Here is a 57671-nt window from a genome sequence, read left to right as displayed (position 1 = left end):
GCGATTTCGGAAATGCCGGCCCGGACAAGGGCAAGGGCGGCAAATTCCTGTTCCTCCCGCCCGGCTACAAGGGCGACGTCCCGGAAGGTTACTTCGTGATGCGTCCGAACACGTTCGGTCTCTGGATGGCAGGACGGGGCTTTCTGATCAACGGAGATCCAAAGCCCGCCGTGGCCAGCATCAAGAAGCACCTGAAGATCTATCCGCTCTCGCAGGCGGCCAATCCGCCGGCGTCGAAATTCACCAACATGTCCGGCGTCCCGAATAACACCGTGCATGCGAATAACTTCCACTTCTACGAGGAGGTGAACGAGATCGTCCAAGAGGAACCTGCCGAGGCTCTCGATCCTGAAACCCTGGGCTTGCTGGCATCCATCGGAATCGAGAAAGGCAAGCCTTTCGCACCCGACGAGCGGATGAAAAGGATTCTGACCGATGCCGTCGCGGTCGGGAATGTGACGGCGCGTGCCCTTACATTCCGTCCGCGCATGAAGGAGGCTTACTACTATCCCAATAGTGCATGGTTCTCGAACATGCCCGGCGGCAGCTACGACTTCCTTTCCCAACCCGGGGTGCGACACCTCGATGCCCGAGTGCTGATGCATTACTACGCCACCGGAATCACTCCTGCCATGGCGATGAAGATGGTCGGCATCGGATCCCAGTACGCCGCTGCGACCACTGACTCAGAGGGCAAGGGGCTCGAGGGTAGCAAGACCTACAAGATCCACCTGCCGCCTAACATCCCCATGAAGGATTTCTGGTCATTCACCGTGTATGACAATCAGACCCGCTCGATGCTGCAAACCGACCAGCCGTTTCCGAGTGTCAATAGCACAGACAAGGGGGTCGTGACCAACCCCGATGGGTCAGTCGATGTCTGGTTCGGCCCCAGCGCCCCGGCCGGGCATGAATCCAACTGGGTGCAAACTGTCCCCGGCAAGGGCTGGAACGTCCTCTTCCGGCTCTATGGCCCGCTGGAGCCGTGGTTCGACAAGACCTGGAAGCCGGGTGAGTTCGAAAGGGTTGAATGAGTGGAGAGCGACTGCAAGCTCTCATCTGGCCTGCCACGCATGGGTCCACTTTGAGATAGAGCCCGCCCGCAAACTGAAAACTCAACCTCAAGCACCACCGATCCATGAACTCATTCCCGATTCATATTTCGTCAGCTGCAAGGAACGCTTTGTTCGTTCAAGCCTTTGATCGAAGGTCCAAAGCTGCTACATGCCGAAGCGCTGCATTAACCAGTTGATCGATGCGCGCCGCCTGCGGCTCACATGGCGCCCTCAGTACAACTTGCGACCGTAGACGAGGAAGTTGCGGAGGTGGAAGCGGCCCGGCGGCTTTGAGGTGCCCGATGGGGCCTGGCGTTCGAGGCGGACGTAGCGGGCGCGGGGCTTGCCGGAGAGGTCGACCCGCATCACCGCCTCGGCGGTGGTGCGGGTGGCGGCCTCGGTCCACGTCTTGCCGTCCGTAGAGACCAACACCTTGAAGGGCGCGGCCCACTGGAACTCGTCTTTGTCCTGCGCGTACTCATAGCGGTTCACCGCGACGATCGCGGTGATCTCCGCCTCGCCGGCGAGCATCACTTGCGCCCACGGCTTTTCTTCCGCGTTGGTGTCAAACCATCCGGGAGCGCTGCCATCCAGCACTGCCCCATACGATAGCGGGCGGTCATGTTTGGAGGAGCTGCTGGTTTGAAGGAGTCCGTCCTTCGACAGCAGGCTACCGGAAAGCGGCAGTTTCGGCGCGGCCTTGGCTTGGGCGGCAGTGAGATGGACGTAGCCGGGCTCGAGCGGTGGCAGGAAGCGGTCGGCCATCTCGGTCCAGAGTCGCCATGAGGAGAGGTCGCCGGCGGTGGAGGCAGCGCGGATCCCGGCGGTGATCTGCTGGCGCATTCGGTCGGCCCCCAGGCTGCCGCCGCTCGCGGCAAAGAATGAGCCGACCGATTTGGCAAAAGCGGCAGCCATTTCCGGCTTGGCAGCGAAGCGGGTGCGCCCCCAGTTGAGGACATCGCCGAAGACCCGGCTGGTCGCCGGGTTCTCGGAGAAATGAATGCCTAGCAGCTCTTCCAGGAAGGCGGACTCAAGCGCGGGGTCGCCCAGCGAGGCGGCCTGGGTGTTGAGTACACGAGCCAGGTTGTAGCCCATGAACTTCGGTGCCTTGGCCTGGGTAATCTGACGATGGCATTCAAGCAGCAACGCCAGGCGCTCGGCGGGCGTCAGCGTCGGCGCGACTTTCCCGTAGCATCGGTTGACCAAGGCCCAAGCGGCTTCGTGATAGGGCGCATAGGCGCGGGCAATCTGGGCGATCAATTTCTGCCAGGTGCCTTTCGGCAAGTCGCTGGCGTTTTCGAAGGCCTTGATCGTCTCGAGCAGCAGCGGGTAGTGGAGCGGCTGGGCGGTGATCGCCTGCAGGTAGCCGCCAGACCAATCGGCATTCCACGTGGCCGGGCCGGACCAATTCACCGCGAGCGACTTTTTGCCAATCCCCTGACCATACTCGAGCCGCACCGGATGGACGCCAGCCCGCAGTTTCAGTTCTACCAGTGGCTGGTTGCCCGCGACGGTCTGGGAGCCGACGGTCAGGCGCGAAACGCCATCGCTTTTGACTTGGACCATGAAGGGTCCGTCGCCGGACAGCTCCACCTCGCCCTCCCAGAGGACGCCGAAATTCACCGGGTTCACCGGCAGCACGGCAGAGAGATTGAAACTGTCCGCGGTGCCGGAATTCACCGGTTGGAGCTTCGCCATTTTATCGATCTTGCCGCCGGGTAAATCGAAGACGGAGTACTTCAAGCCGGGCATCACACGGACCAGCGGTTGGCGGCGATCGAGATAAACGTGCGCTGCCCACGCCAGGCGGGATGAGCGCAAGTATGCCGGCTTGTCGCCGTGCACCACTTCGTAGAGCCGGTGCATGGTCGGGAAGCCGGTCCCTTCATAGACCGAGGCGACGTTGGTTTCAGGTCCGGAGACGTCGTTGCCTGTCGGCCATTCCTCGCCGACGCGAACGACATAGGCGCAGTGGGCTGGCTGGCCGACCGTGGTCGACATCACACCATGGGCCTTGGCCACCCCGGCACCGAAGCCCGAAAGCGTGCCACATACGCCGCCCACGGTGCGGTGGATGGGAAACGGACGGTCACCGGTGCCGGTGCCTTCGCGGTGGGTCCACGGGTCGATGAAGCCCCAGCCCTGCACCGAGTAGCCATAGACATTCGGGTCGATGTAGGCGATGCGCCAGCACGCCCCGAGGTAGTCGCGCAGCCGGGCCTGCATGGTATCCACCATGAAGCGGTAGTCGCGGGCGGTGCCGGCCAGCGGGATCGCCCAGCGCATCTCGCGGGTGTCGAGGCTCTCGAACGACACGTGGAGCAGTCCTTCGCGATGCGTTCGCAGGATATCCCTATAGCGATCCAACAAACGATACCGGTTCATTCCATCCGCCTCCAGGGCCATCGCGGTGGCGAGGGTGCGGTGGAGCAACGGGGCGAGGTCGCCGCAGTTGCGATGAAGGAAGCGCAAGTTTTCAAGCGCCTGCGGCCACTTGGCGTCATCGTTGGCGAGGAACGATTCCAACCACGCGACGTCGCCGGTGAAGGCTTGGAGAAACTCGGCGCCGCCGGAACGGGCGGCGATTTGATCGACGGTTTCCGGTCCGCAGCGGCGGATCAATTCGTGACGGGCCAGATCAAGGCGAATCGTGTCGCTGGCAAGCGCACGGTCGAGCTCGTTGCGATGCGGTTCGAAGGCGGCAGTGAGCTTGTCCCGCAGTTCGCGACGGACTTTGAAGTGGTCGGTGGTGACGGCCGCTGCGGGCTCGGTCAGCCATGGTTCGACCGAGAAGCGCCCCGAACTGTTGGTCTGGCCGGCGGCGGCCTCGATTTCGGCGATGAGGATGTACCGGCGGTCCGGATTCCAGGAGGCGAAGTCCAGAATCGCTTCAACGCGGGCTTTCCCCGGCCCGAGGTCGGCGTCCGGCTTGGCCTCGGCCAGCACCGTGTCGCCCTCGAGCAAGGCGAGCCGCTTGACCTTGACGATAGATGCCCCGGCCGCGTGGGTCAGCGCCACCTTATAGCTGCCCGGGTGGGCGAAGAAGTAGCCGGTGTCGGCCATCTTCCACGTATTGGTGCCGGCCTTCACTTGCCCGGGCTTCCAGCCGTAGGTCAGGTACGGCGTTTCGCTGCGGCCATACATCCCGATGTAGCCGCGCGCACCGACACCCCAGAAGGTGTCCGGGTCGAAGTCCGCGATCTCCTGCTGGATCCGGAAGCGCTCGTCCTCACGGCCCTTCCAGCTTTTGTAGATGCGGAACTTCGCCACCATCATGCGCTGGATGTTCTCATGGCTGAGCACCTTGTTGCGCGGGTCGGCCAGCTCCTTGTCCACGCGGGCGAGGGCTTCCCGATAGTCAGCATCGGTCAGCGCGCGCTTGCCGCGCTGTGTATCGAGTGCCTCGTTCCATGTCGGCTTTACCCACGGCACGGCCCCTTTGGGATCGGAGGAGAAGCCGAGCCAACGCACGGCCCCACTGATGTCCTGCGGGTCGGCCGCGCGGATCTGGTCATGGACCGGCTTGTAGCAATGGCCGTTGCCGGTCCAGTTGCCCGCCCCGAGGACCTCAAGCGACTTGCGCAACAGTTCCGCTTGCTCCGGTCCCTTGGCATTGGCTGCCTTGGCAAGCCATTCGTCGCGAGCGATGCGGGTTTCGCGCAGCTTCTTGATCTGGGCGGCGAGTGTCGCCGGCAGCAGATCGCCGCGCGGGGTGTCTAGCGCGGCGATCCCGCGGCCTTCAGAATCGACCAGAGCCACGCGTGGGCAGCGGTTGCCGTCCCACCAAGTGAAAGCGGCATTACGGGTTGCCAACGTTTCGGCCGCCGCGACACGAGTGAGCGAAGCGGCCAGCCGGGCATCGTCGAGCACCGCGGCACGCAGGCAGGCCGGGATGTGATTGTTCCACTGCGAGCGGCCGACGAGCGAGATCTTCAGGGTAGCGCCAGGCCTTACCGGCTGGGCGAGCGCCAGCATCATCGTGCGTGCCTGGCGCGTTTGTCCGCCGCCATTCCACGCTTTCTTAGGCTGGTCCACGATGCCATCGACCAGCAATCCGCCAGCCGCCGCACCTTCCGGCGAGTTGCTCCACGCAGATGTCGTGGCCAGCGCCTTGTCACCATTGACAACGATCACTTCTGTGAGCGCGAAATTCCCATTGGAAGCGCGGCCGGCACCGCCATTCGGCAGCGAGGGGTCGGGCAAAAAATCGAGCCGCAGGATCTGTCCGCCGCTGCCGGCACGCAGGTTCAGCACCAATGTATCGCGCGCCGGATTATGCTCACCCTTTGGGTCGTCGAGCAGCCACGTGCCGTCGGCGCGCTTCTTGAAGTTGGCTCCACCCTCGGCGCGCACCGAAGCGACCTCGTTGGCCGGCAGCGCCGCGCCCGGGCCGGTGGCAGCACGGAACCGTGCCATGCCGGCCGGGTCATCAGTCGACCCCAGTGCCGGCGCTCCCGGGGTCTCCGGCCGGTCCACGGTGACCAGCACGAAGCCATCGCCCAACTGCGATTCGAATTCGGTGGTCTGCCAGACCTTTCGATACAGCGTTTCTCCCAGCCGGTTCCAATCGCTTCCACGTTGGAGAACCACGATGTCGCTGCCGGTCGGCTTGGCCAGTTCGAGCGCTTCGGTGAAATCCCGGGCACGGGTGACAGGAGCGGCTTGGGCAGTACAAGGGACCAACGCGGCTAAGGAGAGCCATAAGGCGGTGTAAAAGGTCATCGGGCGTGGGGTTGCAGCGATAGGGTGGCGTGGAGCCGGGTTCAAAAGTGAGGCTCGTCAACTGGCTCGCTTTTGCGTCAAAGGGAATTTCTGGTGAGATATGCACCGGGAGGAATGGCTACCTCTTCTCCGCATCCACTGGATCGGCGAAGGGCAGATTCGGACGCAGGTCTGGCGACTCAGCGCCGGCATGCGCGCCAAGGGCCAAGAAGTCCCAGCCCAGAGGCGCAATTCCATGGTAGTAGCCAGCCATGGGACGGCCCCGGAAGGGAATGGACTATCCGAGGAAATAGATGGACGATCCGATTGTTTGATGAATGCGATTTGACACGCGCGTGCCAAGGTCGCGAGAAATGTCGGCTTCATGATTCGACCCCCGAAATTCTCTTTCGCGGTCCTGCTCGCCGCCGTTGGCATGCTCTCCATCCCAGTCCTCTACCTCACGAGGCCTTCGACCACGCCTCCTGGCGAAGCGAAGAGAACCCGCCTAGCCTATCCGCATGATGGGGGTCCGCCGTCCCGTTCGCCGGCTGCAACACCCGCTACCCAAGCAGGGAAGCTACCGTTCCGCCTCAAGCCGCGTCTGACTGAGGAACAGCAATCAATCGTCAAAGGCAATCCGGGTGCCCACCTGATGGCGCACCCCAAGGACGGCGACATCCTCGTCGCGTGGGCCAGCGTCGATCCACAGGCCGCGGTCCGTTGGTTGGAATCCGTTGGAGATGTCGATGGACACTATTTCGATCACCTGTCGGCGGTGTGCGCCGGACTGATGGTTCACGGCGGGATCGAAGAGATGCAGGACTACCTCAAACAACACCGGAATGATGCATTGCTGCCGCCAAAGTATCAGGATGGCAGTTTCGACGATCACCCATGGTATCTGATGGCACGGGAAGACACGGCTCCGCAGGCGATCGAATACCTGCTAGACCATCCGGATCGGCTTGACCTTGCGGGGGCGTTCATTAGCGGAATCCCCGACACGGACCGCATGCTTGCAGCGGTGAATTACTTCGCGGCCAATGGAATCGGGTGTTCCATCGACTATCCCTTTCTCAGGGACAGGGTGGAAGAAGACGGTCATCTGCTCGCGGATTGGGCCGCAGGATCTCGCCCTGACCTGCTTGAGGAAATCCTTATCGGATGGCATTCCGAAAAGGCGGAGGAGGTCAAGGGCTGGCTCGACGCGAACGCCTCGCGACCGGAGCTGGCGGAAACCGTCCTCGAGACGCGCCGCCTCATCGAGGCGGATATCCCGCCAGCGGACTTCACCGCCGATGAGTGATCGGGCGGCCGGCTCACGACACGAGCCGGACTCCACCTCTCGTTCAGGATTCCAATGACGGATCTTGCGGTTCTGGCCGCAGGCTCTCAGGGAGCTTCCTCCACGCGGTAAAAAGCCCGGGAAGCGGGTGGTGAGGGATCGGTGATTATAGCGGTCACACCGAGGGGCGTGAAGGCGCTTCCGACAGACTCGAAGGACTCGAGGTTGGTGGCTCGCTTCAACAGGTATTGCTTGCCGGTATCGAAGCCAGTGACGGTCAGTTCGAAAGCTCCGCCGTTGAAGCCGCAGGCGGTCACTATCAGGGGCTGGGGTTCGGCAAGCAGTTCAATGCTCACCGCGTCGAGCTGAATGGCAGTGGCGTTGGCGTTGGCCGCGTTCAGCGCGAAGACGAACGCCACCGGCTCCGAGCCGCTGAAGGGGAGGTCCGGCATTGTGAGATCGACGCTCACCTGTTTCCACTCACCTTTCGCCAGATTGAGCGCGGTGCCGAAGCCCGTGGTTCCCAGTTTCTCGTAGTCGGCCTTGGCATGGAAGCTCGCGGAGTTCTGCGCCTGGAGACCGACGGTGAAACGCATGTTGGTGTCCTGATAAGTGTTGGCGGTCAACCCGCGGCCGGCTTGGAAGGTAATGCGAAAGGTCCTTCCCGCCGCCTCCTCGCCGGTGAGGGAGTGAACCGCCGGGTTGGCCGAGGTGGTGCCTTGTATGACTTGGTAGGCCCAGCCAAGGTCGCCCGTCGACGACTTGAACAGGGCTAAGTCCTGGATCCCGTCAGGGACATTGGTCGTGTTGCCATTGAACTGATTACTGAACAAGCCGGTGTTCGGGTTTTCCACCCGTGATCCTGAGGCAGAGTTTGTCCAGCCCGTCATGATTTCGTCCTGCACCCCATCCGCTTTGGCGGGTGCCTCAAACGAAGAACCCGCGAGCGGCGAGACCGTTAGCAACGTGGCGGCAGGCCCAGCCGGCTCCAGGGTCGAAGAGACCTTGACCGAAAATGCCCCCCCGGCTGGCAGTTCGAATGGTCCCGGGAAAGGGTTTCCGGTATTCCTCGCCACTCCCAGGTAGTCGGTATCGAGCTGATAGGGACTGCCATCGGCCTGCTCGAACGGTGCATTGGGGATGGCTGCGCTGCCCAGCAGGAGGGAGGTGACTCGCGAGCGTGTCCGCTGGTCATCCCAAGTTCCGTCGAGCGTGATATCGAGATAGAAGCCATCGGACTCCCGCCGCAACTGCAGGCCGGGATCAAAGGATGAGGAGACGATCGGCGTCGTCTCCCGCGTCGAGGAAACGGCTCCCTTGACGAAAACGTTGCCGTTCATCGATACGGGCAGAATCGTGTTGTTGTAGTTGCCTAGAGAGACGGCTCCGACGAAGAGATTATTATAATACCTGCTATCTCCTCCCTTGATGTTGGAGGTGCCTACCAACTCAGTGGAATGAGGCGCGAAGAAAGGGGTGACACGGGTGTCGTTTGAACTCTCGATCGCGCCGGCGAAGAGATTGTGGGCATACGCCCCACCCTGGGATTTGTCCTTAAGACATCTGCTGGATAGGAAGACGTTGTGATCCACCAAGAACGGCCCGTGATTGACCTCGACGTAAAGATCCTCCTGCCAGTCGTTGTCGTGAAACAGATTGCGGGTGACATGAGTGCCTTGGGTCATCCAGTCGAGCCAGATTCCACGACAGCATCGGAAAATGTGGTTGGCGCTGATCTCGGTGTCGATCGCTCCATGGAACTTGATACCACCCATTTCCCAACCAGAGAACAAGCGCCGGATGTGAATGTCATGGATGGCATTGCCGGTGATAGTGCTAAAAGCACCCCCGAAACCACCGCAAATGCCAACCTGCTCGCAATTCGAGATCTCGTTGTTCCGGACAATGTGGCTACCGACATGCTCCTTGCTCCAGCCGTCCGCGAGCGCGCGATCGATCGTATCCTCGAAAGCGGTCGCCGTGTTTCCCGAGGTGCTATCCCAGCGGTCGCCGTATTTGCCGAGGCTCACGCCGGCGCAGGTCGAATAGCGGATGACATTGTCCTCAATCACCCAGCCTTTGCTCCAATGAGTGCCGATGAGCGCGAACTGCTCGCCATTGGGCACCTCCCACTGGGTCGCGGCTTGCTCCATGGTGAAGCCCCGAACGGTGATGAAATCCAGTTCCGGAAGGGATGGGTAGAACACGGAATCGCGCGCGCTGATCTCCACGTTCGAGACATTTGGATCCACTCCCTTGAACTGAGCGCGGATGGTAGTGTTACCCGTCGCAAATTGTTTTGACCGGAACACCAGGCAAAGCGACTGCACCCCACTGGTCGGCGCGATGTCCGCCGTGACGGTTTGCCACGTTTGCCAGCCGCCGGTGCTCGGGACCGGACAGGAGCCGAGCAGGCTACCAGTGGGGGAACCGGCATGCACCTCGATGATCCCGCCGCCGACTTGCGACGCGACGCGGAATTGGACTTGGGTCGTTTCGGTTCCGAAATTCACCGAAGCATAGCGAGCCCAGTCACCATCCTCGATGTAACCGAGGCATTGGCCTCCCTCGCTTGAAGCGGCCGGCATCACGCCGTTGCGTGTGGTATAGTTGATCGTGTCAACGCGCCCGGCGGGTGCTGCACCGATCACCGGTCGCATCCAGGAGACGTTCAACAAATAACCACCGCCGTCGACATCGGCATGCCACAGCGGGGTGGCACCGGCTGGCTGGAGCGCCAAGGCGCTGGTGGTCGTTTCGGTCAACCAGTGCCCGTTAAGGAAAACCGAGCCACAGTGATGCACCCTGCCGTTGTCGATGAACCAATCGCCGCGAAGGCGGACGTTGAATGGGTTGAACAACCCGAAACTGCTGTTGGGCAGGGTGAGTTTCCAGGTGTCGTTGGCCTCATGGACCCAGCCGGTGGCAGGCTCCGATCCCTTAATGACAACGTTTTCCCCGGGTGCGGCCTGATAGACGATGCGGTGGGCATCGTCGGTCCCGCCGCGAGGCGGGTCGATGCGTTCACGATAGACCCCTTCATGGACGGTTATCGTGTCACCCGGCTGGGCCCGCCTCGCCCCCTCCGAAATGGTCTTCAGCATGGCTACGGAAGAGCCTTGGTTGGCATCATTCCCCGCCGGTGAGACGTGATATTCGGTGGCCGAAGCGGCTAGGCATGCCGCCGCAAGAACTGCGACGATGCGATATGGAAAGTTCATGAGGGAAGAGCAGGAGTAGGGAAGTCGGGAACAACACTTCCCCCGATCATCACGAAGGAAGCTGCTCGGGTTACGACGGGCGCTTTTATCTCCGCCGACGGGCCATGAGGCCCAGCATCCCGGCGAGGCCGAGAAGGCTGGCGGAGGCAGGCTCGGGGATGAGCGTGACGCTCACATTGTCGAGATGGATGGAAGTGGCATTGGCACCGGTCAGGCCGAAGGACAGCACCAGGTTTTCGGATCCGTTGGTAGGCGCTCCCGGCATGGTGAAATCCACCGTTATTTGACGCCACTCGTTCTTGGCCAGATTGAGGGCAGTGCCGAAGCCGGTGCTTCCAAGTTTCTCGTAAGAGGCGGACGCATAGGTGGTGAAGGTCGTGCCGCCCTGAAGTCCGACGGTAAAGCCCATATTGGTGTCCTCGTAGGTGTTGAGGAGCAACCCGCGCCCGGCCCAGAAGGTTACCTGAATGGTCTGTCCCGCGGCCTCGTTGGCGGTCAGGATGTGGGTGATCGGGTTGGCCCCGGTGGTGCCCTGGAGGGCTTGGTAGGCACTCCCGAGTCCACCTGTTGAAGTCCGGAACAGGACAAAATCCTGTATGCCGTTGGGAACATTGGTCGTGTTGCCGGCAAACTGGTTGCCAAACAAGGTCGTGGCCGGGTTCTCCACCCGTGACCCGTCGGGACTGCTGGTCCAGCCGGTCATCGTCTCGTCCTGGACGCCATCCGCTTTGGCGGGACCCTCGAACGATGGGTTTGTGAGAGGGCTGATCGAAACGACGGCGGCCGAACTGCAAGCGAGGCTGGCAGCAAGGGTGAGGACGGTGGCGAGGGTATTCTTCATTTTGTGTCGATTGCGAGAGGAGGATGATTCAAGATCGTCAGGGGGCTTCCTCGACCCGGTAAAAGGCGCTGGAGGCAGGCGGTGAGGGATCCGTGACAATCGCGGTCACACCGGACGGCGTGAAAGCGGTGCCGATAGGCTCGAACTGCTCCAAGGCGGCGGAGCGCTTCAGGAGGTACTGTTTGTTGGTATCGAAACCGGTGACGGTCAGTTCGAAAGCTCCTGCATTGAATCCAGACTGGGTCACCTTCAGGGCAGGAGCCGCGGCGAGCAGTTCGATGCTCACCGCGTCGAGATGGATGGACGTGGCATTGGCATTGGCTGCGTTCAGGCCGAAGGCGACCACCAGGTTTTCGGCTCCGTTGACGGGGGCTTCCGGCATCGTGAAATCCGCCGTCACTTCCACCCACTGATCCTTGGCCAGATTGAGAGCCGTGCCGAAGCCCGTGGTTTCGAGCTTCTCGTAAGCGGCCGAGGCGTGCGTGCTGAAGGTCGTTCCTCCTTTGAGACTAACGGTAAAGCCCATGTTGGAGTCCTCGTAGGTGTTGAGGAGCAACCCGCGCCCCGCCCGGAACCTCACACGAATGGTCTGTCCCGCAGCCTCATCGGATGTCAGGATGTGGGCGATCGGGTTGGCTCCCGTGGTGCCTTGGATCGCTTGGTAGGCATTGCCGAGCCCGCCGGTTGACGTCCTGAACAGGACAAAATCCTGACTGCCGTCGGGAACGTTGGTCGTGTTGTCGCTGAACTGGTTGCTGAACAAGGCCGTCAGCGGGTTCTCCACCCGTGATCCGTCGGAATTGCTGGTCCAGCCCGTGATGGTCTCGTCCTGGACGCCGTCTGTTTTGACAGGAGCCTCGAAGGAGGCGTTGTTGAGCGGCGAGACGGAAAGCAACTGAGCCGAGGCCACCGGAATACCGACCAAGAGGCTTGCGACTAACACCGTACGGCCGGAGATCCGGCGCTGGGGAAACAGCGAATGAATGAGCATCTTTGCTATCGGGAGGATGGGTTAATTCGGGGAATGACAGGTCGCGGGCGTGCCCCGCAATTGCACGAAACGCCTTCAACATAGACCCTCCGTCACCGAGACACGGTCCGTCCCAGGAAAACCTGACGTGGTTTTCTCAACAATTTTTCCCCACCTGGCCGGATCGGCCCACCGCAGAGCGCCCCACTAGCCTCAGTTGACCAACTCGATGTCGATCTGATCGATCAGGATCAGAGTCTCGGGTGGCGTGGAGGGATCAAGCGACAGGCAGAAGTAGGCGTCGCCGCGCATGTCCCCGGGCTCGACCTTGAGATCGAAGGAGACCCGGGTGAGTTCGTCGTTCTTCAAATCGAGCGATTGGTCGGCCGTTTCCCAGCGCCCTCCGCCGGTATGGATGTGACAGGCCGCCGCGAACCGCCACGGGGGGCGGTCCTCCACAATACCTATGGCAAGGCGCATGTCGTTGCCAGTCCACCTACCGCTGCCGAGGTCCGGGCGAGCAAGGGACAGCGTGACCCGGAGCGTTCTGCCGGCGAGATCTCCAAGTTGCAACACCTTGTGCCCGCTGGCCGACATGCCATTGAGTCGTTGTTTCGCCCAACCAAACGGTGTGCCTGCGGGTCCGTGACCGAGGTAGAGGACATTGGAACCGTCGATCAAGCGCTCGGAACGTGGCAGATGGGGGCCGCCATAGGGGTTGTTCTGCCGCTCGGTGGCGGGATTGAGCACCACCGAGAAATTCCTGCCGCCCAGCAACCAGCCTTTGCAGGTGGTATTGACGGAATTCACGCTATTGATGGATTTCCCGTCGGCCAATACATCCTGCTCGAATGAGGGGTTCTCTAGCTGGCTGACCGACAGGATCTCGGGTGCGGCGCGCAGCCACAGGAACACAATCCACCCAAGGATTGCGGACAGCGAAACGACTGTCACCGCTTTCCACCACCTGCTGATTGCATACGGCGGGGCGGCGACGGGCACGTCACGCGCGCCTGCGCGATTGGAGGGTTCCACGGTGACCTGCCCGGTAATGCTGAGCGTGACATTGGACCTCTGCCCCGCCTGCTCGAAGACCAGATCCCGTCTCTCATGAATTTCAATCCGCAGCGGACGGGTCAAGGCACCCATCTCAGCATGAAGGCGGATGCGTTCCGCACAGTAAGTCCGGGCCCGGGCATTCTCGCGCAGCAATTGTTCAAGTAGGCGAGCGCCACTCTCGTCGAGGCGTTGATCGAGATAACGGTCCACCAACCCGATCAGTTCGGAATCCGGCGGCTGGGGGTCTGACGGGATGAGGTTCATGGGTCGGAACTCACCAGATGCTTCAAAATGCAGTCCTGGAGGACAGTGCGAAGCCTTTCCAGCCGCTTGTAGAGGGCATCGACCTTCCAACCCCGCGCCTCGGCCAGACTGGCGATGCTGTTTTCGTTGCTGTTCTTGCTGTAACGGACCTCAAGGATCTCGCGATGAGGAACGGGAAGCGAATCCAGACAGAGTTGCAATGCCTCAAGCCGCTGCCGGGAGGGAGTCGGATCAGCCTCCTCATGGGAGATGATCTCATTGCCGACACTTTCCAGCACGTCAGGCGCAAGGGTTACCATTCGTTTGCCCATCCGCTGGTTTCTCCGGTGGTACGCCCGACCTTCTATGGTTGCGCAACGGAATGCAAAGCGATGGAAATCCTCCCTGCTCCAACTAGGATCGTGTTTCTTCCACAGGACGAGGGAGATCTCCTGAAGACAATCCTGGGCGACGTCCAGATCGCCACCGATCCGGCTGATGAGAAACGCGGTCAAGGCCGGTCTAAGTTCCGAGAGATGCAGGGAAAAGCGCTCGATCACCAGCCGATCGGCCGGGGCAAGATCGGTTGGTATTTCAAGATCGAGATTGATGGCACTGGTGTGCATCTGTCAAAAACCGGTCCGGAGAGATGGGATCATCCACCCGGCAACTCCCCAAGGCAGGTGCCGCTGGCCAGCATCAGTTTGGCAACGTTCTGAATGGTTTGCCCGCACGTCCGACATTCCTCTTTAACGATGGACAAAACCTTGATTCAAACCGCGCCCGAAGGGCCGGTTGGCAGGTAAGAATCCCTCTCCGAAAAGCTGGAGGAGGTCAAGAGCTGGCTCGACAGTCACCTTGAGACCGCCGGACCGTTTGTCGCCAACCGGACCCATCGGTTAGATCCGTCCTTATTTGGCCCAGCGACTGATCGGGGCTGGAAGGTCGTGGATGACCCGCGGAAAATAGATGGACGATCCGATTGCCCAGAGGGAGAATCTATCTTGCCTTACGTTATCTATCCGCATTCGACGCGGCAGGAGCCGGATAGGCTTTGTAGAGCTTCATTACATCGCCGCCCCCCATCGGGGCGCTGTAAATCCGGACGTCGTCAAGAGAACCCTGAAACAGCGTGTGGTCGGAGCCATAAGTGCAGCCAAGGTAAGTGATCTGGCTATTTTGGGGCAGATCCCCCGCGGGATCCACGGTTCCTTTCAGCGCTCCGTTGACATAGAACTTCACCCCTCCTGCGCTACCGGGATCGAAGGTCACAAGGACATGCTGCCACTGGTTGGCGGTCAGTAATCCGGCCTCCGTGTCACAGGCGGCCCTGCCGGGAATGCGAAAGGACAAGCCCGTGCCCTTGGTGACAAACCCGTAGCTGCTGATCTGGGTGACAATCGAGTGATCTCCCTCGAGGGTCGTCGGATGAATCCATGCGGCGAGGGTGAGTCCTCCGCTCGTATTCACGGCCGCCGCCTTGGCATGTTGGTTGCGGTGGCCCGGTCCGGACAAGGACAGGCATGACGCACCAACCACCGGAGAGCCCCAAGTCGCGCCGTTGAAAAAGGTGAGATTGTTTGCGGAACCCGACGCGTCGACGGAAGTCGTGCCGGCTCCCTCGTCGAGTTTCCAATGGGCGGCAAGGAAGCGGTTGACCGGAATGTTCAAAGTGCCGGTGTCGGACAGTCCCGTCACATCGGTAACGCTTACGTCGAAGGAATTCATTCCGATGTCACTTGCCGAGGGCTTGCCGCCCAAGGTGCCGTCCGGAGCGATTTTGAGCCAATCGGGACCACTGACCTTGGCGTAAGAGAGGACGGTGCACGCATCCGGGTCGACGGCGGAACCGGCAAGCGTCGCGTGATAGTCCTCACCCGGTATGGCGAGCGGCCGCTTCAGTTTCGGGGGTAGCACCGGAGCGGTGCAGGTCGGGTATTCTGCGGCGAGGGTTCGGATCTCTTCCCGCCCCAGAACCGTACCATAGACGCGCATGTCATCGAGACCGCCATCGAAGTAATCGTTCACCCAGTCCACCGATTTTCCCAGCAGGGTGGGATGGTCGGTTTGCTGGATGTCGGACGCCGGTTTGGTCGCTTTCAAGGAGCCATTGACGTAGAACTTGATTCCCTCGGGATCCCCGGGGACAAACGAAACGGCAACGTGCTGCCATCGATTGGCAACAATGTGACCGCCGCCGGAAGTCTGGTTGACCACCTTCGGAATTCCCAACTCCAGCGCAGAGCCGACGAGCTTGAACGCATAGCTACCCTGCTGGGAAATGATCGTGTCCTTGCCCGTCCGGGTGGAAGGATTGATCCAAACTGCAATCGTGAAACCGCCGTTCACATCGAGCGCGGGTGCCTCTGCGGATTGCTTTGACTCGCCTTCGAAGGCCAGACTGAAGGCACCTTCACGGCTCGGCCGCTTCCAAGTCGCACCCGCCAGCGTAAGAGTTTTCCCGTTGCCGGAGGAATCCTCCGCCGCCGAGCCGTTGCCTTCATCGAAATGCCAACGCGCGCGCAACCGGGCAGGTGCTACTGTGAGGTTCACCTTGAGGTCGGAGGCTCCGTGTTCGTTGCTCATCCGGATCACCGCGCTGGTCAATCCAACGTTAGACGTTGAGGGCCTGCCGGTCAGTTCGCCATTTGCATTGACGCTCAGCCACGCTGGCCCGCTTACCTTGGAAAAAGCTGGAGCGCTTCCCACTCCGGTCCAAATCCAAGCCCACAGGGATTTTTTCATTCCGAAGTCCGTGTGGACTGCAACCTCGATCGAGGGCTCTAGAAATTTCGGTTTTTTCCCGGGGGCACCGTAACGCGCCTGAACATCCGGATCGGACAGAGCCCGCGAATAAATCCGCGTGTTGCTCAAGCAGTGCCGCTTCTTCTGGGAGCCTCCCAGAATGACGGGACGGCGTCCGTCGAAGATGATATCGCCGGGCGAAAAGGCGTTGGCCTGGGTGGCGACCTTGACACCGTCGAGATACAACCGGACTTCATTCAAGGTCCGGTCAAACACGCTGACGATGTGATACCACCGGCCGGGGACGAAGTCCTGCACGGGGGAATCGAGATTCTTCTTCGGCGCGGACGCATGGAAAGGGTGCCAATAGGTTCTCAACCGGTAGCCGCAACCCGTCACCGGATTGATGCCCATGTTCCATCCGTAGTTTTGCTCGCCCCCCCAACCCTTGGAGACGATGGCGGCATTTCCCAGCGAGTAGTCATCGCAGCGGTACCAAGTCTCGAAGGTTTGATCCCCATCGAGGGGGTCAAAACAGCAGCCGTTCTTGTTGACCGCGTTTTCAAACGGCGTGCGGCCATCCAACACCAAATCGTTGGGGGTCAGCTTCCCCCGGCCCACACGAAGCCCGCCATAACCGGAATCATCATTGCCCGTCTGCGTCGCCACGTTTCCCGGAGAAAACACCCCTCGCCCCATCGGGGCCGGAACTGAATCGGTGGCGAAGTTCCCGCTCAGGATGGAGGCGTCCGTGGAGGCATGGGCATGGGGAGCACTGTTTTTAGCGACGTTACCGGTGGTTTCGTCGAACTTATACTCGGCCATCAGTCCGTTGTTCACCACCTCGATGTGCACGAGGTCCTTCGTCTTCAGCTTCATGACGGAGTCGTCCTGCGCCGTGTAAACAATCACGTCTTTACCGACAAAGCCGGGGGCGGGCACGTAATGCAGGGTGCCGTCCTCGTTCCGGGCGACGCTCCCACCCTGCCGGGTGGTACGAGTCCACTCGGAAATGGTCAGTTGATCGCCATTGGCGTCCCAGTCATTGGCCAGCACGTCGATATCCCGGGCCGTGTCCACGGACACCCGCACGGCATCCGGATGAGTGTATGGGAAGACCGGATCGGGATAGGCATCCGCCTTGGGAAACCATCCCGCGTCGATACCTTTTCTGCGAACCTCAAGCATCCTCTGCCCGGTGATGGGTCCGATGGAGGGATGGTTGCCGCCTTGGGTGTCCGCCTGATAACCTAGATGGGAGGCGCTCCAGTTGTGGGTGTTCTCGTGGTAGAGCGCGCCCGCGCCCACCCCGTGACCATGGCCCATCGAGCTGGAAGAACTGCCGCCATTCTGCCCCCAACCCCACATGCAATCCCACCGGGCGTCTCGAAGCGGGCCATCCTTCCTATTCCATTCGGGCCCGAGCAGGTAGGGTTTGGCGTCGCCCGGATCGGGACCGTAGAACTTCTCCTTGCGGACTACCACGGTCGAGTGAGTCAGTAGCACCAGGCAACTTCGTAGCAGCATCTGTTCATAGATCAGCCCCTCGAGTTCGTAGTTGAGGAGCGTGTCCTCCACGTTTCCACCCGCGTGATTATAAGCCCCGAGCGGTAGATCCGCCCCAAGTTCATACGCTACGATGTCTCCATAATTCACGGCCACAAGAGGGGCACCGGCGTCACCCACCGGGGCCGAGGTTCCGGCGGGCAGTTTCGGGCCAATCAGCGGTAGGCCGCCACTTCCGCCACGGGGCGCGGCGACGGCCTGAGGCGGCATCGGCGAAGGCGTCCTCGGGTCAGCCAGTTGGGACGCCACCTCGTCCTTGGCGTACCAAAGGGTGTTGGGCGTCTGTTCCATGTCGAAGCAGTAAGCCCGAACGATGTTCTTGCTGTCGATCGTGGCGACGACGAGAGCATTCGGATCCTCAGTCACGGTACCCCGGAAGGTCCGCACTTCGGGGCTGGGAGTCTCCTTGTAGCCGTTGGTGGCATCCCAGACGAACAGCTTGAAATCTTTCGCGCGGGTGGTGCGCTTGTGAAGATTGAGCGTCTTGGTCGTACCACTCACCGTGACCTTGAGCAGAACGTCATCCGGCAGCGTGGCGGCGTTTGCCGTGAACAAGCTCAATGCCGGAATGTATGCCAACCTTACGCGGCGGATGATCGAAATCGCCGTCGCGGGAAGCAGCCCAACGATGCTGAAGCCTTTGCCGGCATCCGCTTTCGGAGGCAAACCAGGCGGTTCCGAAATAGAAAGACATAGCGCGGACTCAGTGAGGGGTTCTCGGGCATTCATCAAATTCATAGAAACGATCACCCAGGGTACATCCCACTCCCCTGTCTCCCAATGGACTAAATGCGAATAAGAATGGACAATCGTATTGCACGATCCTTTTGAAAGGGCCATCATTCTCAGGGGCATGTTTTGCACCAGCCGAGTTCCCGGTCTGCATCCTTACCATCCCGGTCGGATGAGCCTCAGCCGGTTGGGAACTCAGCTACGGGACCATTGAGGAACCTGATGTCGCTGCGGATGGCTGATCGGTTCCCGGCGGCCGCTATGATGGCGGCGAATCCGGACGGGGCGTCAGTTCTCGGCTTGCGGAATCTGCCATTCGCAGTCTTCTGTGGCGGGGCTGATACCGCACTCGATCGCAATAAGATCTGTGCACCAAAGGGCTGGAACGCGATGCGTTAGAAAAGGAGAATTCTGGTAGCTACGACACGTCGTCCACATCTATGAAGGCCTGCCGCATTGGATCAACCAGAAGGATGCCAAAGGGATTCCAGGGATGGCGAAACACACGCGCCTGGCATGGCCAAAGCGGATCGTCTGGTTGCACGATGACGTTCCACACGAAAGCTTCTACTGGCTCGAAATCCCAAAAGGCAAACGGTTGATCCTCGGTGGTGGGGACCACGGCTGGCGGGTGCTGAAATTCACCGCCCTGCGCGGTTCATCCCCACGTGGGTGGTGACCACGACAACAACCCCTACATCGCGGATCCAGAGGGCTGTTCATCCCCTCGCAGGGTGGGCACCACAAGACCTTGCCGTGCCCCTTGTAGTCATTCGCCGGATCATCCCCACGCAAGGGGGACCAGATGGCAGGTTGTGCCGGGCACGGCGGCAACGTCGGCGAGATGCGGCACCCCTACCTCAATCGCCGTACCGGCATCGAACCGGTCGACCACATCCACCTGCTCTGCCAACCTATCTTGAAGCGCACACTCGGCGTGATTCGTTTCCAAGAGCAGATCCTCCGGATCGCGATGGATGTCGCCGGCTTCGCCGGTGCCGAAGCCGATGAACTCCGCCGGGCGATGGGCTCGAAGCGCTCGCGGAAGAAAATGGGCCAGGTGGTCGAGAAGCTCCGCCGGGGGGGATGGCGGAGCGAGGTGACGATGAGGTCGCCCAAGACAAGATCGTTCAAAGCATTGGAGCGTTCGCTCTTTATGGATTCCCAGAGAGCCACGCCATCTCGTTTGCCCTCATTGCCTACGCCTCGTGCTCCCTGAAGATCCATCATCCCGCGGAGTTCTACACGGGCCTGCTCAATAACCAGCCCATGGGATTCTACTCCCCGAACTCCCTGATCTAGGACGGAAAGCGTCGAAGCATTCGGTTTCTCCCGGTTTCGGTAATCCCTAGCGATGACCGAACGACCGTTGTCCCTAACGACACCGTCCGGCTCGGTCTGCTTCGCATCAAAGGTTAGGGCCGGGAGACTGCAGTACGCATCGCAACCGAACGAAGGAGGCGTCCCTTCGCCTCGCTGGCCGAATTCCTCGATCGATGCCAACCGAATCAAAAGGAACGGCCGCTGCTCGCAAAGGCGGGCGAGCTCAACGAGCTTCTTTCGATCGGCCACCGGCGCGCGGGCCTCTGGCAGGTGGAGCTACCGCTCTATTACGACCTGCTGCCTGCGGAGCCTCGAGAGGACGTTCTGCCTGCGATGGCGATGGCGGAGCGCCTCGCAGCCGACTACACGACTCAGGGTGCGTCGGCTGGCCCTCATCCGATCCGGTTGTGGCGTGAACGACATCCGGAACTGAAGCTGCCGCGCGCCGTCGATCTCGTGAGGCTTCCACACGGCCTCCCCGTGAGCATCGCCGGCATGGTCATCTATCGCCAACGACCGGGCACCGCGAAGGGGCACTGCTTCATCTCCCCTCGAGGACGAGACCGGTATTGCGAACCTGTTCGTGCCGAAGACGACCTTCCATGCCTACCGTCTGGTGATCACAGCCGAATCGTTCTTGCTCGCCGAGGGTAGGGTTCAAATCGGCGAAGGCAACCACGCGACTCTCTACGAAGAAGCCATGAAGCTACTTCTCCGTGGAGCCTGAATCCGGAACTCTCATCCCCAAGAACTTCACCGCCGCCTCGGTTCGGCAGCGGACATGGAGCTTTTCGTAAATCTCCTTGAAGTGCCAGCGGACGGTTTCGACGCTCATCATCAGTACGTCTGCAATCTCGTCCTCTCACCATCTTCGAATACTGTTAGAATCAGTAATCTCAGTTCGGGCATCTGCTGGTTGGCTTGGCAGTACGACCAAGTCGCACCACACCCGCCAGCCAGATAGGCGTATGACGGCCTTCTCCTTGCGAATCCAGTTGGCGGGAAGGACGGTTTCGCCGAGCGGGTAGGCGGCGAGCCATGCCGCAAGCGGCGGTGGCATGTGAATGAACCGGCGGCGCGTGGTCTTGGCGCTCACGGCTGGCACCGTGATTCCATCGGCAGTGAAGTCCTCCGGCGTCAGTCGCTCGATCTCCTCACGACGCATGCCGGTGAACAACGCGACGGCGAACGGCAAAGCGGTTTCGGGGTAATGCTTCTCGGCGGTCGTCAGCAGCTTCTTGACCTGCGCAGCAGTCAGCGTCTCGATGTGGGCGGAAACGGTCTCCTTCCGCTCGATGTAGTCCATTCTCCCCTCGTGGCACCACTCGCGCGGAGGCTGCGACGCCCATCGCCAGAATGCGGATTTAAGGCGAAAGCTCTGATTGAATGATCCGGGCCCGCCGGTGACGCGCTCCAGATGGCCTGCGATCTCAGGGCCGGTGATGGAACTCATCGGGCGATCGCCAAACTCCTCGACAAGCTTCTCCCCCATCAAGCGGTATGCCTGCACCTGCTTGTCGCTGCGGTCGTCCTTCCGGCGGCGGAACTCGGCGAGCGCCTTCGCAAGCGTGGAGGATTCCTGATTGCGCTTCTCGACCTCCACGAACTGCTGGGCAACCTCCAAGATGGAAACGCCGTAGGGCTCTAATAGCTTTGCCGCCGCGTGCGCCTGCTCGGCCAGAGCCTGCGCGATAGCGCGGGCTTGCTGACCGAATGTCTCGCGCTGTTCCCGAACGGCCTTGGCAGCCTTCTACGGCCTTTTCTCGGGATGGGAAGAAATGGCGCTCCCACTTGCCGCTCTCAGTGAACTTGGCAGGGATGTTCAACCGCCAGCCGTCCGGCGTCTGCTTGGGAGTGAATTTGGCCAGTCTCGCCATGGCCCAATCCTGCCCTAATTGCCCCTAAAACCCCGGAACTTGCCGAACAGACGGACTTTCTGGATCTTCTCAGAATTGCACATCAATCAGTTACGAAACGACCAGTGTTCTTCCAACCGGACGGTCACTGGTTCGAGCCCAGTCGGGTGTGCCGCTCCCTCAATTACTTACAACATAAACCGGTTGAAGTTTCGAGGCGTTCATCTTTATGGTTCCGAATCCATGGGCGGTGCAAAAGGAAGGATGCTCGCTTCGGAGGAATTCGCCGAAGGCGGTTAGAGCGAGTTGGGAGTAACGATTTTGGTTTCGCCATTCGTCACAAGTGTCACCGGCTTTGGGTGCTTGGCTGACAGGCGATAGGCTGCAACTTTACCGTCCTTCCATTCGATGTCGACGACCACCCCGCCGCGGGCACGCAGGCCGATGACTTTGCCAGCGGGCCAGGCCTTGGGCAGGGCAGGAAGCAATTCGATGAGCGGAGCACCGTTCGAATCCTTGCGGTGCGATTGAAGCAGCATCTCGGCGATCGCGGCGGTGCTGCCGAAATTGCTGTCGATCTGGAAGGGAGGGCAGGCGCCCAACAGGTTCGGATACATACCGCCCCCGCGGTTGTACACCACTCCAGTGGTCCGAGTGTAGCCGAGTCCGGCCTTGAGCCATTCGTAGGCTTGGTCGTTTTTTCGCAAGCGGGAATAAATCAGGCTTCGCCACGGGAATGCCCACCCGTTGGCAGCCTTGCCGCGACCTAACAGGGAAACTTCAGCGGCCTCCGCGAGCTTTGGCGTTTCCTGCGGGGTGATCTCGCTGCCGGGGAAGACCGCCCACAGATGAGAGGTGTGCCGGTGACCATCCTTGGCGCGGTCCACATCGCGGTTCCACTCCTGGAGCTGACCGTGGCGGCCGATCTTCGGCGGTGCCAACCGAGCGCGCGCATCGGCGAACTGCTTGGCAAGGTCCAGGTCTGTTCCCAGGATTTTCGACGCCTTGATGCAGTTGGCGAATAGCTCGCTCGCGATCTGCATGTCGCACGCCACTCCGAAGTCATAGCGGCCACCCGGATAGGTGTTTTCCGGGGATTCGGCGATGCCGGTCAGCAGCTTGCCATCCAGCTCGACCAGTCCATCGAACAGGCAGAGGGCAGCACCCTTCATGAGCGGATAGCCGGTTTCCTGGAGAAACTTCAGATCACCCGTGTAGAGGTAGTGCTCCCACGCGTGCTGGCTGAGCCAGCCAGCCGCGCCGCGCCAGTTCCAGCGGTTGTCGCTGTAGGCCCAAGGATTGGTATAAATCGGCGCGAACCAGCCGCGCGCATTGAATACCCGCTTGGCCACCCCTTCGCCGGTTTGCTGCAGCGATTCCATCAGATCGAAGAGCGGCAGGTGGCATTCGGAGAGGCCGGTCACCTCCGCGGGCCAGTAGTTCATCTCCACATTGATGTCGGTGTGCCAATCGCAGTCCCACATCGGGGAGTTGGACTCGTTCCAGATGCCTTGCAAATTCGCCGGCAGGGTGCCCGGGCGCGAGCTGCTGATCAGGAGGTAGCGGCCGTATTGGAAAATGAGCGCCTCGAGTTCGGGATCCGGCGCCGTCGCGGCTCGTTTTAGCCGCTCGTCCGTCGGCACTTGGGAAAGATCCTGCGTGCCTTTGAGTTCCAGCGCGCAACGTTTGTTCAGCGCCTGATAGTCGGCGACATGCGCGCGGCGCAGTTCAGCAAAGGGCTTTTTCAGCGCGGCTTGCAGATCGCGGTTGCAGACGATCTCCGGCTTCTCGCCGGTGTGTTGGGAGTAAATGCCCGCGGTGGCACTCTTGTAATCCGTCGCCGCTGTTAGAATCAGCTCCACCTCGTCCGCGCCGGTGACTTCTAGCGCATTGCCCGCCTGCATGACCTGGCCGCCCTTCGCGCGCACCGCCAATTGAGCCTCGAAGGCCAGGCCATTGTTCGCGATCACACCGGCAAGGATCAGCCGGTCGCTATCCACACGGGTGGTGGCTTTCTTGTGCGGGGTTGTTAGATTGGCGAGGAAACCTACCTGTCCCGGCTTGTCCGCGGTCAGACGCATCACCACCGAACGGTCGGGAAAGCTGGAGAAATACTCGCGTTGGTAAGTCACGCCTCCCACCGTGTAGCGAACGTTACCGGTCGCATCCGAAAGATCCAAGTGGCGGCGATAGTTTGTCGCTTCCCCCTCCGGGTGCTTCATCTCCAACCTCACATCGCCGAAAGCCTGATAGGCGCCGAAATACTTGCGGGGATCGACGTAGCCGGGGCCGCCGCGCGACGTGGCTGCAATCTGGCTGCCCACCTTATTGAAGCCGGCAATGTCCCCCTTGCGCATCATCTCGAGCGCTTCATCCGCCAACTTCGGATCGTTCACATGAGTCGAGGCAAACGGCTTCCCCGTCCACATGCTCTCTTCATTGAACTGAATCCGCTCCTTTTCCACGCCGCCGAAGAACATCGCCCCGATGCGTCCATTGCCGATCGGCAGCGCCTCGGTCATCCAAGTAGTCGCGGGCTTGTCGTACCAGAGTTGATCAGCGGCGGTCGCAGAATCGGCAAGCGTCAGACAGGCGACCAAGGAGACGACGGCGAATTTGAGCTTCATGGAAATGGAGGATCCCAGGTTGAGTTAGAAACCGTTGGAGGTGGGATTGGATAGGCTGGCATCCTCTACGCCAAAATCGCCTTCACCACCTTCGCCTCCTCCACGCCGGTGAGCTTGAGATCGAGCCCTTGGAACTTGTGGGTGAAGCGGGCGTGGTCGATCCCGAACTGCTGGAGCAGCGTGGCATGGAGATCGCGGACGTGGACGATGTCCTGGACCGAGGCGTAGCCGAGTTCGTCGGTGGCCCCATGGACGATGCCCGGTTTGATTCCCGCACCGGCCATCCACAGGCTGAAGCCCTTGATGTGGTGATCGCGGCCACTTCCCTGCCCCATCGGGGTGCGGCCGAATTCACCGCCCCAGATGACGAGCGTGTCTTCGAGCAGGCCGCGCTGTTTCAGGTCCTTGACCAGTGCCGCGGAGGCCTGGTCGGTGCGTTTGGCAGACTCGGTCATCTTCGCCACGATCTCCCCGTGATGGTCCCAGCCGCGGTGATAGAGCTGCACGAAACGGACGCCGCGCTCGAGCATGCGCCGCGCGAGCAGGCAATTGCTTGCGAAGGAGCCATCGCCCGGCGTCTTCACGCCATACATGTCGAGAATGTGCTTCGGCTCATCGCGCATGTCGGTGAGGTCCGGCACCGAGGTCTGCATGCGGAAGGCCATTTCGTACTGGCTCATCCGCGTTTCGATCTCGGGATCGAAACGGTCCTCGGCAAGCATGCCATTGAGCCGGCGGATCTCGTCGATGACCTGCCTCTGGGTGGATTGGCAGACGCCATCGGGACTGCCCACGTAGTGGACCGCGCTGCCCTTGCTTTGGAACTGCACGCCCTGGAACTTGCTCGGCAGGAAGCCGGCGCTCCATTGGCGAGCCGAGACCGGTTGGTCCGGGTCCGAGCCGCGCGAGATCATGACGACGTAGCCGGGTAGATTCTGCGACTCCGCGCCGAGTCCGTAGAGCAGCCACGAGCCCATGCTGGGGCGGCCTTTCAGGATCGAGCCGCTGTTCATGAACGCGTGCGCCGGGTCGTGGTTGATCTGTTCGGTGACCATCGAGCGGACCACGCAGATGTCGTCTGCGATCGAGCCGATGTGCGGGAACAGGTCGGAGATCTCGATGCCACTTTGCCCGTATCGCTTGAACTTCGTGAACGATCCACGGGCAATCAGCTTGGCACCCTGCAACTGCGCTAGCTGCTGCCCCGCGGTGAAGGATGCGGGGAACTCCTTGCCGTTGAGCGCATCAAGCTGCGGCTTCGGATCGAAGGACTCGAGATGTGATGGACCGCCGGCCATGCAGAGATGCACCACGCGTTTCGCCCGCGCCGGAAAGTGCAGGCCGCCCTGTCCTTGGATGAAGGGCAATCCGGCAGCTTCCGGACTTTGACCAGCACCCATGAGTTTGGAAAACGCCAGCCCGCCCAATCCGGCGAAGCTGCGCTGGAGGAAGGTGCGGCGGCTCCAGTCGAGTTGATGGCGCTCGAGTTGGTCGATGAAGGGATGTTTCATCGTCAGTAGCGGGTCAGGGTTTCGTGGAGGTTGAGGATCACGCGGCAGACTTGCGCCCAGGCGGCAAGCTCGGCAGGCGGGTGGCTCTCGCCGTGATCGGAAAGGCCGATCTTAAGGAAAGCGACGGCGTCTTCAGGCTTGGCGGCATAGTCGTCGCGCTGTTGCGCGAGGAAAGCCGTGAGGGACTTCAGCTCAGCAGGCTTTGCATCGCGACCCAGCGCGGTGCGGATGGCGGCGCGGACTCTCTCCTCATCGCCTGCTGCCGCATGCTCCGCCAGCAGGCGCAAGGCGAAGCTGCGGGCCGCCTCCACGAAGCTAGGATCATTGAGCAAGATGAGTGCCTGCTGCGGGCTGTTCGATTGCAAGCGGTCGGCGGCGCACTCCTCGCGGCTGGGAGCATCGAAGCCCGCCAGCATCGGGTGCATGAAGGTCCGCTGCCAATGCATGTAGAGGCCGCGGCGGTACTGCTGGTCTCCGGTATCGGCTGCGTAGTCGCGCTGCGGGAAGTTGAGATTCGCGTAGTAGCCGGCGGGCTGATAGGGCTTCGCGCTGGGTCCGCCGATCAGATCGTCCTCTAACAATCCTGAGATCGAGAGGACGTTGTCGCGGACGAACTCGGCATCGAGCCGGCGCGGCGATTGTTCGCAGAGCAAGCGGTTGGCGGGGTCGCGATCTGCCAGCTCCGGCCGTCCTGCCGAGCGCTGGCGGTAAGTGCGGCTCGTCACGATGAGACGAACCACGTGTTTCACGTCCCAGCCGGAATCGCGGAACTCTGCGGCCAGCCAGTCAAGGAGTTGGGGATGCGACGGCCATTCGCCCTGGTTGCCTAGGTCATCGAGGACATTCGAGAGACCTTTGCCGAAGAACTGCTTCCACAAGCGGTTGGCAAACTGGCGGGCAGGCAGCGGGTTGTCCGCGGCCGTGAGCCAGGTGGCGAGATCAAGACGGGTTAGACGCCCGGTCTTTCCTGCCAGCGACGCCTGAGGCAGGAAGGCGGGAACAGCAGGCAGCACTTCTTCGGCGGGCGCTGCCCAATTGCCACGCGGCAGGATGTGGGACTTCCTTATCTTGTCGGCAGAAAGCGATTGGGCAACCAGCGACCAGGCGTAGCCGGCGCGGCATTTGACGATCGCGTCACGGATCGTCCGGTAGGCCGCGGGAAGCTTCGCGTCCGGTGTGGTCGACTGCAACCAGCCCGCGACCAGTTCGCGGCGCTGGGTGTCTGTTAGAGCGTTTGGCGGAGACTTCAGTGCGACCGCGAGTTCACCGCGAAGGGCGTTGGTAAGTCCGGGCACGGCATCACCGAAAGGAGTGATGCTGATGCGGACGCGACCGATGTCGGCGGTCGCGAGCGTGATTGTTAGAAGCCGTCCGCGTGTGGCGGGCTGGGTTTCGGCAAGATGGTAAAGAGCGTGATGCGGCCGGGAAGCGGCGTCCAGCGGCTCCTCAAACGGTGCGGGCGCCGACGTCCACTTTGGCTCTAGCAGGGGTGAAGGATTGCCCTCCGTGTATTTGGCGGGTGTGCGGCGGTCCGCTTGGGACCACGCGATCTTCAAGGGCGTGGCATCGATCGCGAAGGTGGGCGTCACCGTGAACTTGCCATTCGCCTGGCGGCCGATCTTGCCCGCATTTCTGGCGTCCGGCAGCACTTCGAGCCGCAGCGAGCGCACGGCGACATCCGGCAGCTCGAGCTTGAGCGTGATCACTTCGTCCTTCACCGGCGGGCCGGTGAAGAGGATTGATTGATCCTGTTGCACCTCGTGCGGAGTCTTCTTGGCGGGGCTGACTTCCCTGGGTTCGAGTACCGCCCAGCCCGTGGGATGAGCGGAGACGAAGGAGGCCGCGCGCTGCTTCCACAGTTGGAAGGCGGGACCGTCCGCCGTACCGGAGGCCGACAGCGTCGCAACGCCATCCTCCTGCAGCGTGAGCAGCCGCTTGCGGATCGCCGCGTTCGGCGCGTGGATTTCCGGCGGGAACGGCGAGGTGTTGTCGAAACCCACCAGATCCTTGGTCGTGCTGTAGGATTGATTGGAATAGACGCCCCACTGACGGACATCGTCGAAGAAGGCTCCCAACGAATAGAAATCCTTGGCCGTGAGCGGATCGAACTTGTGATCGTGGCATTCGGCGCAGCCGGTGGTCAGGCCGAGCCAAGCGGCCCCGATGGCGCGCACGCGGTCACCGGCATATTTCGCGAGGTATTCCTTCTCCTGCGCGCCACCTTCGCGGGTCATCAAATTGAGACGGAGAAATCCGGTGGCGATGCGTTGCTCATCGGTCGCGCTTGGCAGCAGATCGCCAGCGAGTTGTTCGGTGGTGAACTGATCGAAGGGCTTGTTGTCGTTGAAGGCATTGATGACATAGTCCCGGTAGGGATAGATCCGCTGATTCTGGTCGCCGTGGTAGCCGACGGTGTCCGCGAAACGAACGACGTCCAGCCACGGGACGGCCATGCGCTCGCCATAATGCGGAGAGGCCAACAGACGCTCGACCTGCTTCGCATAGGCATCGGGACTTTGATCCGCGAGGAAGGCTGCGACTTCCGCGGGTGTCGGCGGGAGCCCGATGAGATCCAGCGAAAGGCGCCGCAACAACGTGGCCTTGTCCGCCTCGGGAGACGGATCGAGCTTCTCTGTTTCCAGCTTCGCCAGCACGAAGGCATCGATCGGATTGGCGACCGCTTCCGCGTGTTTTGTTAGAGCCGGTGCTGCGGCTTTCACCACGGGAGCGAAGGCCCAGTGCTGCTCATACTTCGCACCCTGCTGGATCCACCGCCGGATGAGCTGCTTCTGCAGCTCCGTTAGATCCTTGTGGAACTCGGGCGGCGGCATCACCTGCTTGGGATCTTTCGAAATGATGTGCCGCCAGATGGCGCTTTCGTCGGGCTTGCCCGGGACGATCGCGTGCTCCTCCGAGTCCTTTAGCTTCGCATAGGCACCTTCTGGAATGTCGAGCCGCAGGTCGGCCTTGCGATGGGACTTGTCGAAGCCATGGCAGGCGAAGCACGTGTTCGAGAAGATCGGCCGGATATGGGCATTGAAGGTGACCTGCTCGGGCAAGACCGGGGTGGCGGCCTGCAGTTTCCCGCCGCCTCCCGCGAGCGCGAGGAAGAAAACCGGCAGGAGAAAGATCGATCGGCTTGAGCGGAACATGATGAAGAGCGGGCTCTGATCGGACGAGATGGATGGACTACCCCACCGGGAGTAAGAGACTTTCAGACGCTGCACTCCGCCTCGTTCTCTCGTCGGATCTCCTCAGCCCGACAAGCAAGCCTGCGGGAGAGTTCGACCGCATGGGCATCGGAGTTGCTGAAAGCCAACGTCCGTTCGAGGTGATGCAGGGCTTCGTCGTTACGGCTCAGGCCGTGGCACGCGATCGCGATGAGCAGATGATTCTCGGCATCCCGGCGCGCCTGCAGGTCTTCATCAAAGACCAACAGGTTCGGCAACGAGGTCGCGAAGTAGTCGATCTCCGCTTTTTCGTCCAGCTTCGCTTCGCCGAAGGCGCGCAGCGACTCGAAGAACTCGCGGGCTTCCACGCGTTGGCCAAGCTCGCGCAGGGAAAGACCGCGGAACCAGCTCAGCGGGCTGTGGGCGGTCACCGCCATGTCGGAGAAATCGCCGTCTTCCGCGGCACTCGCTTCGAAACAACGCAGCGCTTTTTCCTCGCGACCGAGGACGATCAAGCTGCGACCCAACCAGTAGTTCACGTCCGCCTTTGCCTGGAGGAGGTGGTAGGCCTCGCCCAGATTGGCCGGGGTGTCCATGGCATGGGAGAAGTGGGCATAGGCCTGTTTCGCATCACCCGCCTCCAATGCCTCGCGCCCCAAGGCGAGATGCGCGGTCGTAAATTGCCGGAGGACAGAGCCTTCACCTCCTTCCCATGGATGGAAGCGACGGGTGGTGAGCAGTTCGAGCGCCCGCGCCGGCTGGCCGGTGAGGTTGTAGAGCGTGGCAAGTTCCACCGCGCAGTCGTCCCGCTCCAGCACAAGCTGGCGGCGCTCTTCCAGGAAAGTCAGGCGGTCCGCCAGAGGATCGTTGAGCTTCTTGCGAAGTTGGTCGAACTCGGCGAGCAACCGTGCATCGCAGGGATCCGCGGCAAGCGCCTTCTCATAGCTCGCGCGTGCTGCGAGTCCGTCGCGGTGCTGGTTCCAATAGGCGATCCCCAGGTTGCGGTGAACGGTCGCGAACTTCGCCCCCTCGGCAAGGGAGCGTTCCCAGGCGGCGATTGCCTCGCCATGACGCTTGCGGTCGTAGAGGAAGTTGCCCAGCGCGTAGGCGGCCACCGGATCGTTCCCCGGCTGGTCCACCGCCCACAGGAGCACCACGTATTCCTCCAGTCGCGAGGGAAAGAAGCGATCCGGCGATTGCGGGCGCGCGCCTTCGAGCGCCACCGCGCTGGCCAGCAGCCATGCCAGCAGATACCGGGTCATCGGCGTGGCGGCCAAGGGGTTCGGCACGGCGGACTGCGGTACCGGGTGGGCGTGGTGCCAGCGGATCAACCGCACGGCCTCTTCACGGAAGCCACTCCCGATGTAGTCGAAGGCGAGATCCAGGATCGTCTGGCCATCGTTGCGGGTAAGTTCGGCGAACGCCGTGCTGCCACCCTCCCTCTCCCAGCGCGCCCAGTGGTCCAGCGGGTCGTGCGCCAACGCCTGATCCAGAACCACCACCGCCTCGTCTTCCAGTCCGAGATGGCGCAGGCAGCGAGCCTTCAGCACGATGGCCTTGGCGTTGCGGCGGTTCACATCGAGTGCCTCCTCGAGGTATCCGAGCGCGCGCTGCCACTCCCCGCTCCGGCAATCGAGCGCGGCGAGCTGATAGTTGGCAGCTCCCCGCCACTCGGCATTCCACGCCGATTTCGCAAGGGCATCGCGGCTACCCTCCCCGTCGTCCAACCAGCCCAAAGTGATCCCGAGATAATAGTGAGCCTCCCCATTCACCGGATTCGGGTGATGCGAGGTCAAGCGGCCGGTCGCGATGCGGAGATGCTCCGCTGCCACGACAAACTCGCCGCGTTCCAGCGCACGCCGGCCCAGCGCCGTACGGCAGCGGGCATCCGCCGGATCGCGACGCAGCGCCTCCTCCCAATAGAGTTCCGGCGCCCGGGTGGGATGGCGATACTGCTCCAAGTGTTCGCCGGTGAAATAGAGTTCGTCCGCCGAGGCCATCTCCGCGGGTGCCGCCGGTTGGGTTGCCACCTGGCGCTCGCGAACGAGTGTGGTGCGATCCACCGGGCGGTAGGACAGCACTTCCTTGCCGTGGCCATCATAGACTCTGGCCGAGAGTGCGCGTTCACTTTCCTCCTTCAGTCGCAAGCCGGCTTTCCGCCAGGCAGGACCGGGGACCAAATCCACCGTTTCATCGATGAGTATCCGCTCGCCCTCACGCAGCACGATCCGAGCTCCCGGCATCGCCTCTGGAACAGCGACGCCGAAGTCGATTCCTCGCTTCTCATCCACGACTAGGCGCAACGCTGCGCGAGTGCTGGCGTTCTGCACCGGGCCGAGCCCCTGGATCGGCCACCAGAATTGGGAGAAGGTCTTCGTTTCGTAGGGAAGCAGATAGCTGAAGTCCGGCTGGTTATCCGTATAGACGCCCGCCATCAACTCGACATACGGCCCGTTGGTGTCCGTCAGCTCGCGGTCCCACGCATAGCCGAAATCGTGGTTGCCCCAGGTCCACTGCTTCTTGCCCGGCGCGATGTGACGGTCCGCGACATGGACGAATCCCCCGTCCGCCTCGAAGTCATAGCCGCCGAAGAAATCGAAGCGGGTCTGGCAGACCATGTAGCTGGTCGGCACCGGGATGTTCTTGTACCAGCTCAGGTCAGCCTTGCCCGGCCGCTCTTGATAGGGCACGCCGTAGTAGGGCTGCGTGGCATGAGGAAAGGACGACTGCGCCCGCACCGCGTGATCGGCTACGTAGTGCACGTCCGGCGGGAAGAACGCCTGATAGCGATCATGAACCCTCGCCGCGACATTCGCCCACCACAGGAAGGTCCGTGTCATGGCGGTGCGGTTGAAGAGCCGTCCGCGCAATTCGATCAGTGAAGATCCCGGTCGCAGCCGGATCCCGTGCATGCCCTTGAGTCGGTGGATCGGATCATGTTCGCTGAACCAAATCGTGCGGACGCCGTCCGGCTCCTCCTCGATCGCGACATCCGCCGGCAGGAAGGTGCCCGGGCGATGGTGTTGCGGCCAGTTGAACTCCACCCCGCCGGAAATCCATGGCCCGGCCAGGCCGACCAAGGCCGGCTTGATGACATCCTGACGGTAAAAGAAGTCGTAGTCGCGGTTCGACTTGTCCTGGCCGATGAAGATGCGCCCGCCGATCTCCGGCAGCATGACCAACTTCACGAGTTCGTTCTCCAAACGCGCCGACCGGTAGCACACTTGCTCTGGATGGTCGTGCACCTTGTCGATGAACGGCACCGGATAGACCTTGCCGTTCGATCCCTGATAGACGCGCTTCTCAAAGAACAGAGGATTCTTCTCCGGCTCGCCGACCGGGTAGGTGGGGATCACCAGAGACTCAAGTTTTGCAATGACAGACATGAAATAGGGTGACGGCGCTCCGGCTCAGTCCACGAGTTCGCGTTCGATTTGCTCCAGGCTCTTGCCCTTCGTTTCAGGCAGCCGCCGCTTCACCAGCAGGAAGCCGAGCACGCAGATCCCGGCGTAGGTCCAGAAGGTGTTCGCCGCTCCGAACTTCTCGTTCATGATCGGGAAGGTGTAGGTGAGGACGAAGCAAGCCAGCCACAGGAAGAACACCGCCGTGGACATCGCAGCGCCCCGAATCCGGTTCGGGAAGATCTCCGAAATCACCACCCACGTCACGGGTGCCAGGGTGGCCGCGTAGCAAGCGATCGCCATGAGTACCAGAGTCAGCACGCTACCCCCCAGCATGCCCTTGTAGTAACAGAAACCGATCAGCACGTAGACCAGCGCGAGTCCCGCCGAACCCGCCAGCATCAAGGGCCGGCGGCCGAGCTTGTCCACCACCGCCATCGCCACCAGCGTGAACACGAGGTTGACCGAACCGGTCCACGCAATGTTCTGCAGCGTGTCGTCGATGCTATAGCCCGCCGAGCGGAAGATCTCCCCGGCATAGTTGAAGATCACATTGATGCCGCACCATTGCTGGAAGACGGCCAAGCCAATCCCCAACAAGAGAATGCGCAGCATCTTCGGCTCCAAGAGTTCGCGGAATGCGACCTTCTCGCCGGACTCCACGGTGCCTTCGATGGAACCAAGGACGCGCCGCGCGTAATTCGGTCCGCCGATCCGTGAGAGGATCTTCTCCGCCTGCTCGGGCCGGCCCTTCTTCACCAGCCAGCGGGGGCTTTCCGGAACCACCAGCATGCCGATCAAGAACAGGATCGAAGGCACCACCGTGATGCCGAACATCCAGCGCCAGCCGCTCGTGTGGTTCCACGCCGACAAAGCCTCCTTGTCCCCCGCAGGCAGCCATGACAGCGCATAGGGCATCTTCTGGGCCACCCACAGATTCACCACCTGCGCCAGCAGCACGCCGGTCACGATGGTGAACTGGTTCAGCGAAACCAATCGGCCGCGAATGGCGGAGGGCGCGATCTCCGCAATATACATCGGCGATAGATTCGAGGCCAAGCCGATCGCCACCCCGCCGAGCATCCGCCATGCGACGAAAGCATTGAAGCTGTTAGCCAGGCCCGTGCCCACGGAGGTAACCGCGAACAAGACGGCTGAAACCACGAGCAGCCCCTTGCGCCCGAAGCGGTCGCTCAAGCCGCCGGAAAGCAGTGCGCCCGCCAGGCAACCGATTAAAGCGCAACTCTGCGCCCAGCCGCGATCCTCTGCTTCGGTCAAATGGAAGAATTCCTCATAGAAGGGTGCCGCGCCACCGATCACTACCCAATCGTAGCCGAACAACAGTCCTCCCAGCGCGGCAATCAGCGCGATCATCCACAGGTAGCCCCCATGCCTTTCGTCGAGCGGAATCACCTCGTCCGCAGCGGCAGATGTCGTCACTAGAGCCATGAATAATCCTCGGAATTGGGTTGCCCGACGCAGTCACCCGCGGGGTGAAACACCGCGCAGGCACTGGTTGCCATTCCATCATGCACTGAGGTTCCGGAACAATGGATGATTCGGGGAAAAAGATGGACGATCCCACGATTTCCCCGATCACCATCGCCCTTCCATTGCAGGCAACGGCGGCCTTCCGGCCGCGCTCAAGTCAGGATCATCGCGAGGGCATTCCCGCCAGACGCGCATTGCGATTGATATCCACCATGTCTCCGAGGATCGCGAGGGTCTCCCGCTTCTGGGGGTCCAGGGCACTGGGCCATGACAGAGTATCGCTGAGCGCGGCGGTTTCGTCCTTCGCCGTGCGAAGGTAGTCTTCGCTGGCGAGGGAGGGATCGTATTTCAAGGGATCGCCGCCCTTTGCCACCTGGTCGAGGGTGAGCTTGTAGAAGGTGAGTTGCTCCCTGTCCCGCTGTTGCATCGCGGCAAAACGCGCCTGCCGTTCTGCATTCCGCCGCTGTTGCCAGACGGCGACCTCATCCAGTTCCTTCTGCCGGGTGGCCAGATGCAATGAAACGCGGTTCGCACCGGCGATGGCTTTCGCTTTGGCAACATCCTCGATGATCTCGTTGAAGTCTTTCGATGCCGCGACCCGTCCCGCGCTGAGTTCCTTCAGGCGAGGTAGCGAGAGCGCTTCCTTCTTGAGGGGTGCGAATTCCGGCGCACGACCGATCCGGTCATGCCCCAGCGCATGCTCGAGAAAAGCCTCCCCGTATTCCGCCGCGTCACCGGGAGACGGCAGGATGATGTCGGGAACGACGCCAACCATCTGGGTCGAAGAGCCCGAAGGACGGTAGAATTTCTGGAACGTGATCTTGAGGCCGCCGGCATTGTCGCGGTCACCAAAGAAGGGCAGCATGCGGCCGATGTCGTGCGGTCCGTTCTGGACGGTGCCCTTGCCGAAGGTCGAGGTGTCTCCGACGATCACGGCGCGGTTGGCATCCTGGAGTGCCCCCGCGAGGATCTCACTGGCGGAGGCGCTGCCCTTGTTCGTGAGCACAACCACCGGGCCATCGTAAATCGGAACCCGGCGATCGGACTCCTTCACCTCGATCCCGCCCACGGAGCCCTTCACTTGAACCACCGGGCCACGAGGGGAAAAGAAACCGGTGATCCGCAGGACTTCGGCGAGCGATCCCCCGCCGTTGTTGCGGAGATCAACCAGCAAGCCATCGATCCGCTCGACCTTCAGCCGCTCCAACAAACGCTCCACATCGACCGAGCAACGGACTTGCCCGTCATCGAAGTCCGAATAGAAGGATGGCAGCGTGATCACGCCGAGGCGGGATGCTTCACTGCCCGCCGGCTTGACGTCGAAGATAGCAGCGCTTGCCTGCCCGTCCTTGCGGTTGAATTTACCGCGGACCAGATCGACTATGGAGGTCTCGTCTTGTGCCGCTCCGGCCCGCCGGGTCTTCAAAAAAACGGAGACATTCTCCGGGCCACGGACAAGATTGCTGACCTCGCCGGAGTTCATGAAAAGGATGTCCACCATCTCGCGGGGGCCGGTGCCATCCGGGTCCACCGCGACAATCCGATCCTTGGGCTGGAGAGTTCCCTGCTTGTCCGCGGGTCCCCCGATCACGATGCCCGTGACCTCGGTCGCGCCATCTTCTCCGCTCGCAAAGGTCACGCCGATCCCGGCAAGCTCGTTCCTCATGTCTTCCTGAAAGCGGGTCATCTCGGAGGAAGTGAAGTAGTCCGTGTGCGGATCGAAGGAATGGGCCACGGCGTTGAGAAACCGGGCAGCCACGTCTTCCTCGCCAGCGTGCCTGACGTCCTCCCGCAAACGCAGGTAACGACGGGCGATCTTGTCCTTCGGCTCCATGTCTTCGCCCTGCTGCTTCTCCGCGGCCTGCCTTGCGGGGATTTGAGCGGCCATGGAGCGGCGGAGAGCATCGGCGAGCACGTCCGCCTTCACCTGTTGTTGCCAGACCGCCACCGCCGCGGTCTCGTCCGGTGGCCAGGCCGCGTCCTTGCGGCTGCGCAGGATCGTCTCCTCCGTGGAGAAATCGAAGGCATTTGCGGCGAGCAACCGGTCGGCCTCGGCCACACGGGCTTCCACCCGCTGGCGGAAGATGCCGTAGATATCCTGAGCGGCCTTCATGCCCTCCCGCCGGAGGAGCATGTTTGCCAGCTTCCCACCGTAGTCGCGGCCGAAACGGCTGACATCCTCCTGCGTGAAGTAGAGCTTGTCCGGATCGAGGCTCCGCAGATAGGCGTCCAGAAACCGTTGGCTCATTTCGTCAAAAGGCGGACGGGCCACGTGGCCGTTCTGCAGCATAATGGCCATCTGCTTGCCGACCTCATTGTAGTCCGCCTGTCCGGCATGGCCGGTGAGAGGAGTGATGGTGAATCCAATCGCCAGGGCGGTGGTGAGGAAGTGTGAACGTTTCATGGATGATGCGCGGTCTCGCAAGGCTTTGAGCGGCAACCACAGGATAAATTGTCGATCTCAAACCAGACTTTTCCGACCGACCCAGTCACAGCCGCTTCAACAAGAGGTCAGCGCGGGATCTCGACCGGGACAACTGCCGGACACGAGAAACGGAAACACAAGTGCCGCGCGGATTGCTCCGCGCGGCACCGTTCCTTCCCTTCTTGACCTCGACGGGAAATCTATTTCATCGCGCTAGCCGCGAACTATCTGACTCAGGGCGCGACCTCCACCCGCAGGCGGGCGAATTTCTTCGCGTCCGGTGCTTGGGCTATAGTCAGCTTCACCGTGTCGGTGCCGTTGAGATTGTCGGTGACAGTCACCCTGGTCGTGGAACCCGCCGTGTTATTGCCGACCGTGAAGTTCAGCGGCCAGGTCACGAGCGTGGTGCCCACGTCGATGACCACCGACGTGTCGGGAGTCTTCGAATCCTGATCGCGCAGGAAGGTGAAGACCAGATCGCCGTTCGCAGTTGAAACGGTCGGCAGCTTGCTCAGATCATTGGTGGTGGCCAATCCGCCGAGGACATACTCGACGCCGTTGGCGACGCCGTCCCCATCGTAATCCTGATTGGCGGTTTGCCCGGGTGCATTGGTGCTCGCCCATGAGCTGAAGCCGCCGGCAGGTGCGAGGGCTTCCAGGGTCACCGCATTGCTGTCGGCGTAGCGGATCGTGAAGTTGTTGATGCCGACGTTCACGGTAGCACCCTCCGCCAAGCCGTTGAAGGTGCCGCCAAGTGTGCCGGTATAGGTGATGAGCGTCAGCTTGGTGCCAAGTGTGATGGCCGCCGGGGCACCGGCGATGTCGGTGAGGGCAAGGGTGCCCCCCAGGGTGACATTGCCCGTGACATTCACCACGTCCGCGGAAGGCGAGCCGGACGAGTTGATCTCCGCGGCAAAGATAGCACCCACGGGCAGCGTCAGTTCACCCGTCGCGAGCGACTCGATGGACTCGCCCGGGGCGAGCGTACCGCCGGATTCCACGACGATTGGTCCCGCCACAGCGCCAGTGCCGCCGAGGGTGGCGGTGGACTTGACGGTGACAGTGTTGGTACCGGTGGCGGAACCGCTGGCATTGTTCACCAGCACTTTGCCCGCGTTAAGGGTGGTGACACCGGTGTAGACATTGACTCCGGAAAGCGTGAGCGTGCCGGCACCCGTCTTGGTCAAGCCACTGACGAAGGCGCTGTCTCCACTCATCAACGGTGCGGAGACGGTCAGGGTCCCGCTGGTGACCGCAAAGGTCGTATGCGCACCAGCGCTACCGAGCATCACTTGGCCATTGCTACCGGCGGTGGTGCTGATCAGCGAGGTCCCGGTCGAAGTGACCGTGCCATTGATGTTCCAAGAGCCGTAGGTTTCGGCATCTCTCGGAGCATCGAGTGGCGACGCGCTTCCCGTGGTCGAAGTCAGGGTGCCACTGTTCAAGGTCACGTTGTTCAGCGCGTTGTTGATCGCATTGCTGACCGCGGGATCCGAGTTGGTGACCGTGCCACCGCTCACCACCAGGGAGGGCACGTTGGTGGTGTTGTGATTGCCGAAGGTGTTCGGCGCTTGGAACTCCAGCGTCGCGCCGCTGTTCACGGTGATCGTGCGGGCATTGCTCGCGCTACCGAAGACCGTGTTGGAACCGGTGCGGAGGGCCGCGCCGATCAGCTTGCCATCGTTCACCGTGATGTCGCCGGAGAACGAGCTGTTGGCGGTAGGCACCACGCCGGGACCGGTCAGTGTCAAGGTGCCGGGACTCGTCTTGGTGAGCGCCACCGTGCCGGTGGCCCCAAGGAGGCTCTGCGAGATCACGCCGGAGAAAGTGCCGTCGGCAACGCTCAGGGTGGAGATGCTAGCCGCGGTATTCTTGGTAATGGAGCCGCCGCCACCGAGAGTTCCCACAGTGGTTGTGCTGCCACCCACGAGGGAGATAAAGCCACCGGTATCGATCGTGAGATCCTGGCCCGTAAGGGTGCCATTGAACAGGGTCAGGTTGCCGCCATCGAGGACGTGAACGTTTCCGGTGAAGGAATTGTAGGCGTTGGCATTGGTGATATTGAAGCGACCTTGGCCATCAGGGCCGGGAGCGGTGCTGGACTGGGTATTGCCAACCTCGAGGGTTCCGGCTCCGACGAGGGCACCGGTAAAGTTTACAGCGCCGACTCCGGAGGAGGTGCGGGTGACTCGCAACGTGCCATCCAGATTGATGTTGCCCGAGCCGAGGGAGCGGGCACCGCTTCCGGCAAAGTTGACGAGCGCACTCTTGCCGGTGCCCACCGAAAGGGTGTTGGCATCGGTCAGGTTGCCGGTGGTGTTGACTTGGAGGGTGGTGTTGTTCGCGAGATCAACATTGCCTGTTCCCAGTGCGCCGAGATGGGAGATGGCAAGCGTGCCGCCGGCAATGGTGAGCCCCCCCGAATAGGTGTTGGCCCCGGCGAGCGTGAGCGTGCCGCTGTCGGCCTTGGTAATGCCGAAGGCACCCGAGACTCCGCCCCCCACGGTGAGAGTCTTGCCGGGGGCGACCGTCCATGACTGCGAGTCACCGAGCACGACCGCGGAATTGATCGTGGCGCTCTCGATGGCGTTGATCGCGCTCGCAGCGCCGGTGCCATTGCTCAGAAGGGTAATGTTGTGGCCGCCATCGGGCTTGATCGTGACCGGAGTGGAATCCACGAACGTGAGGCTCTTCGCTGCCATGTTGGCACCCAAGACGATATTGCTCTGTTCGACGGCGTCGGCGGTCGTCGAGAAGATGATATCCGTGGAAGCTCCGGGGGTAAGCCCGGTCGGCGTCAGGGTAGGGCCTGATGACCAGTTGCTGAGTGAACCGGTGGAGAGCGCCATGGCATTGCCGGCACCGGCAAGCTGGCCGCCATACCAATAGGCAGTAGGCAAGGGACTGGAAGGCGTGAGGGAACCGATTGTCACATCGGTGTCCGTCGCGTTCAGAACCGCGGTGAAGCCCGTCGTATTGGCCAGCACATAGGTGGCATTGCTGAGTCCGCTCGCCGCATGGAGGAGCGTGTGGCCTGATCCCGATGGCGTCGCCGCATTGAGATGGAACGTGACGACCCCTGACGTCGTCGCGGCAGCCGAGGTGGTCAAGGTATCGGTCGCAGCCCCTGCCCAATCGACGCGGATCGCGCCGGACGCGAAGTTAAGTCCCGCGAGAGTGTGGGCGCGCGCGGTGCCATCGGCAACGCTCAAGGTGGCGCCACTGCCCACCGAAAAGATGGATCCCGTCGGCAAGCTGGAGGGGCCCGCAAAGGCGAGTGTCCCGCCACTGACCGTGGTGGCTCCGGTGTAGAGGTTGGAGCCTGAGAGAGTCCAAATACCCGTGCCGCTCTTGGTAAGGGAGGTAGCCAACTGCCCCGCCGTTCCCAACGCCGCGTTCGCAATGGTCCCGGTGATTTCTCCCGTGCCCGCCGTCGAACCTTGCAGGGTGAGAGTCTTGCGTTGGTCCGTCGCAGCCGCCCCGGGAATCGAGAACCCGCCAGTCAAGACCAGCGATCCGGACCCGGATTGATCCAAAGTGGCACCGCCGGTGCCTCCGGCAAATGTCAGTGCTCGATCCGTGGTTTCCCCAGTTCCGGTGTAGCGAAGTGCGCCTGTCACGGTGGTGTTGCCCAGACTGATGCCGCCCGCCGCGCCAAGATTGCTGCTGGAGCTAGCCGCCGTGCCGATGTTGGCCACACTGAGCGTGCCCGCATTGATTCTCGTCCCGCCCGCGTAGGTGTTCGCTCCGCTGAGGGCGATTGTCCCGACACCGACCTTGGTCAGCAGGTTGCTGCCGCTGCCGTCCGAAATGGCTCCGGAGATGGTGTTAGTGCCGCTATTGGAGCCGATGCTGGCGTTGGAATTGAGCGTGATCGTGCCTGAAATCGTCGATGCGGTGTCCAGACGGATAGCTCCCAGACTGCCGATCGTGGGCTCCAACCATCCACTGCCAGCGTTCAAGGTGAAACTGTTGGTGTAGGTCCCACTGCCAGAGGCGAAAAGCTGGCCATTGGTACCGATGGTGATGGTGCCGTTGCCCAAAGTGGCTTGGGTGGTGGCGCCAATGCGCGCGCCGGCGATGCTCAACTGCCCGGTAAAACCGCTGTTGGCACCAGTGAGACCCACCGAACTGAGAATCGAACTGGCTGCCGTGTGGTTGCCTTGGAACGAAAGGGTGCCGCTACCGCTGATCGCACCGGCATAGGTTCCCGCGAGGTCGATGCTACCGCTGCCGATGGTCAGGCTAGCCGACCCCAGCGTGAGATTGCCGCCAGTCGAGCCGCCGCCCGTGAGTTTTCCGATCTGGGTGTTGAAGCCATTGAGGTCCAGAGTGGCACCGGCGGCATTCGCCATGACAACCGCCGAGTTATTGCCAAACGCGCCGCTCACACCCGCGACTGTGGCCACGCCGGCCTTGACCGTGCCGGCATTCACCGTGGTCGTGCCGGTGTAGGTGTTCGGGCCGGAGAGTGTCTGCGTGCCGGTGCCGAGTTTGGTGAAGCCCCCGCCCCCGGCGATGGTGCCGGCGTAGGCGGTGCTGGTGTTATTGCGCCCCACTGTCAGGGTGCCCGCGCCCAAGGCGACATTGCCGCCGGTCGTGCCGCCGCCGGCGAGGGAGCCGATATCGGTGGCAAAGCCCGCGAGGTCCAAGTTCGCTCCGGCCACGTCCGCCAATGTCAATGCGGCTCCATTGCCGAAGGCCCCGTTCGTACCGCCCGCAGAAACCACGCCTGCCCGCAAGGTGCCGGCGTTGACCGTGGTGGTGCCAGTGTAGGTGTTGGCACCTGCGAGGATGGTCGTGCCGGTGCCGCTCTTGGTGACGTGCGAGGGGCCAGTGCTCGTGGAAGGATTGATCAGTCCATCAACCTGCCAGTTGCCCGAACCCGTGAACGCCAAGGTGAAGTTGGCATTACCGCCCCCGGTCGTGTTCGTGATCTTGTTGCCCAAGGTTGCGGTGTTGGCGGAATCGTTTTGGAAGGTGTAGGTAGCGGTCGTCTGAGGTACGAGCCTGATGTTGCCACCGCTGGTGCCCATCGAGAAAGCCGCTGCACCGGACTCGATGGTGATGCCCGTGGAGGAGGCGAAACGGAAATTCAACAGACCGGTCGTCGAGTTGATCGTCAGGGGCGAGGTCTGCCCCGCTTGGACGAGAATCCCTCCAATACCGGCCGATCCAGTTCCCTCGATCGCAGCGGCAAATGTGACATTATTCTGAGCGCCGACCCCATTGAAGGTCGCGCGTTCGGCGGTGGTATCGGGGAGACCGCCGGTCCAGTTGGCGGCATTCCCCCAGTCGGCACTGGCGCTGCCATTCCAAACATTGTCCACAGCCTGTGTAGTCTGGAAAGCGGATCCGAGAAGGATGCTGAGTCGAATGAAACGTGGAGTTTTTTTCACGGGTTTTGAGGTCTTGTTGGTTCTAACGGGAGCACATGCCGACAGCCAGACGGGGGAGAGCGGCGGGGCGACTGCCTGGGAAATGCTCGAATTCCCCAAGCGAATCCCGGGCGTCGACAGCCTGGATTCAACCTTAGTTGTATTACATCTCGACTGTGTGAATCCATGGACTTTTCGGGGAAAAATATGGACAATCCGGGGATTTAAAGAGGCCTCTAACAGATCACCTCGCCTTCTCGGAAGACTCCTGAAAGAGCGAAGGTTCGTCCCGCCCACGGCGCTCGTCACCTCCGGTCCGATGAAGCGAAAGTGCCGCGCGGACTACTCCGCACGGCACCGTTCCTTCCCTTCTTGACCTCGACGGGAAATCTATTTCATCGCGCTAGCCGCGAAATATCTGACTCAGGGCGCGACCTCCACCCGCAAGCGGGCGAATTTCTTCGCGTCCGGTGCTTGGGCGACCGTCAGCTTCACGGTGTCAGTGCCGTTGAGATTGTCCGTAACCGTCACCCCGATCGTGGAACCCGCGGTGTTGTTGCCGACGGTGAAGTTCAGCGGCCAGGTCACGAGCGTGGTGCCCACGTCGATGACCACCGACGTATCGGGAGTCTTCGAATCCTGATCGCGCAGGAAGGTGAAGACGAGGTCGCCGTTCGCGACCGAAACGGTCGGCAGCTTGCTCAGATCGTTGGTAGTGGCCAATCCACCCAGGACATACTCGACGCCGTTGGCAACCCCGTCGCCGTCGAAGTCCTGATTGGCAGTCTGCGCGGGTGCATTGGTGCTCGCCCACGAGCTGTAACCGCCGCCCACCGTCACCGCTTCGAGGGTCACCGCAGCGCTGTCGGCATAGCGAATCTTGAAGGCATTGAGACCGACCGTGAAGGTCGCCCCTTCCGCCAAGCCGCTGAAGGTGCCGCCCAGCGTGCCGCTGTAAGTGATCAACGTCAGCTTGGTGCCGAGGGTGATGGCCGCCGGAGTGCCGGCGATATCGGTGACGGCCAGAGTACCGCCCAAGGTGACATTGCCCGTGACATTCACCACGTCCGCGGAAGGCGTACCGGACGAGTTGATCTCCGCGGCAAGGATAGCACCGACCGGCAGCGCGAGATCGCCGGTTGCGAGCGACTCGATGGACTCACCTGGTGCGAGCGTGCCGCCGGATTCCAGTACCACGGCACCGCTGACGCCGCCCGTGCCGCCGAGAGTGCCGGTGGACTTGACGGTGACGGTGTTGGTACCGGTGGCGGAGCCGCTGGCGTTGTTCGCCCGCAGGGTGCCGGCGTTGATGGTGGTGGTGCCGGTGTAGTTGCTGGCGGTATCGGTGAGGGTGAGGATGCCCGTGCTGTCCTTCACGAGAACTCCCGCTCCGCTGATGGTCCCGGAGAGAATCTGGTTTGCAGTGCTGTTGAACCGCAGCGTCCCCGCATTCGAGATCGCACCGGAATAGTTGCCGCTCCGCAGGCTGCCCGCGCCCGAGATCTCAAGGGTGCCGTCGCTGATCGTGGTGGTTCCGCCGTAGCCGTGGACCCCACTCAGGGTGAGAGTGCCGGTGCTGGCTTTGACAAGATTCATGCGCTCGGGATTGGTCCCGCCAAAAGGGGCGGTCCCGATGACCCCGGAGAAATTGCCGCTGGCAATACTTACGGTCGCGAAAGCCGTGCTCGAATTCTTGATGAGCGCCCCGGAGCCGTTCAACACGTCGATGACGGTTGTGCCTGCTCCGGCGGCAACACTGACATATCCGCCGGCATCGATGGTCATGTCATTGCTGTTGGCACTTAGCAGCGTCCCGTTGAACAGGGCCAGGTTGGCCCCGCTCTTCACATGGATGTTGCCGGTGAAATTGTCGAACGCCGTGGCACTGCTGAAGGTGCTGCGACGGAAGGGGGTATTGCCGACACCGGTCGCAACGGCGATCGGGCTGCCGAGCTCCAAGGTTCCCGCACCGGACAGAGCACCTGCAAAGGTATTGGTAGCGACACCGCCGGCCGAGCGGTTCACTTTCAGGGTGCCATCCACAGTGATCACGCCCGTGCCCAGGCTGGTGTTCGTCGCCCCGTTGGACATCTCAAGCGTCCCCGTGCTACCCAGAGCCACGGAGAGGGTATTGAGACTGGTCAGGTTGCCATTGATTGCGCTGGCCGCCTTGAGCGTTGCATTGTTGCCCAGCGCCACATTGCCCGATCCCAGGGCACCGAGGTGGGAGAACGTGAGGGTGCCGCCGCCAAGGGTGGTACCGCCCGAATAGGTGTTGGCAGCGGAGAGCGCGAGGGTGCCGCTGTCCGACTTGGTGAGGCCGAAGGCACCCGAGACACTTCCTGCGACGGCGAGGGTTTTGCTGGCTGCCACAGTCCACGATTGCGAGGCACCCAGCACGACCGGGGAATGGATCGTGGCATCCTCGGTGGCATGAATGGCGCTGGCGCTACCCGTGCCCGGGCTGAGCAGCGTGATACCATGGCCATCGGCCGTGATCGTGACCGGAGTGGTGTCGGCGAAGGTGAGGCTGTTTGCAGAGAGGTTCGCACCAAGAACGACACTACCCTGCTGGGACGCACCGGTGGTGGTGGAGAAGATGATATCGGTGGCGGCGGCGGGGATAAGCCCGGTCGCCGCATAAGTCGCGGAGGACGACCAATTGCTGAGCGAACCCGTGGATAGCGCCATGGCGTTGAGCGCACCCGGAACCTTGCCACCGGACCAATAGGCTGTGGCGAGAGGGCCGGAGGCGGCATAGGAGCCGATCGTCACATCGGTGTCCGTGACATTCAGTGCCGCGGTGAAGTCGGTCGTATTGGCGATCACGTAGTTGCCGCCGCTGAGTCCGCTCGCCGCGTGCAGGAGCGTGTGGCCTGCCCCTGTGGGAGTGGCAGCATTGAGACGGAATGTGACGACTCCCGGTCCGGATGTCACCGCGGCCCCCGTGGCACTCAAGGTATCGGTGGCAGCACCGGTCCAATCGACACTGAGGATAGAACCGGACGCCAAGTTCAGACCGGTGAGGCTGCGGGTGTGCGCCGTGCCATCCGCGAGACTTAAGATGGCGCCGCCGCCCACCGCCAAGGATGAGCCTGCGGGCAAGCTGGAAGCCCCGGCGAAGGCGAGTGTTCCACCGCTGACGGTCGCCGTGCCGCTATAAGTGTTGGCGCCGGACAGAGTCTGGGTGCCAGTGCCGATTTTGATCAAGCCACCACCCGTGCCGGAGATGACGCCGGCATAGGCGGTATCGGTATTGCTCCTGCCGGTGGTCAGCGTGGCAGCTCCCAAGGTAATATTGCCGCCCGTCGCTCCACCACCGGCGAGCGAACCGATCTCGGTGTCAAAGCCGGTGATGTCCAGGGTCGCGCCCGACACATCGGCCAGCGTCACTGCCGAGGACTTGCCGAAAGCGCCGCTCGCATTGCCCACCGAAACCACTCCCGCCTTGAGGGTCCCGGCATTGATCGTCGTCGCGCCGGTATAGACGTTCGCGCCGGAGAGTGTCGTCGTGCCCCCACCCTCCTTGGTGATGAATGGAGTACCACCACCGCCACCGGGGCTCATTAGGGCATCCACCTGCCAATCGCCGGTGCCCGTGAAGAGCATCTTGAAGGCGGCGCTACCGCCTCCCGTCACGCTCGTAATTTTATTGCCCAATGTCGCCGTGCTGGAGGAATCGTTTTGGAAGGTGAAGATGCTGGCGGTTTGTGGCACGAGGGTGATATTGCCGCCGGCTGTGCCCAGCGAGAATGCCGCCGCTCCGGAGTTGATCGTGATGCCCGAGGAGGCGGCCAACCGGAAGTTCAGGGCTGCGCCGGTCGAGTTGTCGATCGAAAGCGCTGATGCCTGGGTCCCTTCCACCAGGATTCCATTGAAGCCGGTTCCGCCACCCACCGCGGCGGCGAAGGTCACGGCATTCTGGCCGCCGGTCCCGTTGAAGACCGCGCGCTCTGTGACGGTGTCAGGAATGCCACCGGTCCAATTGCCGGCGTTGCCCCACTCGGCACTGGCGCTGCCATTCCAAGTGTTGTCCGCGGCGTGCGTGGTCTGGAAGCTGGATCCAAGAAGGATGCTGAGCTGGATGAAACGAGGAGTTTTTTTCATGGGATGATCGGAATTTTGAGATACTGGAGGAATCCGATGCCGAGATGACCGCGTTCGAAGTTTCCGGGTTTTGGCCAGTGCTTTTCACGCAATGGAAAACTATCGGAGGGCACGGAAGACCGGTTCAACAAGGAGTTCCAACGGGGGCGGCGGCGAGGCGAGGCGCGGCGGGAAACCGCGACCGTCATTCGTTATCATTGGATCAGAAACGGAGCGGCCGGAACAATGGATGATTCATGGAAAAAGATGGACAATCTTAGGATTTAGATGACCAACAAGATACCCGTGGACTCGACGGATCCGAACCTCTAACAGACCGCCCATCGGGTCCGCCTTTAATCATTGCCTCCCTGGGGGCGGCCCGGAAGTTCACCGCGCGCCTGCGTGGGCGGCACCCACGATCCGCATTGTCTAGGTGAGATGTGCAAGGGGCCGCCCAGAAAAACCCAAAAACTGGGCGACCCCTCGCAACTCCTGGAAATTCTTCAGTTCCCCCCTGCCCTTCGCTCGTCCACGTCGTGAACTCCTCGACGGCACGATACGTGTAGCGGCTGTTCTTGGGATCCTTGAACACGAAGATGAAAGCACGTCGGTTCGGCGCGGCACCCCAGCGGGTCGCTCCGAACAGCTTGGTCCCGTCCTTGATCTTCGCATGGAACTCGACCTGATAGGTGGCATCATCGGCGACCACCGGCGGGCTCACCCGCTCCATGGCGTTTGGATTGAGAAGGGTCGCGGCACCGTTCAAGCGGAGCGCCACCTGAGCCTCGGCGAGATTGAAAAGATGGAGATCGCCTTCCTTGATCGCCGGATCATCGGCACGTATGACCTTTGACTGTAAGGTGTTGCCTTTCGGCAGCAGCAGCACCAGGAAGGCCTTGCCGGGATCGGGAAGACTCAAGGAGAACATAGCCTTGAAGAGCCGCTTCCCATCCGGGCCCGGCTTGCCAATGGTTCCGAGCTTGCAATCGCGGGCCGGCGCGATGATCGGCGGGCTGAAGCCATTGGTCGGAATCTCGACTTCCACCGGCTCGATCTTGTCACCGCCGAGGGCAAAGTCGAAGTCGCCCGGCGGCAACACGAAGGCACAGAGCCGGACCTTTGGCCCGCGTCCTTCGCCTGGTGTTCCGGCCCCCTGCCCGCGAGCGCAGGCGAGCGTTAGAAGAAGAATGAGAATGGAGCGCATGATGGATGATCGGTTCAGATCTCGTCCCGGCCAAGCCAGCGGAACGAAACGATGTCGAAACGGCGGCCGAAGCGCTTGTTCAATTCGCTTTTAAGCTGGGCCCTTGTGAGATGGGCCAAGTCGCTCGTATCGAGGTATTCCGGAACGCGCTGGACCACGGCTTCACAGCGGGCGCTGGCCAGCAGCTTGCCGGCCTCGTCTCGTTTTTCTCCATAGCCGCGGACGGTGAAGGTGTCCGAGTGGACGGTGATCATAGGCCCGAGACGTGTGAGAATGTCCGCTTGGTCGACATAGCCCGCCATGCCGGCAGCCCGGGCACCCTCCTCCGCTTCCTTGAACGGCAGGCCGGCGGGCAAGTCGGATTGCGCGACGGAGCGCGCACCCTTGGTCAACGTCTCGTTCACCGTCTCATCCAGCGCTGCTTGCAAGGCGCCACATTTCGCCAGCTCCTTGTCGGTACCGGGACGGCGGTTGACGAAGTCTGCGAGCGATAGGAACGGACCGCGGGTCTTCACCTCCTCCACCATCGACTCGGCAAGTTCACGAAGTTGTTCGTCGTCGAGACTGCGGAAGCCCATCCACTGCTCCTCGAGATCGGTATTGGCGAGATCCTCTTCATCAAGGGAAGAGGATCCGGGCACGAGCAACGCGGGAATGGGATTCGTCTCGGCGGGCGTGGTCCAGTTGATGCCACCGGAATTGCCCTGCGGCGAGGCAACGGGAATTTGCCGGCCGCGAAGGTTGGCGAGCATCGCGGTCCAGGCCTGGACGCTCGTGGAGTTCACATTGAACGCGCCGTCGATCATCAGGTGGGCAGCCGAGCGCAGGTGCGCGTCGGTGCGGGGCTTGGTGCCGGAGAACAAATCCTCGACTGGCTCCGGAGTTTGCTTGCCCGCGTAGAGGCCCATGCGCGGGTTCGCGAGCGGGGCCTTGCGCTCGACGAAATCGGTAAGCACCTGGCGTTGTCCGGCGACCTTGTTCGCCTCGACATAAGCGGGCGACTCGTGCGGAGCGATCGAGGAAAAGAACCAGCGGTCCCATAGCTCCAGATTCGCGTGGTAGGAATGATCGATCGCTTGCAGGCCGCCATTGGTAGTGCCGCTGACGCGCGAGGGCGAAAAAATCGGCAGCGCGTGGGAGTTGCCGATGATCTGCGCGACCGTCGGCTCCAACTTGCGTTGCACGTAATTGGCGTCGTCGCCGCTATTCAGCGCGCCGATGCCATTGGCTGCGGCATGCTGGAAGGCCGCGATCGAATGAATCGGCGTGCGCGGAATCGACTGGGCAATGAGGTAGCGCTGGCCTGCGGAAGCGAGGTAGTTGCCGCCGTAGAAGCCGCTTCCACCCAGCACGTCGAAGCCAGTGCTATCGAAGCTGCCGCCGAGAGGCTTCATCGTCACCTCCATCCCTTGGCTGGCCAGTTCGGCATCGTCCAGGCTCTGGAGGTCATACCCCCCCGCCCCACGGGTCACACGGGAAAGGAACCGGCCAGGCAAGCGGGCGTCCTCTTCCGTACGCATCGCCAACGAGAAGAAAGCGACAGGCTTCTTGCCTGCTTTCCCGGAAATCTCGGCAGCCGTGCCCAAGTCGATCTTCCCCACCGGTGGGAAGAGTTTCACATTCGCGCTAGCATTAAGTGCACTCCCGAACCCGGTGCGATCCACCATCATCCCGCCCGCCCAGCGCGGCTGTCCGGGAAGATTGAGGTCCCTGCCGACCCATTCCAGGAACTCCACCAGTCCCCAATCCGCAGCACCCCGGCGGGACGAGGCCTCCATGTCCACCGTCACGCGTTCGCCGGCGGCGTAAGGCGATTTCAGATCGATGACGAACCCTCCCTTTCGGCCCCAGCCAAGTCGCCCCGGCGCGTGGGTGACGCGAGCCCCGTCGAGTTCCTGGCTGCCCGCTTGGGAATAGATCAGGACTTCGCCCGGACGGATCGCCAGCGGGTCACCTCCGGCTACGCCGATTTCCAGGGAGGTGAGGGAGTCCGCTCCCACCAGGGTGTTGAAATGCTTGCGCGCGCCGCCGACCAGCGAGCCATTCTTGTAGATTCCCACATCATACGGCAGTCCCCACAAACGCACCGTCATATGGGTGCTTGTATCGGGATTCGAACCATTGGGAATGCGCAGCGAAACATCGTAGGGATTCCACAGGGTGACGATCGGATCGAGCACCATCTTGAGCCCGTAAGTGGACTGGCCGCTGGCAGGAGGATCGGTGCGCAGCGACACCATCCATCCGATGCGGATCATCAGCGGGCGATTGTAGGGACCGAAGGGACTGGCGGCCTCCGAGGCCGGGTCGCTGAGTCCACTGAGCAGCGGCGCGTTCGACGGGAGCTTGCCGCCGTCGGGATGGCTGCCGCCACCGGGCTGCAGCTTGCGCCAGAGGTTGTAGTAGGCCCACAGCTCGCCGAAATGAACGCCGCCTTTCTGATAGAGCGGCTCCTTCGGCCGGGATGCCTCGGGCTTTTCCAAGTAGAATGAGAGGTCTTTGCGCAGACCGCCGTCCCGCACGTTGGCGACCACCCCGCGGGACCAGGTGGTGAAGTCATGGCGCAAGCTGGGGCGCGACGATTGCGTGGCCCCGAGCAACTCCCCGGTCGTGAGCGACGGTAAACCGGCCAACCGCTCGTCCGCCGGATCCACCGCAGCCAACGCAGTCGAGGACTGGTGCCCAGGCGCAATCACACTCTGGGCGGAGGTCATCCATTCCGCGATGGTGGCACCTGATTCCGCCCTCCAGTTCAGGCGCGCCTTCGCATTTTCATCGCCCACCCACCAAGCCAGCGCTGCGCGATCATCCATGGGCACGAGACCCGCCTCGATGCGATCTTTTGTCTCTCCCTTTAAGATCGCCGTGGTGACTGCCCCGATGTCGACCGAACTCGCGGCGTCTTCCTTCCGCAGTGCCGCCTCATTTCCCGAAACCAGCCAACGGACGAACACCGGGGTCTTTGGCCGGGCACCATTGCCCTGCCAACTGTCATAGACCCCGGTCCAGTGGCGGCGCGGCGATGACTCGTCACTGGCGACCTGACCGCCGGGAACATTCACCCGCTGATCCGGACCAAGCGAGGTTTGCAAGTCGCCGATGGCCATCGTCAGTGCCAGCCGGGCATTCGCGCGGGCCTCGGCGGCATCGGAATCACGAGTGGAAGTGCGAAGATTGATGCTGGAAAGCGTCAGCATCCCGACCGATAGCACCACCAAGAGCACCATCAGGCTGAGAGAGATCACCAAGGCAAATCCCTCGCCACCACGGGATTCAAGTTTGCGAGCTTTCATGGCTTTTGGGAAATCAGCAAGGCGGCGATCGAGACCGCACGCGGGTACGATTTGAGTGCAATCAAATCAGTTACGAGGGCCGGAAAACAATGGATGATTCGGGGTAAAAGATGGACGTTCCGATGATTTGAATCGGAACCATCAGATTTCCATCAGTGACCCTGCGAGAGTGCGCGCCCTAATCTCGGAGATGCCTCTTCACCGAAGCGCATAATCGGAGCGCGCGTGAACCTGGCGAAAAAAGTTCAATGGTTCGTGCGCCCGCAGATCTTGAGCTGATAGGAGTAATCCGATGACCGGGCCGACACTCGTGCAGGGCAGTCCCGGGAGTAGCGCGCTACGATCACACGCCATCCGCATCAGAAATCCCCGGACACTTCGCGGCTCGAAAGCCCTAACAGACGTGGCCGGGATTTATCGCTGCCTAACAAGCCAACCTTTCACCGGCTAGGACATGTGGATCCCCAGTTCGCGGCGATGGGCGCGTGGTGATTGACCCGTGTGACGGCGGAACAAGCGGCTGAAATAATAGGGATCCTCATAGCCGACCTGGGTGGCGATCTGGGCCACGGTGAGACCGGATTCCTGCATCAATGCCGAGGCAATTTGAAGTCGCAGGCGAATGAGAAACTGTTTCGGCGGGCAGCCGGCCTGCTTGTGGAAGCGGTCGGTGAAATGGGCGAGTGACATGCCGGCCGCCGCGGCGAGCTCTTCAATCCGCCAATCACGGGTCGGCTCGTCCTGGAGCTGACGGATGGAGGTCAACACCCGGTCCTCCGTGCGCCGTGCACGTGCACTGCCCGATGACGAATAAACGCGCGCGAGCCCGATAAGACGGGACAAGCCGGTGGTCAGTCCGAGCAACCCGGATTCCGAGAATCCGTCGAGGGCGTGGCGATAGGTTTCCTCGAATGCCTGTTGCATGGCGGCCTCCTTCGGCACCTCCAACAGCGGGCTATCCCCGGTGAGGGCGAGAGCTTCAACGTAGTCCGCGGCGCGATGGCCGGTGAAATGAACCCAAAAAATGCTCCAGGGATCCGCCGCGTCGGCGAAGTAAGAGTGAGCCTCGTCGGGAGGCAGCAGGATAAGACCGCCGGAACCGATGTCCCATGTCTGGCCGCGGTACTTGCAGTGGCCCGCACCGGCCAAGCAATAGATGAGAACGAAATGGGGACAGCCTTTGCGCCGGTATACGAAGTGGTTTCGCGCGCTGTTGAAGTGGCCGATGTGAGTGACCTGCAGATCGCGGATCACGGGCAGGGCTTCTCCTCTCCGGAGCCGGTCTTGCGGGACGATCAGCAGGCGCTGTCCCGCAAATCCTTCAGCCACCCGGGAGGAGGGAGGGGGCAGAGCCAGTTTGTTCCGAACCTTCGGCATCCAAACACACCATACGGTGACAAAACGTGGATTCGTCCATCTTTTTCCATGAAAGGTCCATTGTTTCAGACACGGCATCGGTGATTGGATTTCATGGAAGCGGCCCGTGGTTTTCCGCCCCGCTGATAACCGGAAGAACCATGAACGCTTGCGAGGGATTCCCCCTTGATAATTCTCCCCGACCAGATGGTGCACTGGGTTGTGCCGCCGGTGGGCCTACTGTTCCTCGGACGATCGCGCGTTCAAATGCCCGGCTGGCGATCCAGTTGGCGATCGGCGGGAACCGGCGTTCAGCTTCAAAGCCCATCCTTCCACGGCCGCCGGCGTCGAGCCGCCGCAGTTCCTGTGTCTCGAAATCGAAAAAACCTTCCCGCAGCGCGAAACTTCCAGATTACCCCGCGAAATGATGCGGCCTGCGCCTATGCCCTCGTTCAAGGGCAATCCCCTCCCCGCCCTGCTCCTCGAATCCTTTTCAAAGCAAGCACATGAAGCCCTCCCGTCCCGCCATCGCGGCTAGCAAAATCGCCGCCCGCACCCTCACCCTGCCACTGATCGTGCTTGGCCTCTGCGACAACTCCCGCGCCGCCGACTTCTACTGGGATGCGAATGGCGTCACAGCAGGCACCGGCGGCGGAGGCAGTTGGAACACCGCCGGAACCTGGCGCGACGGATCGGCCACGGGCACCTTGGGAAACTGGGTCAATGGAAGTAGCGCGATCTTCGGCGGCACGGCCGGCACCGTCAGCGGGGTCGCTGCCACGGCCATCAGCGTCAATCAGATCAAGCTGACAAGCGCCGCGACTTTCACGGGCACTAACAATCTCTCCTTTGTCGGCACGTATTCGGACAGCGTTCTGGCCTTCGATGCCCTCGGGGTCACCACCAGCATCAATCTGAGTCAGAAGATCACCGGTACTATCAACGGCGGACTGGTCCTCAACGGAAGCGCCACCAGCACCAGTGTCGTTGCAGGCGACCGGCTTTACCTGAGCAACGCCAACAACGACTTCGTCGGTGATGTCACGGTCCTCGGAGGGAAACTCCATACCACTTCCTTTCTCGGCAACGTTAACAACAAGGTCATTCTCATAGGGGGGGCCTATTTTAACAATGGTGGCACCGGCTCCAGCAGGAACATTCAAGTCGACGCAGCCAGCGTCATCAGCAGTACCATCTCCGTTGCTCCCACCCTGAGCGGAGCCATTTCCGGCACCGGCAACCTCACCTACCTCACATCAGGGGCGGTGACGCTGACCCTTTCGGGCAGCATGTCGGGCTACTCCGGGACCTTCGAGAACGCCAGCACCGGCGGCAACATCAACCTCGGAACCACCGCCAGCGGCGGAAAGTGGAAGTTCTCGAGCAATACGACCACAACCCTGACGGCGACCAACGGAGACGCCATCGCCCACGGCACCGGAGCCGGTGCAGGCAACCTGCTCATGAACGGCGGCACGCTGAACATGAACGGCAAGTCGGAAACCATCAACGGGCTTTCCGGGGCGACTGGCACGGTGAGGAATTCACTGAGTGCCACGGCATCGACCCTTACCGTCGGCGACGGAGACGCCACCGCCACCTACGACGGAGTGCTGATCAACGGCGGCACTGGCACTCTCGCGTTTACCAAGATCGGTAACGGCACCCAAACTCTCGGAGGCAACAGCACTTACACCGGAGGGACCACGATTTCCGCCGGCACGCTCCTGATCACCGGCTCGCTCGGCAACACTGCCGTCACGGTCGGTGCCGCAGGCACTCTCGGGGGCGATGGCACCATCGGCGGCGGAGCCCTTCACTTTGAGGATGGCGCTAGGTTTGTTTTCAGCACCACCGAGACCCTGACCGTGAACGGCACCGGTGGTGCCGGCGTCACCTTCGTGGGCTTCGGAGTGGATGACCTGATAGGCTTGAATAGCTCCGTGGCAAACGGCATCTACTCGCTGATCGACGGGACGGCGACGGTTCACACCGCCAATCTCGCCAACTTCGGCATCGCGAATGCCTTTGATCTCGGTGGAGGGAAGTCCGCCTATTTCGAACTCGGCAGCCTCAACGTCGTGGTTATTCCTGAACCCAAGGCCGCACTCCTCGGCGGGATCGGCGTTCTCGCCCTGCTGCGCCGCCGCCGTCCCCGGTAAATCTAGTCATCGTTACCTATGCATATCCTGAATCCAACCGTCCTGCTTGCGCTGCCTTTGATCGGAGCACTGCCGCTCTCCGCCGCCGTCGTGGTCGAACGCACCCTTGCCAGCCCGAACGGGGCCTTGGTCTTCACGCTCGAACGCGACGAGGCGACTCAGGACTTGAGCCACAACGTGACATATTCCGGCCGGCCGGTGATCACCCGCGGCAACTTGGGAATCCAGATCGGTGAAACCACCGTGGTCGCTGATGAAGGAACCATCCAAAAGGTGGCCGAGAAGACCATCCATACCAAATGGTCCGATCGTTTCGGTGAGCGTTCCGAAGTGCCCGACCACTATCGCGAGGAGACCCTTACGCTCTCCCATTCCGACCACGGAAAGTTCGGCGTGAAGCTCCAGATCCGGGTCTATGACGAAGGCGTTGCCCTGCGTTACCTGATCGATGGCGACGGCACCGTGATGGGAGAGTTCACCAGCTTCCCCTTGCCCGAAGCCACCCAGGTATGGATCTCCGGCTCGACCCAAGGCCACATCTCCAAGGTTCCGGTCACCAAGATGAAGTCATCCGTCAGCCCGGTGCTGGCAGAGGTGGCAGCCGATCTTTTCGCCGCTCTCGGAGAAGCCGCACTGATCGATGGATCGAGGATGGGTTACACCCGTAGCGGCACCTCTACCTTGGACTGCAAGATTGCGGGCCGGATGGCATTCTCCGGATCATTCACCAGCGCGTGGCGCTTCGTTCGTGTCGCCCCGACCCCGGGCGCTTTGCTCGAAGGGAATCATTTCGTGCTCAATCTGAATGAGCCGTCCAAACTGGCCGACACCTCGTGGATCCGCCCCGGCAAGGTGCTACGCGAAGTCACGCTGACCACGCAGGGCTCCATGGCCAGCATCGATTTCGCCGCCGCCCACAAGCTCGAATACATCATGTTCGACGCCGGTTGGTATGGACCGGAAAACAGCGCCGCATCCGACGCCAGCAAGGTCAACCTCGATCCCAAGCGTTCGCCCGGCCCGCTCGATCTGCCAGCAGTCATCGCCTACGGCAAAAAGAAAGGCGTCGATGTCATTCTCTACGTCAACCAGCGGTCGCTGGGGCCGCAGCTCGACAAGATCGTTCCCCTCTATCAGTCGTGGGGAGTTGCCGGCATGAAGTTCGGCTTCGTCACGGTCGGATCTCAATCGGCCACCCGCTGGCTGCACCATGCCGTGAAGAAATGTGGAGACCATCAACTGATGGTGGACATCCACGATGACTTCCGGCCAAGCGGAACCTCGCGGACCTATCCGAACCTGATGACCGTGGAAGGCATCCGCGGCGATGAGGAATCCCCCAGCAATGCGGCCGTGCTAAATAGCGTCTTCGTCCGCGGACTGGTGGGCGCGGGTGACCAGACCAACTGCTACTTCGCGCCGCGCGTCAAAAAGATGGGCTCGCATGCTTCGCAGCTTGCCAAGTCGGTGTGCATCTTCAGCCCCTGGCAGTTCCTCTATTGGTATGATCGCCCGGCCGGTGCGCCGCAAGTCGGCGGAGCCGGCAACGCGGCGTCGGTGCTTGAGGAGGTCCCCGAGCTGACCTTCTTCGACCGCTTGCCCACGACTTGGGATGAGACGCGGGTCATCGACGGCTATCCCGGCAGCCACGCCACCATAGCGCGGCGCAAGGGCAAGGTCTGGTTCCTGGCTGGGCTCAACGGTTCCACCGCGCGGACCTTCGACGTCCCGCTCGCTTTCCTCGATCCCTCCGCGACTTATCGGGCGGAGAGCTTCGTGGATGATCCCTCGATCGCCACCACCACCAAGGTGCGCATCAACCAACGGCAAGTAGATCACAAGACGACTCTCACGTTCCCCGTCGCTGCCTCCAATGGCTTCGCCGCCATCTTCACTGCGGAGTGACCCTCAAGATTTCCCCGGTCGAGGTAGGGGAAACTGACGACGCCGCGCGGAGCAATCCGCGCGGCGTTCCAATCTCCGCAAGCCAAAGGCTATTCGAGACCCAGTTGCTTCTTCAACCGCTGGCCCGGCGGTTCCCACGGCGCTTGGGGTGACATACCGCCGAAGCCCCATTTGTAGGTGAAGGGCAGGCCATCGGGATGATTCGCGGGATAGGCCCGCCCGGTAGCCTTGAACAACACGAAGCCGTCTCCGTGGATCCGTTGGATGCGCGTGAGATCCACCCGGGTGCCAACTGGCAACACCTGCTGCAGCGCCAGCCCTTCGTGCCTGCGATTGCGCTTCCCATGCTCGATCAGCACGGCCGAACGCCCCTCCCCTAACAAGTCGCAGGACTTCACCAATTGACGCGGCTCCTGCAGATAAACCGCCACGCGCGGATCGAGGGACACGTCCTTGGTCGAGCCCGGGAAACCCGTGCAGGAGGGAAACGCGAGCAAGGACAAGACGGCGAGGCGCCTGAGGAGCGAGGCAAGTCGGGATTTCATGGCGATGTGATTGTTGCGGTGGATCACTCGGGGCGCTTGCCGTCGAACCAACGCTTCAGTTCCCGGTCCGTGGCGGGAGCCATCTTGACCTTGACGGCTTGCTTGCCTTGCTCTCCCAGGTTGAGCACCAGGCGGTCCTTGGCGGGCTTGGTGATCTCAAGTTGGATCGACTCCGCGTCCGGATGTTCCTCGGGATCGGGCGTGAATATCACCGCGCCGTCCTTCATCTTCCAGTTACCGGTCGTGGGGTAATCGTAGGTGAGACCCTGCTTGCCCTTCGGATCGATATCGTCCGCAGGCTGGAAGAATATCAGGGCTGCCTTCTTGTCGCGATAGAAAGCGAGGAGGACGGTGGTGGGTGCTGCCTCAAGGCCGACCACTCCCACCCACGCACCGATCAGATCGGTCTCTGCGAGAGGAGCTAAAACCGGAGCCGGTGGCGCGGGTTTCGCGAGGGAAGGTTTTTCTTCTGCGGCACCAGCAAAGCATGCCGTGGCGATGGCAAGACAAGGCAGTGCGAGCATGGAGTGAAAACAATGGGGCGAGCTCAGTGGCTTCATTTCGAATGCACTGCACCTTCTGGCAGTAACTTCGAGGTTGCAGAAATCGGAGCAGCGAAGGAAATCGAAATGCTGGCGTGTATCATCGCCAGAACCGATTACCACCGGTGTGCCATTCTTTTGAACGTCCAGCAACTGAAGCCTAGGTTCGTCCATCTTTTTCCGAGGTTGGTCCATTGTGAAGCGAGGCCGGAATCATGTTCACTGAAAGGCAATGGAATCCGGCTCTTGCCGGTGTCCTCGCGGCGGCGGCGCGTTGCCCCGCTGCTCCTCTCCTCCATCGTCATGAAAAACTCCGTTCTCCTCGCGCTGTGCTGTCTGATGGCCTCCTCTTCGGGGCGTCTCAAGGCCCAAGCAGTGAGCATCCCATCCGCGCCCGCGCCGGCAGATGTCGCCGCGGCAACGCTGTTAGAATCCTTGCCCGCGGGCCAGTTCCTCCATGCGGCGTGGGTGGAAGGAGATCATCGCTTCACGCCCGAGGTGCGCGCCGCGTTCCTTGCCTTTTCCAAAGCGCAGGCCGCGGCGGAGCTGGCCGCCGCCGGCGAAACCCTGCCCCCGGACTTTCTCGCCTGGGTGGATTCCGACCCGCTCGTGGAAGCCACGGTATATGGGATCAAGAGCCGGCCGGCCAACGTGCTGCGCATCCTCCGTTCGCTGGACTTGGACTTGGGTTCCGAGGTCGTTCGCAAGCAATACACCCAGCTCGCCTTGGCCATGGCGGTGAGCAATGCCGACGCCAAGGATCTCGCCGCCCTTGGCGTGAGCCTCACCGGCCGCACGGTGATGAAGCTGGTCATTCCTCCCAATCCGCTCAAGCCAGTCGACACCAAGGATCCCACGCGCGAGTTGGATGTGAACGATCACATCATCAATTTCCTCAACAGCAAACCGCTGGAATACGAAGTCAAAATCAAACCCGCCAAGAAAGGCGATCCCGTCACGGTGGAAAAACGC

General features: G+C 61.9%; 30 protein-coding genes (2 of these 30 cut by a window edge). 7 read left to right on the top strand and 23 right to left on the bottom strand.

What is annotated here, in order from left to right:
* On the top strand, positions 1 to 1034 hold the 3' portion of the coding sequence (locus OKA05_RS15130; RefSeq protein WP_264488005.1) for a DUF1254 domain-containing protein. It extends 487 nt beyond the left edge of the window; only the last 1034 of its 1521 coding nucleotides appear in the window; its start codon lies beyond the left edge, outside the window; it ends in the stop codon at positions 1032 to 1034.
* Between the two features lie 252 nt (positions 1035 to 1286).
* Here OKA05_RS15130 and OKA05_RS15125 read toward each other — a convergent pair whose 3' ends face one another.
* Entirely contained in the window at positions 1287 to 5777 is a 4491-nt protein-coding gene (locus OKA05_RS15125; RefSeq protein ID WP_264488004.1) for a discoidin domain-containing protein, read from the bottom strand.
* A 415-nt stretch (positions 5778 to 6192) separates the two neighbouring features.
* Here OKA05_RS15125 and OKA05_RS15120 point away from each other — a divergent pair, with 415 nt between their 5' ends.
* Positions 6193 to 7065, top strand: a complete 873-nt coding sequence (locus OKA05_RS15120) for a hypothetical protein (protein ID WP_264488003.1) — start codon at positions 6193 to 6195, stop codon at positions 7063 to 7065.
* A gap of 86 nt (positions 7066 to 7151) precedes the next feature.
* On the opposite strand, the gene OKA05_RS15115 is transcribed toward OKA05_RS15120, so the two are convergent.
* The 7 genes from OKA05_RS15115 to OKA05_RS15085 all read right to left on the bottom strand — a co-directional run bounded on the left by OKA05_RS15115 (position 7152) and on the right by OKA05_RS15085 (position 19043).
* Entirely contained in the window at positions 7152 to 10265 is a 3114-nt protein-coding gene (locus tag OKA05_RS15115) for a carbohydrate-binding protein (RefSeq protein ID WP_264488002.1), read from the bottom strand.
* A gap of 85 nt (positions 10266 to 10350) precedes the next feature.
* Positions 10351 to 11106, bottom strand: coding sequence for a PEP-CTERM sorting domain-containing protein (locus OKA05_RS15110; RefSeq protein ID WP_264488001.1), 756 nt, complete (start codon positions 11104 to 11106; stop codon positions 10351 to 10353).
* A 37-nt stretch (positions 11107 to 11143) separates the two neighbouring features.
* Positions 11144 to 12097: a hypothetical protein gene (locus OKA05_RS15105; RefSeq protein ID WP_264488000.1), complete on the bottom strand. Its 954-nt coding sequence runs from the start codon at positions 12095 to 12097 to the stop codon at positions 11144 to 11146.
* A gap of 192 nt (positions 12098 to 12289) precedes the next feature.
* Positions 12290 to 13399, bottom strand: coding sequence for a hypothetical protein (locus tag OKA05_RS15100; protein ID WP_264487999.1), 1110 nt, complete (start codon positions 13397 to 13399; stop codon positions 12290 to 12292).
* Positions 13396 to 14004, bottom strand: coding sequence for a hypothetical protein (locus OKA05_RS15095; RefSeq protein WP_264487998.1), 609 nt, complete (start codon positions 14002 to 14004; stop codon positions 13396 to 13398). The genes OKA05_RS15100 and OKA05_RS15095 overlap by 4 nt, the downstream gene beginning before the upstream one ends.
* Positions 14005 to 14392: 388 nt before the next feature.
* Positions 14393 to 18355, bottom strand: a complete 3963-nt coding sequence (locus OKA05_RS15090) for a LamG-like jellyroll fold domain-containing protein (protein ID WP_264487997.1) — start codon at positions 18353 to 18355, stop codon at positions 14393 to 14395.
* A gap of 484 nt (positions 18356 to 18839) precedes the next feature.
* Positions 18840 to 19043: a hypothetical protein gene (locus tag OKA05_RS15085; protein ID WP_264487996.1), complete on the bottom strand. Its 204-nt coding sequence runs from the start codon at positions 19041 to 19043 to the stop codon at positions 18840 to 18842.
* A gap of 183 nt (positions 19044 to 19226) precedes the next feature.
* On the opposite strand from OKA05_RS15085, the gene OKA05_RS15080 reads away from it, so the two are divergent.
* The gene (locus tag OKA05_RS15080; protein WP_264487995.1) at positions 19227 to 19640 is read left to right on the top strand and encodes a hypothetical protein; all 414 of its coding nucleotides are present in this window, start codon (positions 19227 to 19229) and stop codon (positions 19638 to 19640) included.
* Between the two features lie 687 nt (positions 19641 to 20327).
* The gene (locus OKA05_RS15075) at positions 20328 to 20471 is read left to right on the top strand and encodes a hypothetical protein (protein WP_264487994.1); all 144 of its coding nucleotides are present in this window, start codon (positions 20328 to 20330) and stop codon (positions 20469 to 20471) included.
* On the opposite strand, the gene OKA05_RS29340 is transcribed toward OKA05_RS15075, so the two are convergent.
* The 13 genes from OKA05_RS29340 to OKA05_RS15010 all read right to left on the bottom strand — a co-directional run bounded on the left by OKA05_RS29340 (position 20451) and on the right by OKA05_RS15010 (position 51518).
* Positions 20451 to 20597 carry a helix-turn-helix transcriptional regulator gene (locus OKA05_RS29340; protein ID WP_264488167.1) on the bottom strand — a complete coding sequence of 49 codons (147 nt, stop codon included), beginning with the start codon at positions 20595 to 20597 and terminating at the stop codon, positions 20451 to 20453. The two genes, OKA05_RS15075 and OKA05_RS29340, sit on opposite strands and share 21 nt — an antisense overlap.
* A 9-nt stretch (positions 20598 to 20606) precedes the next feature.
* Complete coding sequence (locus OKA05_RS15065; RefSeq protein WP_264487993.1) at positions 20607 to 21368, bottom strand: site-specific integrase; 762 nt, start codon at positions 21366 to 21368, stop codon at positions 20607 to 20609.
* Between the two features lie 528 nt (positions 21369 to 21896).
* Positions 21897 to 24227 (bottom strand): glycoside hydrolase family 95 protein, encoded by a 2331-nt coding sequence (locus tag OKA05_RS15060; RefSeq protein ID WP_264487992.1) that lies wholly within the window; start codon positions 24225 to 24227, stop codon positions 21897 to 21899.
* Between the two features lie 65 nt (positions 24228 to 24292).
* Positions 24293 to 25738 (bottom strand): DUF1501 domain-containing protein, encoded by a 1446-nt coding sequence (locus OKA05_RS15055; RefSeq protein ID WP_264487991.1) that lies wholly within the window; start codon positions 25736 to 25738, stop codon positions 24293 to 24295.
* A 2-nt stretch (positions 25739 to 25740) separates the two neighbouring features.
* Positions 25741 to 28890, bottom strand: coding sequence for a PSD1 and planctomycete cytochrome C domain-containing protein (locus OKA05_RS15050; RefSeq protein ID WP_264487990.1), 3150 nt, complete (start codon positions 28888 to 28890; stop codon positions 25741 to 25743).
* Positions 28891 to 28952: 62 nt separating this feature from the next.
* A complete protein-coding gene (locus tag OKA05_RS15045) occupies positions 28953 to 32294 on the bottom strand; it encodes a DUF5107 domain-containing protein (protein WP_264487989.1) in 3342 nt (1113 codons plus the stop codon).
* Between the two features lie 24 nt (positions 32295 to 32318).
* The gene (locus tag OKA05_RS15040; RefSeq protein ID WP_264487988.1) at positions 32319 to 33758 is read right to left on the bottom strand and encodes a sugar porter family MFS transporter; all 1440 of its coding nucleotides are present in this window, start codon (positions 33756 to 33758) and stop codon (positions 32319 to 32321) included.
* Positions 33759 to 33963: 205 nt separating this feature from the next.
* Positions 33964 to 36204 (bottom strand): carboxy terminal-processing peptidase, encoded by a 2241-nt coding sequence (locus tag OKA05_RS15035; protein ID WP_264487987.1) that lies wholly within the window; start codon positions 36202 to 36204, stop codon positions 33964 to 33966.
* 254 nt (positions 36205 to 36458) lie between these two features.
* A complete protein-coding gene (locus tag OKA05_RS15030) occupies positions 36459 to 41624 on the bottom strand; it encodes a beta strand repeat-containing protein (protein WP_264487986.1) in 5166 nt (1721 codons plus the stop codon).
* A 402-nt stretch (positions 41625 to 42026) separates the two neighbouring features.
* On the bottom strand, positions 42027 to 45710 hold the full coding sequence (locus OKA05_RS15025) for a beta strand repeat-containing protein (RefSeq protein ID WP_264487985.1): 3684 nt from the start codon (positions 45708 to 45710) through the stop codon (positions 42027 to 42029).
* A gap of 256 nt (positions 45711 to 45966) precedes the next feature.
* Entirely contained in the window at positions 45967 to 46896 is a 930-nt protein-coding gene (locus OKA05_RS15020) for a hypothetical protein (RefSeq protein WP_264487984.1), read from the bottom strand.
* A gap of 14 nt (positions 46897 to 46910) precedes the next feature.
* Positions 46911 to 50189, bottom strand: coding sequence for a hypothetical protein (locus OKA05_RS15015; RefSeq protein ID WP_264487983.1), 3279 nt, complete (start codon positions 50187 to 50189; stop codon positions 46911 to 46913).
* Positions 50190 to 50636: 447 nt separating this feature from the next.
* Positions 50637 to 51518, bottom strand: coding sequence for an AraC family transcriptional regulator (locus OKA05_RS15010; protein WP_264487982.1), 882 nt, complete (start codon positions 51516 to 51518; stop codon positions 50637 to 50639).
* A gap of 533 nt (positions 51519 to 52051) precedes the next feature.
* Here OKA05_RS15010 and OKA05_RS15005 point away from each other — a divergent pair.
* Together OKA05_RS15005 and OKA05_RS15000 are read left to right on the top strand one after the other, a co-directional pair.
* Complete coding sequence (locus tag OKA05_RS15005) at positions 52052 to 53707, top strand: beta strand repeat-containing protein (protein ID WP_264487981.1); 1656 nt, start codon at positions 52052 to 52054, stop codon at positions 53705 to 53707.
* 18 nt (positions 53708 to 53725) lie between these two features.
* Entirely contained in the window at positions 53726 to 55612 is a 1887-nt protein-coding gene (locus OKA05_RS15000) for a glycoside hydrolase family 97 protein (protein ID WP_264487980.1), read from the top strand.
* Positions 55613 to 55701: 89 nt separating this feature from the next.
* On the opposite strand, the gene OKA05_RS14995 is transcribed toward OKA05_RS15000, so the two are convergent.
* Positions 55702 to 56157: a hypothetical protein gene (locus OKA05_RS14995; protein ID WP_264487979.1), complete on the bottom strand. Its 456-nt coding sequence runs from the start codon at positions 56155 to 56157 to the stop codon at positions 55702 to 55704.
* A gap of 23 nt (positions 56158 to 56180) precedes the next feature.
* The gene (locus tag OKA05_RS14990; RefSeq protein WP_264487978.1) at positions 56181 to 56681 is read right to left on the bottom strand and encodes a hypothetical protein; all 501 of its coding nucleotides are present in this window, start codon (positions 56679 to 56681) and stop codon (positions 56181 to 56183) included.
* 321 nt (positions 56682 to 57002) lie between these two features.
* On the opposite strand from OKA05_RS14990, the gene OKA05_RS14985 reads away from it, so the two are divergent.
* Positions 57003 to 57671 carry the 5' portion of a discoidin domain-containing protein gene (locus OKA05_RS14985; protein ID WP_264487977.1) on the top strand. Its footprint extends 2088 nt past the window's final position, so only the first 669 of its 2757 coding nucleotides appear in the window; it begins with the start codon at positions 57003 to 57005; its stop codon lies off the right edge, out of view.

The organism is Luteolibacter arcticus, from assembly GCF_025950235.1.
In the GTDB taxonomy this organism is placed as follows: Bacteria; Verrucomicrobiota; Verrucomicrobiia; order Verrucomicrobiales; family Akkermansiaceae; genus Haloferula; species Haloferula arctica.
Note: the sequence above shows the minus strand (reverse complement) of the source record. Positions and strands in the feature narration are given on the sequence as shown.

Coding starts and splice junctions, on each gene's coding strand:
- OKA05_RS15125 (WP_264488004.1), bottom strand. CDS start 5,777: ATGACCTTTTACACCGCCTTATGGCTCTCCTTAGCCGCGTTGGTCCCT.
- OKA05_RS15120 (WP_264488003.1), top strand. CDS start 6,193: ATGCTCTCCATCCCAGTCCTCTACCTCACGAGGCCTTCGACCACGCCT.
- OKA05_RS15115 (WP_264488002.1), bottom strand. CDS start 10,265: ATGAACTTTCCATATCGCATCGTCGCAGTTCTTGCGGCGGCATGCCTA.
- OKA05_RS15110 (WP_264488001.1), bottom strand. CDS start 11,106: ATGAAGAATACCCTCGCCACCGTCCTCACCCTTGCTGCCAGCCTCGCT.
- OKA05_RS15105 (WP_264488000.1), bottom strand. CDS start 12,097: ATGCTCATTCATTCGCTGTTTCCCCAGCGCCGGATCTCCGGCCGTACG.
- OKA05_RS15100 (WP_264487999.1), bottom strand. CDS start 13,399: ATGAACCTCATCCCGTCAGACCCCCAGCCGCCGGATTCCGAACTGATC.
- OKA05_RS15095 (WP_264487998.1), bottom strand. CDS start 14,004: ATGCACACCAGTGCCATCAATCTCGATCTTGAAATACCAACCGATCTT.
- OKA05_RS15080 (WP_264487995.1), top strand. CDS start 19,227: ATGGCAGGTTGTGCCGGGCACGGCGGCAACGTCGGCGAGATGCGGCAC.
- OKA05_RS15060 (WP_264487992.1), bottom strand. CDS start 24,227: ATGAAGCTCAAATTCGCCGTCGTCTCCTTGGTCGCCTGTCTGACGCTT.
- OKA05_RS15055 (WP_264487991.1), bottom strand. CDS start 25,738: ATGAAACATCCCTTCATCGACCAACTCGAGCGCCATCAACTCGACTGG.
- OKA05_RS15050 (WP_264487990.1), bottom strand. CDS start 28,890: ATGTTCCGCTCAAGCCGATCGATCTTTCTCCTGCCGGTTTTCTTCCTC.
- OKA05_RS15045 (WP_264487989.1), bottom strand. CDS start 32,294: ATGTCTGTCATTGCAAAACTTGAGTCTCTGGTGATCCCCACCTACCCG.
- OKA05_RS15040 (WP_264487988.1), bottom strand. CDS start 33,758: ATGGCTCTAGTGACGACATCTGCCGCTGCGGACGAGGTGATTCCGCTC.
- OKA05_RS15035 (WP_264487987.1), bottom strand. CDS start 36,204: ATGAAACGTTCACACTTCCTCACCACCGCCCTGGCGATTGGATTCACC.
- OKA05_RS15025 (WP_264487985.1), bottom strand. CDS start 45,710: ATGAAAAAAACTCCTCGTTTCATCCAGCTCAGCATCCTTCTTGGATCC.
- OKA05_RS15020 (WP_264487984.1), bottom strand. CDS start 46,896: ATGCGCTCCATTCTCATTCTTCTTCTAACGCTCGCCTGCGCTCGCGGG.
- OKA05_RS15015 (WP_264487983.1), bottom strand. CDS start 50,189: ATGAAAGCTCGCAAACTTGAATCCCGTGGTGGCGAGGGATTTGCCTTG.
- OKA05_RS15005 (WP_264487981.1), top strand. CDS start 52,052: ATGAAGCCCTCCCGTCCCGCCATCGCGGCTAGCAAAATCGCCGCCCGC.
- OKA05_RS15000 (WP_264487980.1), top strand. CDS start 53,726: ATGCATATCCTGAATCCAACCGTCCTGCTTGCGCTGCCTTTGATCGGA.
- OKA05_RS14995 (WP_264487979.1), bottom strand. CDS start 56,157: ATGAAATCCCGACTTGCCTCGCTCCTCAGGCGCCTCGCCGTCTTGTCC.
- OKA05_RS14990 (WP_264487978.1), bottom strand. CDS start 56,681: ATGCTCGCACTGCCTTGTCTTGCCATCGCCACGGCATGCTTTGCTGGT.